This is a genomic window from Aminobacter sp. NyZ550 (assembly GCF_025628925.2).
Taxonomy (GTDB): domain Bacteria; phylum Pseudomonadota; class Alphaproteobacteria; order Rhizobiales; family Rhizobiaceae; genus Aminobacter; species Aminobacter ciceronei.
In genome coordinates, this window is sequence record NZ_CP114190.1 from 2,222,690 (window position 1) to 2,278,290 (window position 55,601).

Genomic DNA, 55,601 nt, shown 5'->3' on the forward strand with positions numbered 1-55,601 from the left:
GGCGTCGACGGGGCGGTACAGGGAGCGGTGGGCACCGTTCTGCTTGGAGCGGATGTAGTGGCCGGTGGCGAGCGCATCGGCGCCGAGCTCGCGCGCGGTGGCGAGCAGGTCGGCGAACTTGACCGTCTGGTTGCACGAAACGCAGGGGATCGGCGTCTCGCCCGCGACATAGCTTTCGGCGAAGGGGTCGATGACGGCCTTGCGGAAGCGCTCTTCATAGTCGAGCACGTAATGTGGAATGCCGAGCGTCTCGGAGACGCGGCGAGCGTCGGCGATGTCCTGACCGGCGCAGCAGGAGCCGGCGCGGTGGGTTGCGGCACCATGGTCGTAGAGCTGCAGCGTGACGCCGACGACGTCATAGCCGTCCTGTTTCAGCAGGCCGGCCACGACTGAAGAATCGACACCGCCCGACATGGCAACAACCACGCGGGTGTCTTCGGGGCGTCCGGGCAGGTCCAGGCTGTTCATCGGGATTGCGTTCCGCTGTCTATAGGTCGGCTGCATGCCAATGGCTGCAATATAGGTCAAGCCTCATCGCAGTGCCACCCGGAGCGCGCTGGCCCACCTTTTTCGGCGAGAAACCAGCCAACTGGGCAGGTGGTTAAATTGCGGATTGAGAGTCTAACGTTCTGTTCACGTTCGTTACTTAGCTCTTAGTGTACGCTTAGGCAATTTTTAAAGCTGTGGCGCTAGTGTGACAGGTGATTGGGTCTTTGAGTTTTTAGTAGAGAGTACGATGACCGATCTGGTTAGACCGCGTGTCAAATATGTTATCGGGCCGGACGGCAGCCCGCTTACGATTGCCGATCTGCCCCCGACCAACACGCGCCGGTGGGTTATCCGCCGCAAGGCGGAAGTGGTCGCTGCGGTCAGGGGAGGACTGCTCAGTCTTGACGAAGCGTGCCAACGCTACAAGTTGACGACCGAGGAGTTCCTGTCCTGGCAGGCTTCCATTGACGAATACGGCCTTGCCGGCCTGCGCACCACGCGCATCCAGCAATACCGCCACTGACACCGGCCGTTGCGGCCAACCAACAGAAAAGGGTGCGGCTTGCCGCACCCTTTTTGCTTTCGGGCTGAGCTTTCCCCGAATTGCTACCTGAAACGCATTGCCTCAATGAGCTGCCTGTGCGCTGTCCCGTGGCTTCCTCTTTATGACGGCTGAAGCGGTTGCAGTCAGCATCACCGATGCCGCGAAGAACCACAGACCAGGTTTGGTGAAGGCCGTGGCGAGGCCTGATGTCTTGGCGGCGAAGACCACCAGCGCGACGAGGATGACGTCGAGCATCGACCAGTTGGACAGGGCCCGAAACCAGCCGGGAATGCTGACGGCGCCGGCTGCCTGGCCATAGGCCGCATTGTGCAGCAGGCCGAGCTTCATCGCGGGAAAGACCACCGAAAACATGGCGACGACAATCGCCAGCAGCCAATCGCCACCACGCCACAATGCTGCGATCATGCCGATCAACGAAGGTTCATCGGCGAAGAAATACAGTCGATCGACATGAATCAGCGGCAACACGATGCCGAGCGCGAAGCAGATCGAAGCGGCAAACAGGATCAATGGCAAAAGCGTGCGCATCGGCAAGCTATAGCGAAAGTCCGGATGATGGAGAAGCCGGGCAGCATGTGCTCCGCCCGGCCCGTTGCTGCAGAATTTCGAGCGTGGCTCTCAGAGCGCCAGCACGACCTTGCCCTTGGGTCTGGTCGCCAGGAAGGCATGCGCGGCACCGGCCTGGTCGAGCGGGAAGCTCCTGGCGACATGGACCTTGAGTTTGCCGGTTTCCGTCAGTTTCGCCAGTTCCTTCAGGCCATCGCCATCCGGCCGGACCGAGATGCGTTCGACCCTGATGCCACGTGATGCAGCCTCTGCTGCGGCCTTGTCGCTGAGGCCGAGCAGCACGACGAGCGTGCCGCCGTCCTTCAGCGCCTTCAGCGACTTCTCAGGATGATCGCCGCCGAGCGCCTCAAAGACGAGATCGACCGGGCCGGCTTTGGCGACGAAATCGTCCGAGGTGTAGTCGATCACCTCGTCGGCACCGAGGGAGCGGACGAAATCGACCTTGCCGGGGCTCGCGGTGGCAATGACATAAGCGCCCCGCGCCTTGGCGATCTGTACGGCCAGGTGGCCGACGCCGCCGGCGGCCGCCTGGATCAGGACACGGTCGTTGGTCTTGAGCTTGCCTGCTGTCACCAGGCCTTGCCAGGCCGTCAGGCCGGCGAGGGGGAGGGCGGCTGCCGTGACATGGTCGAGCGCCTCGGGCTTGTGCACGATCTCGCTTACCGGTGCTGCCGCCAGTTCGGCATAGGTGCCGGCCTGTGCCGGGAAGCGCGGCATGCCGAAGACCTCGTCGCCTGCTGCAAAGCCGTTGGCGCCGGCGCCAACCGCTTCGACAGTGCCTGACAGGTCCCAGCCGAGCACGAAGGGCGGCTCGCCAAGAAGGGGGTAGAACCCGCCGCGCACGGCGGCATCGACCGGATTGACGCCGGCAGCCTTGATGCGGATCAGCACTTCGCCGGGCTTGGGCTGTGGTGTCGGCTGTTCGGCGAGTTCGAGCACTTCAGGTCCGCCGACAGTGTTCTGGGTAATGGCACGCATGAGAATGTCCTCCTTGGGTGGATGCATGTGCCACTATCATTTGGATAGTATCACTCGCTTGTCTAGAATGTACCTCAATGATATATAGGTACCCCATGGATAGTGATTGCGCCCCCGACACGCCGTTCGGCTATGACGCCTTCCGACGCGAATGCATGTCGCACACCGTGCTCGAGATGCTGGCGAGTAAATGGGTCTATCTGGTCGTCGGTGCCTTGAAGCCGGGCCGGCGGCGCTATGGCGAGCTGCAGCGCAAGGTAGAGGGCATCACGCCCAAGATGCTGACGCAGACACTGCGTATTCTGGAGCGCGACGGGCTGGTGCGGCGCGAGATCTTCCCGGTCATACCGCCGCGCGTCGAGTACGAGCTGACCGATCTCGGCCGTAACCTCGCCGATCTGCTCAACCAGATCCGTGTCTGGGCGGAGCGCCATGCGCCCGAAATTCGTGATTCGCGTGCCCAATCATTGGCTGCCGAAGGAGAGCCGGCCGAACTCAGGACCTAGCAGGGGCCTTGGGCCGAGCGGATGGCTCGAGGCGCCAAACGGCTCGCTGCCGCGCGAGCAGCGGCAAAGTGCGGGAGAAATTGACTTTTTAGCCGATCATCGCGCTGCGACCGGTGCCGTCGGCGTCGCGGGTGATGCGGTCGCGCGACTCCAGAGCCTCCGCCTTGGACAGCTCCGCTTCAGCTTCGGCGAGTAAGGATTCGGCAGCGGCGCGCTGTTGCGCCAGGTCATGCTGGGAGTTTTTCAGGTTGTCACGTCGTTGCCGCGCGGCCTTGGCGAAGGTCGGATAGGCGAAATGATTGAGATCGGTGATCCCCGCCTTCTTTTCCTCGGCGACGATCTGCAGTTCGAGCTCGCTGGCCATGCGGTCGAACTCGGCGATCATCGAATCAAGCTGCATCAGCTGGCGGCGCTTTTCGTTCACCTGAAACTGCTTGAGCCTGACCAGGTTCTCACGTGACTTCATGACCCGATACTCCCGAACACCGAAAAACGCACTTCTACTCGCCTACTTCGGCCCAAATGGACCGTGCCGCGCCGGAACCGGTTCTGAACTCCCGACTATGGAAAACAAACTTTTAAAGTTTTTGTCCGTCGGTAACCATTCGTTTACGGGCATCGTTAATCATACCCATCGAGACTTAAAGCCCGGTAAAGATTCTGGTTTTCGCCGTGAATGTGATCGGGTCGTGTCCGGAGTCGCTTAGGCAACCTTGTTAATGCAGCGCGTTAAGATGTTGACCGTGTGATTCATGATTGGATTCAAGAGGGTGTATGCGCCGGTTAAAATTTCTGATATGGTCTTCCATACGAAATTAGGTTTTGTTAACCATTCGATGGCAGCCTCCGATTCAGTAGCACTGGGCCGGTATGGATTAGACCGAGAAGACGTTCCGGCAGCAGAAAAGGGGATTTGAATGCGCGTTCTGCTGATAGAAGACGACAGTGCAACCGCACAGAGCATCGAACTGATGCTCAAATCGGAAAGCTTCAACGTCTACACGACCGATCTCGGCGAAGAAGGCGTCGATCTCGGCAAGCTTTATGACTACGACATCATCCTTCTCGACCTGAACCTGCCCGACATGTCGGGTTACGAGGTTCTGCGTACTTTGCGCCTGTCCAAGGTCAAGACGCCGATCCTGATCCTCTCCGGTATGGCCGGTATCGAGGACAAGGTGCGCGGCCTGGGCTTCGGCGCCGATGACTACATGACCAAGCCGTTCCACAAGGACGAGCTGGTGGCACGCATTCACGCCATCGTCCGCCGTTCGAAGGGTCACGCCCAGTCGGTCATCATCACCGGCGACCTGATCGTCAATCTCGACGCCAAGACGGTCGAAGTCGGTGGCCAGCGCGTGCACTTGACCGGCAAGGAATACCAGATGCTGGAGCTGCTCTCGCTGCGCAAGGGCACCACGCTGACCAAGGAAATGTTCCTCAATCACCTTTATGGTGGCATGGACGAGCCCGAACTGAAGATCATCGACGTCTTCATTTGCAAGCTACGCAAGAAGCTCGACGCTGCATCCGGTGGCCAGAACTTCATCGAAACTGTCTGGGGCCGCGGCTATGTGCTGCGTGAGCCGGAAGAACTTCGCGAAATTGCCTGATTTATTCTGGATACTTCAGTCAAAACCCGGCCTTCGTGCCGGGTTTTCTTTTTTCTGGGCACAGTTTCTCGCTAGGTGTCTGTCGTGCCAGGAGCGAAATCAGGCTGCGACGTCGAAGGCGCGAAAGCGGTCGAGCAGTTGCGGCCTGGTGAACGGCTTCAGAAGATAGCCCTGCGCGCCGGCACGCTTGGCGCGCATGATGGCGCCGATGTCGACCTCAGTCAGGCAGATGGCGATCTGCGGCTTGACACGGCCTTCGATGGCGCGGACACGGCGGATGAAGTCTGTGGTGCTCATGTCCTCGAGCCCGCCGTCGACGACGATGATGTCGGGCATGTCGTAGGCGCACATATCCAGCCCCTCGGCGCCGGATGCCGCCTCGACGACGACCATCTCGGAGCTGTTGAGGATGCGTTTGGCGACTTTGCGGATGACGCTCGAATCATCGACGAACAGGCAACGCTTCATATCCCGGTCCTTTTTGCGGGAGCCGAACGCGTCAGTCGCGCCGGATGCAACGTGACCTTAGCTGGGCGGCGTAAAGAAGCCGAAAACCCGAATGGTAAAATTCTTGGAAACTTCGGCGCGTGCGGTCGCGCCCAAGCGCGCGCACGCTGTCACGAGACCGTTGCCACCAGGCGATGACGACAATGCTTCGACAATACTGAAACGTCGTGCCGATTACTCGGCAGTGAGCAGGATCTCTTCCGGCGTGGCGTGGATCGAGATCGTCATGCCGGCTTCGCGCGCCAGCAGCAGCGTGTAGTAGGGCTGCACCGAATGGGCGTCGATCGGCTCGTCAGGCTTGTGGCCGGAGTGCAGCTCGAGGAATTTTGGCGGCACACGCAACATCGGGCCGCTGGCCGACAGGATGAATTTCGGCGCCGTCTCGACGGCTTCCAGCGTCACGCTGAGCTTGCCGCCGCGCGGTATCGCCGCATGGGCGACGAGCAAAAGGTTGAGCAGCAGCTTGACCTTGTTCTTGGGCAGCAGTGCGCGCCCGCCACTCCAGGTCAGTTCCGGCTTCTCGTTCTTGAGGAAGGCGGTCGCAACCGATTCCGCGTCGCCGGTGTCGATCAGCATGCCGGCCGAGCCAGCAGCACCAAAGGCGATGCGGGCGAACTGCAGCCGCGCCGAGGCGTTGCGGGCGCTGGTACGGATGAGGCGCATCGCGTCCTCGTCGGCGCCGCCCTCGTCGAGCAGTTCGAGGCCATTGTTGATGGCGCCGACCGGCGAGATGATGTCGTGGCAGACGCGGCTGCACAGCAGCGCTGCGAGGTCAGGGGCGGAAAGCGTCAACAACTCGGCCATGAACGGCATCCCTCGGGCAAAAAATGACTTGAACCACGATCTGGCGGCCTCGAAGCCCGACAGTACGAATCAGGGCTGGCCTTACAGTACTCTTGGTTACACAGCGCCGCCTCATGCGGCAAGAAACAGCCGGTAACGCTTGCGCGAAATGGTGGCTTTTCTGCGCAACTCCGGGCTTTTTAACGCCCGGTCGTGCCTTCGATCCGCCATCTTCGTAGGTCAGTTTAATGGTTGAAAAAGGATTACGGCATAGTTTGCCGAAGTTGGACTAGCCAGCCGCCATCAAGAGTAGCAGCGGGTCCGGGGCGTCGAGAAAGTGTGCTCCCTGACGGAGATTTGGAAGCATGATTTCCCGATTCTATGGCCGGACTTTTGCCCGGCTTGTTGCCGCGATGTTCGTCCTTGTCGGCGTTCTGGCATTTTCGACATCTGCGTCTCGCGCGCAGCAATATACCTCGCAGGAGATCCTTGATTCCGGCCATCGCTTTTTTGGCTCGACGTCTGGCGGTCTCGCCAGCGTGGTCGAGAAGGTTTTCGCGTCCTATGGCCTGCCGAACGGCTACGTGCTTGGCGAAGAGGGATCGGGTGCCTTTGTCGGCGGCCTGACCTATGGCGAGGGCACGCTCTACACCAAGAATGCCGGCGACCATAAGGTGTTCTGGCAGGGGCCGTCGCTGGGCTGGGATTTCGGCGGGCAGGGCTCGCGCACGATGATCCTGGTCTACAACCTGGACGACGTGAACAACCTCTATGACCGTTATGGCGGCGTCGCGGGTTCGGCCTATGTCGTTGCCGGCGTTGGCTTCAACGTCCTCAAGCGCGGCAACATTTTGCTCGTGCCCGTGCGTACCGGTGTCGGCGCGCGACTGGGCGTCAATCTTGGCTACCTGAAGTTGACCCAGCAGCCGACCTGGAATCCGTTCTGATTGTGTGAAGAACGGGTCGATTGGGCGCCATTTTGTTGCGGCGGTGCTGGATTCCTGCCATGGGAACATGGCAAACTCGCGCGTATCCGTAACGGGTAAAGTGCCTTGGTCCAGTCGATCCTCTTTTTCGTTCTTGGCTTCCTGACCGCCGGCTTTGTGGTGCTGCTGATTGCGCCGTCGGTCTGGCGGCGTGCCGTTTCGGTCACCCGCCAGCGGGTCGAAGCCAAGCTTCCGATGACCCTCGATGAAATCCGCGCCGACAAGGACAGTCTGCGCGCCGAGCATGCCATGGCGCTGCGCAAAGTCGAAGTTCAGCTCAAATCGGCGCAGGAAAAGCTCCTGACGCAGGCCGTCGAGCTTAGCCGGAGCCGTGAGGCGCAAAAGGCCCACTTCACCGACCATGCCGACAAGGATCGCACCGTCAGCGAACTGGAAGCCGCGCGCGGCAGCCTGAGCGAGGACATCGCCAAGCGCGACGAACAGATCAAGGCTCTTGCCGCCCAGCTCGTCGAAGCCGAAAGCATGCTGGAGAAGCGGGCACAGGAGATCGAGGAGATTGGCAGGCTGTATGACGAGGCCAGCCTGTCCTCGAGCAACCGCCAGATCGAGCTGGTCAGCCGCGAAAGCGAGATTGGCAAGCTCTGCGACGACATGTCGGCGCTGCGCAGCCAGCGCAAGGACACCGACAAGCGTGTCGTCGAACTCGAAGCCGACAACAAGGCCGTGCGCGAGGCGCTCCTGGCGGAATCCAAGCGCGCTGTCGAACTGGACAAGAGGTTGCAGCAGATGGTGTCTTCACTCAGTGACCGCGACGACAAGCTGGAGCGGCGCGAGGCGGAGCTCGGCCGGTTGCGCGAAACCGAACTCGCCCGCGTGCGCGAGCAGCTGAAGGGCCCGCAGGCCGCGCCGGAAACGGCAGCGGTCAATGGCACGGCGCAGGCGATGGAGCGGGAGCGCCTGGAAGGGCGGCTGACCACGCTGACGCGCGAGAACAAGCGGCTGAAGGGCGAGTTGGCGAAGGCAGGACGCACCAAGTCGTCGCCAAGCGAGGATTCGCAGCTGCGCGAGCAGATGCACGAACTGGCCGCCGAAGTCGTGGCGCTCACCGCTCGGCTCGAGGGCGCTGACTCGCCTATTGCCAAGGCGCTTGCCGCATCTGGTGAGGCCCGTACGCCCGTCGATGCGCCAGACGTGATCAGCCTTGCCGATCGCGTCCGGGCGCTGCAGAAACCTGTCCCCGCCGAATAGGCCTATTCTGATGCTTCGGTGAAGTGATGCAGCGCGATCGCCGATGCGGCCGCGACATTCAGGCTGTCGAAACCAGGCGCCATCCGGATCTTTGCCGTCGTCAGTCTTCTCAGCAGCGGCTCGGGCAAACCTTCGCCTTCGGTGCCGAGGTACAGCGCCAGCCGGGCGGGGCGCCTGATGCCCCTGATGTCGGCCTCGCCCGCGGGCGACAGCGCCAGCTGTTCGAAGCTGTGGCGGGTAAGTGCGTCGGCAAGCTCGCCGGCCGTGCCGCCTATGGCGAACGGCACCTTGAGCGCTGCACCGACTGAGACCCTGATTGCCTTGCGGTAGAGCGGGTCGCAGCAGGTCTGGTCGAGCAGCACCGCGTCGGCACCAAAGGCTGCCGCGTTGCGGAAGATCGAGCCGATATTGTCGTGGTTGGAGATCCCCACCGGCACCGCCACCAGCGCGCGTTCGGGCAGGGCGGCAAGCACGTCGTCGACTGAAGCCGTCGCTCCCTTGCGGCCGATGGCCAGGATGCCGCGATGCATGTGGAAGCCTGCAATGGCGTCCATGACGGCGCCCGAGGCGACGTAGACCGGCATGGCTTCGGGAGCAAGGGCGAGGGTCTGGCTCATACCGGCGAGGCGGTTTTCGAGCACCAGCACCGAATCCGCGTCGAAGCGCCGCGCTGCAAACAGCACGTTGAGAACGACCTTGCCCTCGGCGATGAAGCGCCCTTCGCGACCGACCAGATCGCGCTCGCGGATGTCGAGATAGGGGGCCACGCGCGGGTCGGCCGGGTCGTCGATGCGGATGATGTTCATGGTAGCTTCATAGCGGAGGGCAGTCCGCTATGGGAGCCTGGAAAGGCTTTGTCAGCTGAAGATCAGGCGTCCTCGAAGATGCCTTCCAGCGTGCCGAGCAGCTTGCGCACGGCTTCGGACTTGCAGGTGTAGTAGATCATCTGCCGGTCGCGACGTGTCTCGACCAGTTCCTCGTTGCGCAAGCGGGCCAGGTGCTGCGACAGCGCCGATTGGCTCAATGACACCTTTTCGGCAATCGCGCCGACCGACATTTCCGTGTCGAGCAGATGGCTCATGATCATCAGCCGCTTTTCATTGCCCATAAGTGTGAGCAAGGAAGCAGCAGCTTCCGCATTGGCCGTCAGTTTTTTCGGTTTCATGGGTACCCCGTGTATCAGTCATGCTTTCCGGCGTCATGGGGGCAACAACGACGGATTACCAAACCAGATGATCAATGGAATCAGCGATCAATCTGGCTAAAATAGGACAAATCAGCTTTCGCTGAAAAAATCAAGACTTCGCTGCGCGACCTTCTTTTGCCATTTCCACAAGGCTTCGCCTGAGATCGGCGGCCTCGGCAAGTAACGCAGGGAAAAGCACGCGTGCGGTCTCGTCGCCGGCGGCCAGATCCATGCCTTCAGGATCGAAGCCGCTGAGCACCCAGCCCTTGTCGTCGAGCCGGCCATAATGGGTGGCATAGATCGTGGTCGCTTCGGTGTGATCCGAATTCATGTGGTCGAGAGCCGACTGTTCGGCTGCCGCGATCGCGTCCACCGCGGGGCCGGCGAGCAGCAGGTCGTCGCGGCTCAACAGATAGGCCTTGCCGAAGCCGCCATTGAGGTTGGCGCGCTCGAGTTCCAGCCGAAAGACGGTAAAGTCGGTGAGGCCGATGTAGAGCTTGGCCTTGGGATTGCGGTTGACGTAGCGACGTTCGGCGCGGGCGTACTCCGGCGTGCCGCGTTCCAGCTTGCGCGCCCGGCAGAACAGCGTGATGCGCGGATGGGCGAGGGGATCACCCTTGCCGACCTCTCCGACCAAAAGCGAACAGACGGGATTGGCGACGATGCCCTTGGTGTGAGCGGATAAGCCTGAGATCAGGATCAGCGGCGTGCCGTCGACGTCGGTTGCGGTGCCGACCCGGCTGGCGAGTGGCGAGCCGGTTTCCGGCTCGATGACGGCAAGCGCACCATGGCGGGCCTTGCGCATCAGCGAACGCGCGAGCGCTGTCGCTTCCGCGGTGGTCTCCAGAAACACGTCCTTCTTGCGCTCTTCCACTGCTTCACCATCAAATATGACTAATTCAATCTACTTATCCAAGGTGGGCAGGCTTTGGCAAGGGGGTCGCTTCGCCACAAGCAAAACAGCCCCGGAAGCTTGCGCTGCCGGGGCTGCAGGATAGCCGATCCTGGGACGGCTGGCGCCTATTTCGGCGCCATGCGAATGGCACCGTCGAGGCGAATGGTCTCGCCATTGATCATTTGGTTCTCGACGATGTGCAATGCCAGCGCACCATATTCCGACGGTTCGCCCAGACGTGGCGGGAACGGAACGGCGGCACCCAACGAGTCTTGCACCTCCTGCGGCATCGCCGCCATCATCGGCGTCTTGAAGATGCCGGGCGCGATGGTGGCGACACGGATGCCCGAACGCGAGAGATCGCGGGCGATCGGCAGCGTCATGCCGACGACGCCGCCCTTGGAGGCGGAGTAGGCGGCCTGGCCGATCTGGCCGTCATAGGCGGCGACCGAGGCGGTGTTGATGATGACGCCGCGCTCGCCGCCGGCCAGCGGTTCGAGCTTGGAGGCTGCGTCGGCAAACAGCCGGATCATGTTGAAGGAGCCGATCAGGTTGACCTCGATCACCTGGCGGAAGACGCTGAGCGGATGCGGACCGTCCTTGCCGACAGTCTTCACGCCGACGGCGATGCCGGCGCAGTTGACCAGGATACGGGCCGTGCCGAGCTTGGCTTCCACTTCGGCAAATGCCGTGACAGCGCTTTCTTCATTGCTGACATCGCAGCGCACGGCGACACCGCCGATGTCGGCGGCGACCTTCTCGGCGCGTTCGAGGCTGAGATCGAAGATCGCGACCTTGGCGCCCTTGGCAGCGAGTGCGCGCGCGGTGGCTTCGCCAAGGCCGGAGCCGGCGCCGGTGACCACTGCAATCTGCCCGTTTGGATTCATGTCAGCCTGTCCTCTTCTGCTGTTACTGAATTAGCAAGATGGGCGGCACGGGCAAGTCATCGGCGGCTAGGCCGGCTCGGTCGTGCGTTGCGGTGTCTTGGCCAGGTTGGCGTGGCAGACCTCGCCCGTCAATTCGGCAACCGCGCCCGGCACGATCTCATGCGCCAAGAGGCGGTTAAGGTCGACCGGCCGCGGCATCTCGATCTGACCGCGCGGAATGCGCACGAAACCGAGCGGGCCGTAATAAGGCTCGTCGCCTACGAGTATGACGGCGGGTTCGCTGGATTTTTCCGCTGCTGCGAGCGCCATGGCGACCAGCTTGCGGCCGATGCCCATGTTCTTGAAGTCGGGGCGCACGGCAAGCGGGCCCAACATCTGTGCCCGGCCGGCGCCGGCGGCGATTGGCGTCATCCTGACCGAGGCGATGACCTGGCCACCATGCATGGCGACGAAGGACAGCGAGCGGTCGTGCGGACCGCCTTCGCGGATCTTGTAGGCCGCGCGTGTGAACCGACCCGGGCCAAAGGCCTCGGCGTTGATTTCATCGATTTCGAGATCGTGCGCCGGAGCTTCCGGCATGTAGGTGACGTCGGCGAGGGTCATGTTTTTTGCAATCCGGTACGTGGGATGAGGTGCCGCGGGGCATGCCGCAGCAGTCGCAAGTCAGCGCTTCAAGCGCGTGCGCTCATTCGTCGTCGGTCGACCCGGATATTTGCAAAGCAATGTGACATCGAAATGCCCGCTACCATCATTTTCGGCGCCCGTCCATCGTGCATTTGGCCGATGTGCGTCCTGCGTTGACAATCCGTTCAGCGAGTTGCGCTTCGGCTTCGGTCGCCGGGCACCTACATCGTGGCAAACGAAAGGATTTCACGATGGGATTGCTGGTTGAAGGCAAATGGCAGGATCGCTGGTACGACACCAAGTCGACAGGCGGCAAATTCGTGCGCTCGCATTCGCAATGGCGCGATTTCGTCACCGTCGACGGCATGCCGGCGGCAGGCCGGACACGTGGCTTCAAGGCCGAACCGGGGCGCTACCACCTCTATGTTTCGCTCGCCTGTCCCTGGGCGCACCGGACGCTGATTTTCCGCGCGCTGAAGAAGCTAGAAGACATCATCTCGGTGTCGGTCGTCCATCACTACATGGGCGAGAATGGCTGGACGTTCCGCAGTGATGACGGCGCCACTGGCGACACCCTCTACGGCCTCGACTACCTGCACCAGATCTACACCATGGCCGATCCGACCTATTCGGGCCGCGTCACAGTGCCGGTGCTGTGGGATAAGAAGGAAAAGACGATCGTTTCCAACGAGTCGTCCGAGATCATCCGGATGCTGAACCAGGCTTTCGACGCGTGGGGCGACGCCGCGGTTAACTTTTACCCCGAGCCGCTGCGCGGCGAGATCGATGCGGTCAACGAGCTTGTCTATCCCTCGATCAACAACGGCGTCTACCGCGCCGGTTTCGCCACCAGCCAGACCGCCTATGAGGAGGCATTCAACGAACTGTTCGCCGCGCTCGACACGCTGGAAGACCGCCTCTCACGCCAGCGCTATCTCGTCGGCAACACCCTGACCGAGGCCGACTGGCGGCTGTTCACGACGCTGGTGCGCTTCGACCCGGTCTATGTCGGACACTTCAAGACCAATCTGCGCCGGATCGCCGACTACCCGAACCTGTCGAACTACCTGCGCGACCTCTACCAGGTGCAAGGCGTCGCCGAGACGGTGAACATGCTGCACATCAAGGCACATTATTACGGCAGCCACACCGGCATCAACCCGACCGGTATCATCCCGCTTGGGCCGGAGATCGACCTCGACGCGCCGCACAACCGGGGGAAGTTGCTGAAGGCGGCTTGAGTTGCCTGCGCTGAGTGCCAAGCCTTCATGGTGCGCCTGTCGAACCATGAGGGCGTGGAGCGCGTCAGGGTAGTCGGGGTCGAATGCCCAGGTGCAGACCTTTCGATTCATGCTCGGATGCCAACACCATCAGCCGCTTGTCGTCTGGAGAGCGGAAGTTGGCCGGAACTCGACGCAACTGCCGGGAAGGCGACCAATCGGGTGGAGGTTTCTTGGTTGGCAACGACCAGAATTCGCATTGCCGTCTCTCCACCCAGTGCTTGCGCGAAGAACAGCATCCCTCTCTCACCAATAGGGCGATGCTTCCTTGCCCTCGAACACCTCGGCAATCCGCCGCCGCGTCGCCGGCGTCGTGCCCTCCGGCAACGCGTCGAGCGGGAAAAATCCTGCCTCGGCGATCTCGTGGTCGGGTTGCTTCGGCCTGTCCTGCCGGAAGGCCTCGATCAGGTAGAAACCGACATGATCCCGCTTTGTCGCCTGCTTGTTGAGGTGGATCGACCTGAGGATGGGCGGCGCGGTGAGAACGATGTTGCCTTCCTCCTCCAGTTCACGCGCCAGCGACTCGACAAAGGTCTCGCCGATCTCGACGCCGCCACCCGGCAACTGCCAGCCAGGCACGTAGGTGTGGCGGATCAGGAAGACCGAGTTGGTGGCGGTGTCGTGGACGAGGCCGCGCACGCCGAGCGTCATCGGCCGCCGCAGCAGGAAATAGAAGTGGAACAGCCTTCCGCGCAGCCGCGCCCATGAACCCTGGCGAGGGGAAGTGGCGACATTGCTCATCAGGCATGCCGCCATGGGTGGAAAGCTTGGAACGCGTGACCTAAAAGGAAACGATGTTCAGGCTTGCGCATATTTCCGACGTCCATCTTGGTCCGCTTCCGGATGTAACCTATCGCGACCTCGCCTCCAAGCGCATGGTCGGCTACGTCAATTGGCAGCGGAACCGCCGCCGGCATCACCATGACGGCATTGTCGATGCCATCGTCGCCGACCTCAAGGTGCAGGCGCCCAACCACCTCGCGGTAACAGGCGATCTGGTCAATCTGGCGCTCGATGGCGAAATCGCGCTGGCGCGGCTGTGGCTCGAAACGCTGGGCGAACCAGCCGATGTCTCGGTCGTGCCGGGCAATCATGATGCCTATGTGCCCGGGGCCTTCGACAAGGCCTGCCATGCCTGGGCGCCGTGGATGCATGGCGACGGCGTGCATGGCGCGATCAGTTCGACGAGCTTTCCCTATCTGCGCGTGCGGCAGGGTGTTGCGCTGATTGGCGTGTCGACGGCGCGCGCGACGGCTCCCTTCATGGCCAGCGGCTTCTTTCGCGAAGGGCAGGCAGAGCGGCTGGGCAGGGTCCTCGACGAAACAGGCAGGCGCGGCCTTTTCCGGGCGATCATGATCCACCATCCGCCCGTTCGCGGCGCTGTGGGCCAGCACAAGCGCCTGTTCGGCATCGGCAAGTTCCAAAAGCTGGTCAGACGACATGGCGCCGAGCTGGTGCTTCACGGCCACTCGCATCTGCCGACGCTGCACTGGATCGACGGGCGCGACGGGGCCGTGCCTATCATCGGCGTTGCCGCTGCCGGACAGGCGCCGGGAGGCCACAAGCCGGCGGCGCAATTCAACCTTCTCGACATCTCCGGCCAGGCGGGGAACTGGAATATCAGGCTTACCCGTCGTGGTCTGTCCGGACCGGCGATGCCGTCGGCCGAGATCGGAACCTTCGATTTGAGCGCAGCGGTTCCGCGCTCGGCTGCATTGGTCAGGGAATGACGCCGACGGCAGCGAGGCGCAGCCAGTAAAGCGCCGCCATGACGGCGATGCCGATGGCGGCCCCGGCAACAAGCAGGCCAAAACCCGCCATGATGCCCGGAAGGGCTGGCCTGTGCCGCAGCGGTGGCTCGGCATCAGCCACGGGGCTCCTGGCGAAGCCTGCCAGTGCTGGTTCCGCACCACCCTCCATCATCTGCTGGCGCTCGACGATGCGTTCGGCAATGTAGCGCGTCACCTGGTCGGCGATGCGCTTGGCGTCGGTGGATTCGGCCAGCACGACCCGGCCGACGCGGGTGTCGCGGACGAAGCGGAAGGTGCGGCGGTCGCGGCCGAGGCCGACATGGCTCACCGCGTCGATCCACAGCCTGGGCTGCAGGCCCGAAGAGATAACGAAATCGAAGTTGTCGATGTCCTTGGGCACGTCGGCGAAAACCGGCTCAAGCTCGGCGGCAAGCAGTTCAAGCCGCATGCGGTGGGCATCGCGCAGGTCGACGACCACGTCGCTCCGGTCGGCATTGGCGTTCTTGACGTCGCGGATGGCGTCCGCCAGCGGGTGCGCCTGCTTCAGTGCGGTCGCCCTGTCGTCGCTCATCACCTGTTGCCTCGGATCATGTTTAAGCAACCGTTAACATAGCCACGATCGCGGCGGAATTGTAACCTGCGTGAACTCATTTTCGCTGGCCGAGAAGGAGCTGAAAACGGTTGCCCCGCAGGCGTTTAGAAGCGGCGACGCATCAATTGATAGATCAGCTGTCGCAGGCGGCAACCACTGGCAGGCGACGCTGGCGTCGGCGGACCATGCGGCTGACGATGTCGGCCACGAGCGCCGGAGTTTCCTCCGGCAGCATGTGACCAATTTCCAGCACATGGTGGATGAGGAAGCCCGAAGGCAACGCGTCGGCATGGCTGTAGGGCAGTACGGCATCGTCCGTGCCCCACACCACCATCACCGGCATCGTCAGCGTCGCCAGGTTTTCACGCGGGATCACGCCTTGCTTGTCTTCGGCGGTCATTGCCGCGGCAAAGGCGATCAGCTTTTCCGTCTGGCCGGGTCGGCTGCGCATCTCGATAAGATCGCGGACCGCCGCTTCGGGCACGGTGCTGTCGGGGCTCGACATTTCGGCGAGGCAGGCGCGGATTTCTTCGGCGCAGGCGGCAGCCGCATAGCGCCTGAGCAGCGGGCCGTTGATTTCAGGGCCGTAGCCGCCCGGTGCAAGCAAGGTCAGCGAGGCGACCCGTTCGGGATCGAACAGTGCTGCAAGCGTCGCCACCGCACCGCCCATCGAATGGCCGACGAAATGGGCGCGGTCTATGCCACGCGCCGCGAGATCGGTCAGAACGGCCGTCGCCGCCACCTTGGCCGAACCGGCCTTGGGATAGTCGAGCGAAAGCCCGTGCCCCGGCAGGTCATAAGCGATGGTGGTGAATGCGCCGTTCAGTTGGGTAACGACGTCGTCCCAAACACTGCCAATTCCGCCGAAGCCGTGCAGCAGGACGACTATAGTCTTGCCGCTTCCCCGAACGACGGCATGGATGGGGTAATTCATTTTTGCTCAAAAGGTCGGATAGAAATTCACGAAAAGTTGTAAACTGAAAGTAGCAAGTTGTAAAACAAGGTATGAGCGCCAAACGCGCAAATTTATTTATGCAGGAAATACGCCTGAAAGCCAGCGAGGCTCAGGTCTGGTGGCCCAAGCCGGCTGCGCGCAGCGCCTTGGTCAGCGCCTTCGTCAGTTCCGCAGGGTATTTGCCCTTGGTGAAGGTGGCTGCCGGGTCGTTCGCGAAAACCGGGTAACGCGTCGCAATCTCCTTTGACAGTTCGGAAGCCTGCTTGGCGTCGCCGACGAAGTTGGCGGCGATCAGGCGCGCGGCCACGTAATGCGGTTTCTTGTTCGTCGCCAGAGCACTGGCAGCGCGGGCAGCGGCGTAGCGGTTGCCGAGCATAAACTCGCCCAGGAACAGGCCGTAATCCCACCAGCCGGGATGCGCGCTGGCGCTTTCGACGGCGCGCTTCATGATCGGCACGCCGTCGCTGTAGCTGCCGCCGAGAATGAGCGCATAACCATAGGATGCCGCCATGGTCAGGTCGTATGTGTTGAGTTCATAGGCCTTGCGCATCCACCTGATGGACTCGGTGCGATCGCCGGTCCGCGTCTGCAGATAGCCATAGGCGCGATGGGCGTAGGGGCTGGTCGAGCCCATCTGAACGGCGCTGTGGGCTAGCGCGTAGGCGCCCTCGGTCGTCGCATTGGGCGGGTAGGGATAGTTGTCGGTGACCGCTTCCAACTGCAGCGAGGCCAACTCGGCGTAGACGACAGGCGACTTGGCGCTGCGCTTGGAGAGGTCGTCCATGCACTGATAGGCGGCGCGGTGCTTGGTGGCGTTCTGGTCCATGTAATAGGCACCGCTAAGCAGCAGGCAGGCCGTCAGTCCGCGCTGCAGTCCGTTCTGCTCGATGAAACTGTAGATCATGCCGGAAGCCGGGATGGCCGAAGAGACGATGTCGGCGATGCGATCGTCGATGACATCAGGGCTGATCTCTTGCGGCGAGAGCACGCGCGACAAGAGGATGCGGCCGCTGGCCATGTGCTGCAGCTCGACCAGCACCGATCCGGCGCTTGGGCCGGTATCGACGGTGAAGTCGAAATCGGTGGCATCGGCGCGCCTGACCGTATCGGACCGTTCGCGGGCTATCAGGTCGATGGTGTCGAAGCCGGACAGTGCCGTGCGCAGCACCGTTGCCACGCGCGCCGTCTGTCCGCCCTCGGAACTCGAATGGATGTGCACGGCTGGCAGCTGGTCGACAGTGTCGTTGATGCTCGAAGTGGCACCGCGGAAGTTGTTCAGCCCGGCAACCTCGAAGCCGATCGGGCCGCCGATGTTGCGGAAGACAAGGATGCCGAGCATGACGATGACCAGCGCCATAGCCGCCCAGAAGTAGCGCAACTGCCGCTTGACGCTGGTGCCGGAGTAGGCCGGGGCGGCCTGAGCCTCCTCGGCATGATGCGGCTCGTTCTCGGTAAGGCCTGATTCGACCCGGGCCAGCACCGCAGTCGAACCGTTGTGCTGTGCTTCGGCGGGGCGAGGGGACGCTGGAGGAAACTCGGCGAGCGCCTCATAGGTCGGGACATAGCTGCCGCGCGGTATGCCGATGCGGATCGGATCGTTGCTGCCCTCAGCGGCATAATAATGTGCCAGAAGCTCGCGCAGGCGTCCTGCCTGAACACGGACGACGGCATCGGTCGCCGAATCGAACTCGGCGTCCTTGCCGAAGACGTCGACCGCGATGGCAAATCCCTTCAATCGCTCGGCTTCGCCGGCGAGCTCACGTTCGACAATATAGCGCAGCAGCTTGCGTGCCCGGTCGGACCGGCCAAAGGTCTCGCTGGCAACAAGCCGCTCAAGCGCTTCGCGCACTGCGGGGGCAGCAGGCGTGGAGGCAACCAAGTGTCGACCCTTTTCCAACCGGTACGAACGGCCTGATCATAGTCGGCTGGCGTCAGTGTACAAGCGCGCTCAGCAACGATGCACAAATGCCCCGCCCGTTATCCACGGGCGAGGCTTCTGCGGACTGCAGTTAGACTTATCTCGACACGATCCGGTTGGCTGCGGAAACCACAGCCTCAAGTGAAGCGGCGACGATATTCGTGTTGATGCCGGCGCCGAAGAGGCGTCCGGCCGGATGTTCGACTTCCATGTAGCAAATGGCGGAGGCGTTCGATCCGCGCTGGATCGAGTGCTCGGAATAGTCGAGCACCGACAGATCTATGCCGATGTGGCGGGAAAGCGCGTCGACGAAGCCGTCGATCGGGCCGTTGCCGGTGCCCTTGATGACGATTTCCTTGCCATTGTCGAGGATGGTCGCTTCGACGACCCGGCGGCCTTTCACCTCGGTGTCGGGGAAGGTCTGGTGATCGACGAACTTTATCCGGGCGCCCGGCTGGTCGACATAGCGCTCGAGGAACCGCTCGTGGATGCGCTTCGGCGACACTTCCTTGCCTTCGCTGTCAGTGATCTGCTGGATGTCCTGGCTGAATTCGACCTGCAGCGAGCGCGGCAGGTTGAGGCCGTAGTCGGCCTGCAGCACATAGGCTATGCCGCCCTTGCCGGACTGCGAGTTGATGCGAATGATCGCCTCGTAGCTGCGGCCGACGTCCTGAGGGTCGATCGGCAGGTAGGGCACTTCCCACAGTGGCTTGTTGGCGACCTTGATCGCCTTCATGCCCTTGTTGATGGCGTCCTGGTGCGAGCCGGAAAAGGCGGTGTAGACCAGTTCGCCGACATAAGGGTGGCGCTCCGGAATGACCATCTGGTTCGAATATTCGTAGACCTGCTTGATCCGCTCGATATCCGAGCAGTCGAGCATCGGGTCGACGCCTTGCGTGAACATGTTGAGCGCCAGTGTCACGACGTCGACGTTGCCGGTGCGCTCACCATTGCCGAACAGCGTGCCTTCGACACGGTCGGCGCCAGCCATCAGGCCGAGTTCGGTGGCGGCGATGCCGGTGCCACGGTCGTTGTGCGGGTGCAGCGAGATGATCAGCTTTTCGCGATTGTCGAGGTTGCGGCACATCCATTCGATCTGGTCGGCATAGATGTTGGGTGTCGCCATCTCGACGGTCGAGGGCAGGTTGATGATCAGCTTGTTGTCGGGCGTCGGCTTGACGATCTCGGCGACTGCATTGCAGATCTCCAGTGCGACTTCGAGTTCGGTGCCGGTGAAGCTTTCCGGCGAGTACTGGAAGCGATAGCCGCCGCCGGCCTTGGCGGCCATGTCGGTGATCATCTTGGCAGCGTCGGTGGCGATCTGCTTGATGCCCTGGACATCCTTGGCGAACACCACGCGGCGCTGCAACTCACTGGTCGAGTTGTAGAAATGCACAATCGGCTTGTGTGCACCTTCGAGCGCCTCGAAGGTGCGGGTGATCAGTTCCGGGCGGCATTGGACGAGAACCTGCAGCGACACGTCGTCGGCGACATTGCCTTCCTCGATGCACCAGCGGGCAAAATCGAAGTCGGTCTGCGACGCCGAGGGGAAGCCGATCTCGATTTCCTTGAAACCCATGTCGAGCAGCAGCTGGAACATGCGCGCCTTGCGGTCGTGGCCCATCGGATCGACGAGCGACTGGTTGCCGTCGCGCAGGTCGACCGAGCACCAGATCGGCGCCTTGTCGATGGTTCTGGACGGCCAGGTCCGGTCGGGCAGGTCGATCTTGTGGTAGGGCTGGTACTTAATGGCGGCGGACGGCATGCCAGCACTTCGGCCGGAAGCGGGAGTGGTCTTGCTCATTGTCGGTCTCGTTCTCTTGGCCGCCATGCACGACAACGCGCGCATGCTTCAGCGGTCTTTAATCAGAAATTCGGTTCTGTTGTGAAGAGCAAAGGAGCATATGCCTCGGCGGCAATTCGACCGCCGGACGCTCCCTTAACGAGCCCGGCGATCGCCGATAAGGCCGAGAAGAAGAAGAGCCGAGGAAAGGGCGCGCAGTGTCTCGCCCGCAAAAGCGGCCGGACGGGAAATTTCATTGATCTTGCGCGACGACATGGCGCTCTCTTACAGGAGGCGCATGGACCGCGCAAGCCCGCCCGGCACGATGCGCGGTGCTGTATCCGGCCTTTCTGACGCAGCAGCTTCCGGATCAGGCCTTGTGCAGGCGCAGCGGGCTGACCTTCTCGCGCGTGATGATGCCCTTCGCCTCGAGATCGAGCTGCACCGCCTTGGTCCACCAGCCCGACTTGGCGCCGTCGGGATAGAGCTGCTCGGGCAGGCGGCCGCGCACGCATTCCTGCATTTCGGCGACGGTCATTCCAGGTGATTTCGCCGGCAGTACCTCAAGGATCGCCTGCTTCATCGCCTGGTACATGGCAGCATCTGCCGGCTTGGCCTGTCTGGGATGGTTGACGTTCTCGATGATGATTTTCGCTGGGGTATGAGATTCCATGTCTGCTCTCCTTCCTCGTCTGACGATCAAAGGACGAAAGCAGACGGCCCGATCCTACAGGGGCGAGGCCTTTTTTCGGCCGCTCAGTCCTTGATCGCGCGAGCCACCAGCCGCGCCAGCGCCGGGCCGAACACCAGCACGATCAGAAAGCGCAGCATCTGCAGCGTCAAGACGAAGGACAGGTCGACGTCCTTGGAGGCGGCGGCGATGATGGCGATGGAATCCATGCCGCCGGGGCTGGTCGCGAGGTAGGCGGTCAGTGGGTCGACACCGAGGATGAGGTGCAGGCCAAAGGCCAGCGCGCCGCAAAAGGCCATCAGGGCGGCGATGGAGCCGACCACCTGAGGCAGGGCGCGTGCGGCGTGGCGCAGGATAGGCCGGGTGAAGTTGAGCCCGATCGACCAGCCGATCAGCGTGTAGCCGATGGCCAGCAGCCATTCCGGCAGTTGCAGCTCGACGCCGAAGCCGAGATGGACTACCGCACCAACCAGCATCGCGCCGACGAAGTAGGGCGAGGGGATGCGCAGAAGATGGCCAAGCGTGCCGCCGACAATGGCGACGCCGATCATCGCGCCGAATGCCGGCCAGGCGATGGCCGGGAACCACTCGATCCCTGGCGCTTCGACGCCTGACGTGTCGACCCAGAGCCGTGCGATGACCGCGGCGGCGATCGAAACCATGATGACGCGCAGATACTGCATGAAGGCGACGAGCCGCGCGTCGGCGCCGAAGGCGTCGGCCATCAGCACCATGGCGGTCGCGGCGCCCGGCGCCGACCCCCAGACGGCCGTCGTGCCGGGCAGCACCTTCAGCCGCGAGATGAACCAGCCGAGGAAGCTGCTCGCGGCGACGGTGGCGATGGCCGCGCTCAGGAACAGCGGCCATTCGGCGGCGAAGGTGACGAAGATGTCTGCAGAAATCGAACTGGCGACGAGGCAGCCGATGAGTGCCTGCGCCGAAACGAAAAGCGGCCGCGGCACCCGCACCGTGGCGCCGCTGCTGCCGAGTACGATGGCGACCAGCATCGGCCCGACAAGCAGGGCGGCCGGCAGGTGCACGAGCTCGAACAGTCCGGCAAGCAGAACCGAACAGATGAGCAGCAGGGCCCATTGCACCAAAGGCTTCGTATCGGTGAGCGGAGCGGCAGGCTGCGGGTCAGGCTTCATGCCGTCGTCTTAGACCTATTCGGGATGATGTGTCAGCCCGTGTTGTCCGCAGATGCAGCGCCAGGCAACCCTCGTTCCTCTGCCGAACGTCCAACGTCGCATTGACAGCGTAGGCAAAGTTCATACGCTCGCCGCTCCACACAGTCGGCAACGAGGTGCCACCGCCAAAAGGGAGGTGCGTACCGATGACGAAATTCACCCGCCGCATGACATTGGCCCTCGGGCTTTCTGCTGCTTCGCTGCTGGCCTTGGCGCCGCAGGCCATAGCCCAGAAATTCCCGGACCGGACGGTGACCCTGGTGGTGCCCTTGCCGCCGGCGGCTCGACCGATGTCGTCGCCCGCATCATCGAGCAGAAGATGTCCGATGATCTCGGCCAGCAGGTCATCGTCGAGAATGTCGAGGGTGCCGGCGGCAACATCGGCGCCGACCGTGTCGCCCGCGCCGAACCGGATGGCTACACCATCCTGATGGGCACGGTTGCCACGCACGCGCTCAACCCCGCTCATCCTCAAGACCAAGCCCTACGATCCGGAAAAGGATTTTACCCCTGTCTCGCTGCTTGTCGTCGTGCCCAATGTGCTCGTCGTCAACCCGCAGCTGTCGGTCAACAACGTGCAGGAGCTGATCGCGCTGTTGAAGGCCGAGCCCGACAAATATGCCTATGCCTCGTCAGGCAACGGCACGCCGCTGCATCTGTCAGGCGAACTGTTCAAGGCAATGGCCGGCGTCGGCATCCAGCACATTCCCGACAAGGGTGCTGGTCCGGCGCTGAACGACGTCGTCGGCAACCAAGTGCCGATCATGTTCGACAATCTGCCGTCCTCGTCCTCGCACATCAAGGGCGGCACGCTGAAGGCGCTGGGCGTCACCACGGCCGAGCGGGCGCCGTCCTTCCCCGACGTACCGACAATCGCCGAAGCCGGCGTGCCGGGCTATGAGACCTATACCTGGAACGCGCTGTTTGCGCCCGCCGGCACGCCGAAGGAGGTTGTCGATCGCCTGAATGCCTCGGCCAACGAGGCGATGACCGACCCGGCCGTCATCGTAGACTGAGCTGGCCGCCGTGCAGTTGTGACAACCGAAGTGCTTCAGTCGGGTATCGACGTCATCGGCATCGAGGCACAGCGCTGTCGTCCGCGAGCACTCCGAAGCGGATGCCGGGGCTCAGAACAGATAATCCGTTCAGCGGCTTGCCCGGAATTTCTACGATCCTGATTCACTGCCACTCTTCATATGACGGCGCGTGTCGCGGACGTATCGCACACATCGCCCCTCTGTACAGCTGTGCTTCTCAACCGGTTGCGCCGCAAGGCTCGGGCATTTCTCTCCCGCATCCCCATCGCCCGCAACTCGCCTCGCCACCGGATTATTGAGTCATCGCGTCAGTTTAGGTCCATCGGCTATCGATCAGATTCAGCTTGTACGCGGCCATTTGCAAGAGCATGATGCAAATCATTCGCATTTGCAAATGGCTCGGGATGGTTGAAATGCCGACATGGTTTGGGGAGCGGCTCAGCCGCAGGCTGGTGCTGGCAGGCGGCATCTGCACTGCGGGGGCAACGGCTGCAGGCGTCACAGCAGCGGTGGGGCAGGCGTCCCATGATGGCCATGCGGCCGGTGCCGCTCGGCCGCCTTCGAGCACTGACGCCTATCCGACTCCGGCAGGTGACCATAGCGGCGCCCATGGCGCGATGGTCACCGTCGGCGAGGTCGACAGTGCCCGCAACGGCTTCGATCCGGCCAAGATGCTGACCGATTGGGATGTCGGCACGACATCAACCTTACCTGACGGGCGCACGCTCAGGACCTTCGAGATCGTTGCCGAAGACAAGGAAATCGAGATCGCGCCAGGCGTGATGTTCCCGGCCTGGACCTACAATGGCCGCGTTCCCGGCCCGGCCCTGCGCGCCACCGAAGGCGAGCGCCTGCGCATCGTGTTCAAGAACTACGGCTCGCATCCGCATTCGATGCACTTCCACGGCATCCACGCCGCGCGCATGGACGGCGTGCCGGGTGCCGGCCTGATCAATCCCGGCGATGAGTTCATCTACGAGTTCGACGCCAAGCCGTTCGGCTGCCATCTCTATCATTGTCACGCGCTGCCGCTGAAGCGGCACATCCACAAGGGCATGTACGGCGCCTTCGTCATCGATCCCGATCCGGCGCGCCACCCTGAGCAGGCCGATGTCGCCCGTTCGCGGCTCTACGGCTCGCCGGAGAATGCCGGCTGGCAGGAATTCGTCATGGTGATGAATGCCTTCGACACCAACTTTGACGGCGAGAACGAGTTTTATGCCGTCAACACGGTGGCGCACACCTACATGAACACGCCGATCCGCATCGCCAGGAACAAGCCGGTGCGGATCTACCTGATCAATGTCGTCGAGTTCGACCCGATCAATTCGTTTCACCTGCATGCCAATTTCTTCGATTATTTCGACCAGGGCACGACGTTGACGCCAACGCTGAGGACCGTCGACCTGATCACCCAGTGCCAGGCCCAGCGCGGCATCATCGAGTTCACTTTCGCCGAGCATGAGACCGGTCTCTACATGTTCCATCCGCACCAGTCAGAATTTACCGAGCTGGGCTGGGTCGGCATGTTCGATGTCGTGGAGGACGTGGCATGAGGGACGCGCCCATTTCCGAGACCGAAGCCGAACTGCCGGGTTCTGCATCGCCACGCCGTGCGCTGTGGTGGATCATCCTGCCGCTGCTCGCCTTTGCCGCGGCCATTGCGGTTCTGGTTTCAATCAATCCGCTGGCGTCCTTCAACAACGGCACGCCACCGGTCGAAGACATTGCCTTCGAGCGCGTCATCCTCGGCAGCGACGGCATTCGCGTCCTGGTCCGCGCCGGCGGCTCGGAGCCGATGACGATCGCCCAGGTCCAGGTCGACGATGCCTATTGGCAATTCACCCAGGATCCACCAGGACCGTTGGCGCGAGGTTCTTCCGCCTGGATCCAGGTGCCGTTCCCCTGGGTGCTCGGCGAGGCGCATGCGATCAACCTGGTGACCAATACCGGCACCACCTTCGCCCATGACATTCCGGTTGCGGTGGCAACACCCATTGCCACCAGCTCCAGCCTGTTGTCGCAGGCGATCCTCGGCATCTTCGTCGGCGTCGTGCCGGTGGCGATCGGCCTGATGTTCTATCCCGCCTTGCGCGGTGTCGGACGCAACGGCATGAATTTTCTCCTTGCCGTGACCGTCGGCCTGCTCGCTTTCCTGATGGTCGATGCCATCGGCGACGCCTTCGAGCTTGCGGCCGAATCGGCTGCAGTCTTTCAGGGCAACGCGATGGTGGTTCTGGCCGCTGCGGCGAGCTTCCTGATCCTGATGGGCATCGGTCGGCGCAACGGCGCGCCAAAGGGCTTGGCGCTCGCCACCTATATCGCCATCGGCATCGGCCTGCACAATTTCGGCGAGGGCCTGGCGATCGGCGCGGCGTTCGCGGCAGGTGCGGCCGGGCTTGGCACCTTCCTGGTGATCGGCTTCACCTTGCACAACGTAACCGAAGGCATCGGCATCGCAGCCCCCATCCTGCGCGAGCGCATCGCGCTCTGGACCTTCGCCTGGTTGACGCTGCTGGCCGGCGGGCCGGCGGTGCTGGGCCTGTGGATCGGCAGCCTGGCGTTTGCGCCGCAATGGTCGGCACTGGCGCTTGCCATCGGCGCCGGCGCGATACTTCAGGTCATCGTCGAGGTGACAGCCATGATACGCCGCCGCGAAGGGCCTGAGGGCGATGGCCAGTTCAGCCCGGCAGTCATGTCAGGCCTCGCTGCCGGCGCCGGCTTCATGTACCTCACCGCGATGCTGGTGAAGATCTAGAGGGGCTAGCCTCCGGACGAGTCCAGCCCGAAGCCGCCAACCGGCTCGGTCTCGATGCTGGTGTCGAAGCCGGCGATGATCGGCATTGCCCGGCTAATCGCCGCCTTGACCTCGGGCAGTTGCAACGAGGCCTTGTGGCTTGCGCTGCTGTCCCAGACCTCGGATATCCAGATCGCGTCGGCGTCGGCTGGATCCCTGGCGACGACATAGCTCAGGCATCCCGGCATGGCACTGGTGCTTCCAAGCAGGATGCCGAGCAGTTCGTCGCGCTTGCCGGCCTGGGCCCGCATCTTCCCTATCAATCCGTACATCTCAGGACTCGCATCGCTTCGTTGCCCGGATTGTGCTTGCGAGGCAGCACTTGTCCAGCCTGACGGCCGAGGTCCGCGGTTCAAGCCGACATCATCCTGACAAACGGGCCAGAGTTCAGCAAAGGTAGCTCAGGCGAAGGGAACCGCCACCGTGCCCTTGGGCAGCTTGGCTTCGTCATCCGGCTCGACATGGATGATGATGCGCACGGAGGGAATTTCCTCCTTCAGCGCATCCTCGATGCGGTCGCAGATGACATGGCTTTCGCCGACGCTCATGTCGGCGTCGACGACGAGATGGAACTCGATGAAGGTGGCGCGGCCGGCAATGCGGGTCTTGAGGTCGTGAACCTCGATCGCGCCCTTGGAGTTGGCCGAGATGATGTCGCGGATGCGCATGTGGTCTTCCAGTTCGACGGCGCGGTCCATCAGCCCGTTCATCGACGAACTCATGACGTGCCAGCCCTGCCACAGGATGTTGAGCGCCACGATGACCGCAAGCACCGGGTCGAGGATCGTCCAGCCGGTGGTAATTGCGCCGACCAGGCCGACAAGCACGCCGGCCGACGTCACCACGTCGGTCATGATGTGATGGCCGTCTGCGACCATCGCCGGCGAGCGCTCTGCGCGGCCGACGCGGATCAGCATGGTGGCCCAGATCGCATTCACCACGGCGGCAATACCGTTGATGCCGAGGCCGAGCCAGGGCTGCTCGGGGTCCATCGGCGTGCCCCAGCTGCGCCAAACCTCGAACAGGATCAGCAAGGCCGCGACGATGATCAGCACGCCTTCGAGCACGGCCGAGAAGTACTCGGCCTTGTGGTGGCCGTGCTGGTGGTCGAGATCGGCGGGCTTGTGGCTGACCTTGATTGCCCAGAAGGCGGCCATCGCAGCAACCACGTTGACGATCGATTCCAGCGCGTCCGAATAGAGCGCCACCGAACCCGTCAGCCACCAGGCGACGAATTTCAGCCCCATCACGGCGCCGCCGATGATGATCGACCAGAAAGCCAGTCTTGCGACGCGCTTCTTGGCCGATGTCGGCTGGCTGCCGCTGGCTGAAAATCCCTTCGTTTCGGTCTGGACCATGATCTCGCTTGATGGCTGCTACCCGCCCGCGGCCAAGCGGCCGCGAGAGGGGAGGTTGTCGATGTTGGCTAGGCCGCCTTGTCCTTGGCCTTGCGCGGCATGTGGGCTACCACGTTCTCGATCATGCGCATGCCGGCGTCATGGCCGAGCGTCATGATCGATTCGGGGTGGAACTGCACCGCCGCGATCGGTTCTTTCTTGTGTTCGAACGCCATGATGACGCCGTCCTCGGTCTCCGCCGTGACGACGAAATCGGAGGGCAGCCGCACCGGGTCGGCAAAAATCGAGTGGTAGCGGCCGACGGTCACTTCCTTGGGCAGGCCGGAGAAGACGATGCCCGGCTTAGAGATCCGGATGCGCGACGGCTTGCCGTGCATCGGCACAGCCAGCTGGCGCAACTCGCCGCCATAAGCTTCGGCCAGTGCCTGCAAGCCCAGGCAGACGCCGAAGATCGGCAGGTCGCGGTCTCGGGATTTCTTGATCGTCGCCGCCGTGTCGAAGTCCTTCGGCGTGCCGGGGCCGGGAGAGAGCACAACGAGGTCGGGCTTGATCCGGTCGAAGATCTCTTCCGGCACAGGCGAGCGTACGGTCGAGACGTCGGCGCCGGTCTGGCGGAAGTAGTTGGCCAGTGTGTGGACGAAGGAATCCTCGTGGTCGACGAGCAGGATCTTGACCCCTTCGCCGACGCGCGCGGTGGCGCGCTCGGTGCCGGGAGCGTTGCCGGTCTTGGCGTCGCGGATGGCAGAAAGCATGGCTGAGGCCTTCAGTTCGGTTTCGGCTTCTTCTTCCTCGGGAACGGAATCGTAGAGCAGGGTGGCGCCAGCGCGCACCTCGCCGATGCCGTCCTGGATGCGGATGGTGCGCAACGTCATGCCAGTGTTCAGGTCACCGTTGAAATGCACCATGCCGATCGCCCCGCCATACCAGGCGCGGGGGCTCTTCTCGTTCTGCTCGATAAAACGCATCGCCCACAGCTTGGGTGCGCCGGTGACGGTCACTGCCCAGGCGTGGCTGAGGAAGGCGTCGAAGGCATCCATGCCCTCGCGCAGGCGGCCCTCGATGTGGTCGACAGTGTGGATCAGCCGCGAATACATCTCGATCTGGCGGCGGCCGATGACGCGTACCGTGCCTGGCTCGCAAACCCTGGACTTGTCGTTGCGGTCGACATCAGAGCACATGGTAAGCTCGGATTCGTCCTTCTTCGAATTGAGCAGCTTCAGGATCTGCTCAGAGTCGGAGATGGCGTCGTCGCCACGCTTGATGGTGCCCGAGATCGGGCAGGTCTCGACGCGGCGGCCGTTGACGCGGACGAACATCTCCGGCGAGGCGCCGATCAGATACTCGCCTTCGCCGAGATTGATGAAGAACGAATAGGGTGAAGGGTTGATCGCCTTCAGCCGGCGCGAAATCTCCGACGGCACCGTCTCGCAGCGCTCGTAGAACATCTGGCCGGGCACGACCTCGAACAGGTCGCCGCGCTTGAAACTGTCCATCGCCCGGCGCACCAGTTGGGCATATTCGCCCGGCTCATGGTCGGCGCGTGGCGGAATGCGGTCGGACGCCTTGAACGGCTCGACGACGCTGTCCCGCGCGAGGCCCTCGGTCGAGAAACCCGCGCCGGCATAGTCGTAGCGATCGTGCCAGGCTTTGGCCGAGTAGTGGTCGACGACAAGAATCTCGTCGGGCAAAAACAGCACCAGGTCGCGCTGGCTCTGTTTGCGCTCGAGCGTGTGCTCGACCGGGTCGAACTGGAAGGCGAGATCGTAGCCGAAGGCGCCGTAGAGGCCGAGATTGCTGTCTTCGTCCGACTTGAACAAGGCGGTGATGGCACGCAGCACGGTGAACACCGAAGGCACGCGCGACCGTTCTTCCTCGGTAAAGACGCGGCCGGGCGTCGCCACCTCGAGCGCGATCAGGCGCTTGGAGGTCTCGGTGATCGTCAGTTCATTGAGCGGCGCGAGCACGGCGCGGATCACCGGCAGCAGCACCTCGCCGCGGCCGTTCAGCGCCTCGATCTTCATTGCGCGTCCGCGTGCCGAGATTACCACCGGCGGGTCGATGATGGCGGTGTCCCAGCGGGTGTAACGGCCGGGATATTCGTAGTTGGAGGAGAACACCGCGCCGCGCCGGCTGTTGAGCCCGTCGAGATAGGTCTCGATCGCGCCGTGATAGGCGGTTTCGTGGCGCTGCCGGGTGATCGACACCCCGCCTGACGTCACGTAGCGCTCGGCGCCGTTTTCAAGCAATTCCAACGTCATTCCCGTCTCCATCTCTTGCAGTGGGAGCGTCCGGAGCCTGGTTCGAAAAAAGCAAATGGCCGCCCGGAAATCCCGTTGCGGCCATCACAATCTTCACGCGCACGCGCTTCAAGAGGCCGCTGTCAGCTGGCCCGCCACCAAATGTTCTGGAGCGAAGTCGTGTTCATGGCGGAATGCATAGCGGCGAATTCGGGGCCACGCAACCGGATTTGCGTCGTCTTGCATTGCATTACCAACTGACCCTCACTTTGTTGTCCGTCGCCGCATCAGGATGACGAAAGCAATGCCGCCGATCAGCCCGGTGACGATGCCGAGCGGCATGTCCTGCGGCGGCACGACCGTGCGTGCGGCCATGTCGGCGGCGATCAGGAAGATGGCGCCGACCAGCGCCGACAGCGGCAGCACGCGGCGATAGTCGCCACCGACGAAGAAGCGCACGATGTGCGGGATCATCAGGCCGACAAAGGCGATGACGCCGGAGTAGGCAACCGCACAGCCGGTCAGCAGCGCGCAGGCGACGAAGGCCTTGAGCCGGAAGCGCTGCGCCGGGATGCCGAGTGCGGTTGCGCTTTCGTCGCCCAACGTCATGGCGTTGAGGTTGCGGGTCTGCGTCATCAGCCAGACGCCGCACAGGACAAGGGCTGCCAGCGGATAGGGCAGATGGCTCCATTGCGCCAGCCCGAGCCCGCCAAGCATCCAGAAGATCGCGACATGGGCAGCCTTGGGGTCGCCGATGAAGATCAAGAGGTTGCCTGCGGCCGAGATGATGAAGCTCACCGCCACGCCGGCAAGGATCAGCTGGCCGGCCGTCTGCGCCCGCGCCAGGTTGGCGATGGCAAGCACCAGTGCGGTTGCCGCCAGCGCGCCGGCAAAGGCGAAGACCGGTACGGTGACTGTGCCGAGCACCATGCCGGCATGGATCAGCGCCATGATCGCGCCGAAGGCCGCGCCCGACGAAATGCCGAGCAGATGCGGATCGGCGAGCGGATTGCGTGTCACCGACTGCAGGGCTCCCCCCACCAGCGCCAGCGAGGCGCCGACGATGGCGCCCAGGATGACGCGCGGCGCGCGCACGTCCCAGACGATATTCTCGCGTCCGCTCGACCAGACCGCCTCGACGCTTCCCGGTATCAGCTTGTTGGCAATGACGCCCCACACCGTTTCCAGTGGGATCGCCACCGGGCCGACGCCGACGGCAATGATCATGCCTATCACAAGCACCACGGCCAGCCCCGGTATCAGGGCCGGCATGGCGTGGATCAGGACGTGTCTTGGCCCTGTGACGAGGTGGCGATGCGACACGGCTCAGTCGGCCCGCATCGCGGCGGCCAGCCGCTTGATCGCCGCAATGTTGCGCGGTCCCGGCGTCGCCTCGTTGTATTCGAGCACGAAGAAGCGGTTGTTCTTCACTGCCTCGATGTCCTTGAAGGCCGGGTTGGTGCGCATGTAGTCGATCTTCTGCTCGGCAGTTACCTCACCGTAGTTGACGATCACCACCATGTCGGGATTGCGCTCGATGACCGGCTCCCAGCCGATCTCGACCCAGCTCGACTCGACGTCGTCGACGATGTTCTTGCCGCCGGCTGCCTCGATAATGGCGGTCGGCATGGCGTATCGTCCGGCGGTAAACGGCTTCTGCTCGCCGGAATCGTAGATGAACACGTTGACCGGCTTGTCGAGCTTGGGCAGCTCGCCCTGGAAGTCGGCGAGTTCCTTCTCATAGCCTGCCACCAGGACCTCCGCCTTCTCGCGCACACCAAAAATGGCGCCGAGATTGAGCAGGTCGGCATACATGTCCTGAAGCGACGACTTGTCCTTCTTCATGATGTGGATGCAGCTTTCGGTCAGCTCGTAGACAGCGATCTTGAAGGGCGCGAGCGTATCCGGAGTGACGTCGCCGCCGACCTTCATGCCGTAGTTCCAGCCGGCGAAGAACAGGTCGGTGTCGGCGCCGAGCAGCACTTCCTTGCTGACGTATTGTGGGGCGAGTTCGGGCAGTTCGCCGACGCCCTTGCGCAAATCCTCGCTCAGCGTCTTCCAGCCGGAGATGCCGGAATAGCCGGCCATGTGGTCGGTGAGGCCGAGCGCCAGCATCATCTCGGTCAGGTTGACGTCGTGCGAGACGGCGCGCTTGGGCGCGGCCTCGAAGGTGACGTCGCGGTTGCAGCTCTTGACGGTGACGGGGAAGCCGCTGGCCATAGCTGTTGCGCAGGTAGCGAGCAGGGCGGCGGCGATGATGGGCAGGCGCATGGAGGCTCCTTGATGTTCAGCGTTCGAGGTGGAAGGAAAAGCGTGGACGACCGGTGACGGGATGGTCGTCGAGGGTCGCTCCGACGGAAAAGCTGTCACGTATGCGATCGGGCGTCAGGATGTCGGCGGGCGCGCCGCAGGCAATGGCGCGGCCTCCGTCCATGACAAGCACGCGGTCGGCATGGGCCGAGGCGAGCGCCAAATCGTGCAGGGAAACGATCACGGTGCAGCCGAGATTGCCGAGCAGCTCCAGCACTTCGAGCTGGTGGCGGATGTCGAGGTGGTTGGTCGGTTCGTCGAGGATCAGAAGGTCGGGTCGCTGCATCAATGCCCGGGCGATCATCACGCGCTGCTTTTCGCCGCCCGACAGCGAGCAGAGGTCGCGCGCAGCGAGTGCGGTCAGGCCGAGCAGGGCAAGGGCTGCCTCGACTTGGTCGTAGTCGCGGTCGCTGGTGCCGAAACTCGTGACATGCGGGGTCAGGCCCAACTCGATGATTTCTGCGACGGTCAGGCCGAAGTCCGAGGCGCTTTCCTGAAGCACGGTCGCGATACGGCGGGCGCAGTCGCGCGGCTTCATCTTCCAGATGTCGGTGCCGTCGAGGCGGACAGTGCCCGAAGTCGGCTTGTGGTAGCGGTAGAGGCAGCGCAGCAGGCTCGACTTGCCGGCGCCGTTGGGGCCGACGATGGCGAGCAACTCGCCCGGCGCAACCGCAAGGCTGATCGGCTCGAGGATCGGCTGCGAAACACGAGGGCCCCAGCTGACGCCATCGAGTTCGAGCAGTGCCGGGGTGGTGCCTACAAGGCGGCTAGCGGCGTGGACGCGATCGAGCATGCCCTGTCTCCGCGGTCGGGCGGAGGCAGCAGAACGATCCGGAAAGCGCGCCGGTACCGAAGAAGGCAGTCGCAACCATCATCATCTCCGCGGCACACCCCGGCCGGTTGAGTTAATCGGATGATGGCAGGTCTCCTGGCTTGCGGGTGATCGCTCCTCGGAGCCTTCCCGGCCTTTCGGCCAGTGGCATGTTTCCGAATTGCTATCCGCTCACAGTTGCGGGGGCAGCCACGGTTTCGCGTCGGGGACGTCTCACCGTGTTCCCATTTAACCTGCTGCCCGAACCGGATAGCAGGAACCATCGCTGTCGTGGCTACAGCAGCGACGGGTTGCTGACAATCGCTAAAGCGTCATGCCGGGCGCTAAAGCGTCATGCCGGCTGCTGAATTGCGTCACGCCGGTCGAGCGCGAAGGAAATGAGCGCGACGCCGAAGGCAGACAGTGCGATGGCCGCGCCGACGAAGGGCAGGTCGGCATAGCTCACGCCCATCGAAATCGCAGCACCACCGGCCCAGGCGCCGGCGGCGTTGCCGGCGTTGAAGGCGCCCTGGTTGAGGGTGGCCGCGAGGTTCGGTGCCTCCGAAGCGGTTTCGACGACGCGCATCTGCATCGGCGGCACGATGACGAAGGTGATGACGCCCCACATGAAGACGAGCAGGATAGCCGCTGGCGCCGAAGAGCTGAGTTCGGCGAAGGCGACGTGGATCGCCGCCATCACCACCAGCGCGCCGATGGCTGTGGGCATCAGCTTCCAGTCGGCCAGCTTGCCGCCGATGATGTTGCCGATGGTCATGCCGCCGCCGAACAGCAAAAGCGCCCAAGTGACCGATTCAACCGAGAGGCCGCTGACGTCGGTCAGGATCGGCTTGATGTAGGTGAAGACGGCAAACAGGCTGCCCGAGGCGAGCGCCGAGATGATCATGGCGAGCCATACCTGGAGCTTGCCCAGCACCTTGACCTCGCCTGATACCCCGCCCTTGCCGGGAGGGGCGACGCCCGCAGGGACCAGCCAGGCTATGGCCGCCACCGAGAGCAGGCCGATGACGACGACGGCAAAGAAGGTGGCGCGCCAGCCATAGGCTTCGCCGAGTGCCGTGCCGCCGGGAACGCCGAGGATGTTCGCCAATGTCAGGCCGGCAAACATCAACGCAATTGCGCTGGCGCGCTTGTTGGTTGGGACCAGGCTTGCCGCCACCACCGAGCCGATGCCGAAGAAGGCGCCGTGACCAAAGGCGGTGATGACGCGGGCGATCATCAGCGTCCAGTAAGTGGGGGCGATGGCGCAGAGCAGGTTGCCGAAGACGAACATCATGGCGAGCCCGATCAGCACCGGTTTGCGCGGCAGTTTCGCTGTGCCCACCGCGATGATCGGGGCGCCGACGACGACGCCGAGCGCGTAGCCGGTGACCAGAAGACCGGCGGCCGGGATCGACACGCCGAGGTCGGCGGCGACCTCCGGCAACAGCCCCATGATCACGAATTCGGTGGTGCCGATGCAAAAGGATGCAACGGCCAGAGCGAGGATCGGCAAGGGCATGGGCGGACTCAGGGGAGCTGAAACGATTTAGATGCACAATTTCCTCATGTCCGGCGCGGCACAAGCGACGTTGCCGCATTGCAGCAATGCACCTGGCGCATAGGAGAAGTGCGCAAGGCGCTAGCTGAGACGATCAGGATTGCTGGGTGAGGTCGCGTCGGAGAAATTCGTAGAGCCGGTCGACTGCCGAATTGGCGGCCTGCGGGTTGCGCAATATGCCGATTTCCATCTCGGGCAGCGGCGGCAGGCCCTCGGCTTCGCCGATGACGCGCAGGCCGGGGGGCACGCTGCGCTGGGCGAGCACGGCTACTGGCGGGTACCCGTTCGTCGCACGGGTACCGCCCTTGCCGGCCAGAAATGAAAAGGGCGCCCGAGGCGCCCCTTCCGATGTCGATGCGCCCAGACTCAGTTCTGCCTGGGCAGCCTGTAGGCGACGATGTAGTCGCCGCGGTCAGGCGACTGGCGCGCCCCGCCGGCCGAGATGACCACATATTGCGTTCCGCTCTCATGCGAGACGAAGGTCATTGGCGTAGACTGGGCGCCGACAGGCAGCCGGCCCTTCCACAACTCATTGCCCGTCTCCACGTCGAGTGCACGCAGATAATAGTCCTGCGTGCCGGCGTAGAAGACGAGGCCGCCTGACGTCGCGATCGGACCGCCCAGCGTCGGCATGCCGATCGGGATCTGCAGGCCGGTTTTCATGCCAAGCGGACCGGTATCCTGCAGCGTGCCCGCCGGAACCTGCCAGGCGATCTGGCGGGTCTTGAGGTCGATGCCGGTGAAGGTGCCATAAGGCGGCTGGTGACAGGGAACGCCGAGCGGCGACATGAAGCCGTTCTTCAGCGCGCCATAGGGCGTGCCCTTCTGCTGCGACAGGCCGTCATGGGCTGCCGAGCCGCCATAATTGTCGGTCTCCTCGCGCGGCATCAGCTGGGCGAACTGCGGCATGCGGATGTCGTTGACGATCAGCAACCCCCGGGCCTCGTCGATCGCCGCACTGCCCCAGTTCATGCCGCCATAGTAGCCTGGAAAGATGATCGAACGCGTCAGGCCGGGAGGCGTGAATTCGCCCTCGTAGCGCATCTTCTTGAACTCGATGCGGCAGTAGAGCTGGTCGTAAGGCGTCGCACCCCACATCTTGGCCTCGGCGAACGGCTCCGCACCGATCGCCGGCATGCCGACCGAATAGGGCTGAGTCGGCGACAGGAAGTCCTCCGGCACGCCGCCGGTCTGCGGAACGGCGCGCTCCTCGACCTCGGCGATCGGCTTGCCGTCGCGGCGGTCGAGCATGAAGATCTGCCCGCGCTTGGTGATCTGGATCAGCGCCGGAACCGTGCCGCCCTTGCCATCCGGCACGTCGTAGAGCGCCGGCTGGGCGGGAACGTCGTAGTCCCAGATGTCGTGATGCACGGTCTGGAACTTCCAGCGTTCGCGGCCGGTTGCAATGTCGAGGGCGACGACCGAGGCGGTATAGTCCTCGGCGGCCTTCGAGCGATGTGCGCCAAAGAAGTCGGGCGTGGCGTTGCCGGTCGGCAGGTAGACAAGGCCAAGGGCCTCGTCATAGGCCGGTGTCGACCAGACATTGGGCGTGCCGCGGGTGTAGCTTTCGCCTTCCGGCGGCAGCTTGGTGATGGCGGGGTTGCCGAGATCCCAGGCCCAGACCAGTTCGCCGGTGAGGGCGTTGAAGGCGCGTACGGCGCCGGAGGGTTCACCTGTCTCGACATTGTCCCACACCCAGCCGCCGACCATGATCAGGTCACGCGCCACGGTGGGGGCGGAGGTCTGGAAGTAGAAACCGTCCTTGATCTCGCCCATGCCGCTTTTGAGGTCGACGATGCCGCCATTGCCGAAATCCTGGCACAGCTCGCCGGTCTTGGCATCGAGCTGGATCAGGCGGGCGTCGATGGTGGTCATGACGATGCGGGCGGCGCAGGATGCCGCCGCAGCGGGCATGTCGGGCGTCGACGCTACGACGCTTGCGGGTGCCAGCGGGTCGGCGGAGGCTGCATTGGCCTCGCTCGGTGCCGAAGCCGGCTCGTAATAGCTGACGCCACGGCAACGCTGCCACAGCGGCGACTTGGCTTTCGGGTCGAATTTCCACTTCACTTCGCCCGTATCCGGGTTCAGCGCATGGACGATGTTGTTGGGCGAGCAGGTGTAGAGCGTGTCGTTGACGAAGAGCGGCGTGTTCTGGTCCTGCGCGGTCCCTGAGGGGATATCGCCCGATTGGAACGTCCAGGCAACCTCGAGCTTGTCGACATTGTCGCGGTTGATCTGGTCGATCGGGGCATAGCGTGTACCTGCCGGGGTGCGGCCATAGTGGCGCCAGTCGGTGGCGCTGGCGGCTGCCGGAGGAACGCTCGGCTTGGGCTCGGCAGAGGCGAGCGTATTGCTGATGATGCCATGTGGGGTGAAGCCGTAGAAGGCGGTAGCGACAAGTGCCGCGACCAGCAGGCCGGCAAGCGCGAACGGAGCCCGTTTGCCGGTGCGCGTCGGGAAGAGCGGGGCGAGCAACAGCGCCGGGATGGCGATCACTGCAGGTGCTACGAGGCGCGGCACCAGCGGCCAGAACTCAAGGCCCGTTTCCCAGAGCGCCCAGGCAATCGTTGCCAAAAACACCAAGCCGTAGAGCCAGAGGCCCGCCCTGCGGCGCATGACGTAGAGAATGCCGGAGGCGATGACGCAGAGACCGGCGAGCGCGTAATACCAGGATCCGCCCAGGCCGATCAGCTGGACGCCGCCATAGACGAGCGGTGCCCCGATGACGACCAAGAGCAGGCCGAATAGAACCAGAAGCCAGCCGCCGCTGTCTCTGGGTGTCTGTTGTTCTGCCATGTCGATGTCTCGCGAAGATTGAACCGAAAATCAGCCGCCCGGGCGGGCGGTTTCGGACGCGATCGTCATGCCGGCGCTCTGCGGAGAACTCCTCGCCTCTACCTCCGCACAGACGTCGCGACCGTGTTCCGGCCGACAATCTCATCGCATCCTAATAGATAATATGTTATCTTTCTCGAATGTCCAATGACGCATCCGACCGCGCCGGTTTCGGCCGGAGCCTGCTCTCCGTCGCCCGGCTTTGGCGCCACGCGGCGGACAGCGCGCTCGACGACTGCGGCCTGTCGCATGCCACCGCCATGCCGTTGCTGACGCTGTCGCGGCTGGGCGACAATATCCGCCAGGGCGTGATCGCCGACCATCTCGGTTTCGAAGGTCCGTCTCTGGTGCGCATCGTTGATCTGCTTGCAGCCGACGGCCTGATCACCCGCAGCGGCGATCCCGGTGACCGCCGTGCCAAGATTCTGTCCCTGACCGATGCCGGCCGCAGCCGCGTCGAGGAGATCGAGTTGATCCTCGAACGCCTGCGCACCGAGCTTCTGGCCGACGAGGACGCCGCGGAACTTAAGGTCGCGCTCGGTGTGCTTGTGCGTCTTGAACAGCGGCTGCTGGCAGCGGATCCGGACAGCTGAGGGTAGGGGTGGAAGGGTTCATCTATCTGGGCCGTAACCGTTGTTCGCCGGTCATGGCATGGCAACGCCGCGACGGTCCGACCCACGCAACGGTGATTACCCCTGTCGCTGGCAACTCACTTACCGCATTCTGCGCTATGGCCAAGCAGCGTCACGCTGCTAGGTTCCAGACCTTCAGTCATCCCAAGAGGCAGAATTCCATGACCAGCCAGATCGACAAGGCCCAGGCCTTCCATGCCCTGCATGTGAAGGGCGACCCAGTGGTGCTCTATAACATCTGGGATCCCGGCAGTGCGGCCATCGTCGCCAAGGCCGGTGCCAAGGCGATTGCGACAGGCAGCTGGCCGGTTGCTGCTGCCTTCGGTTTCGCCGATGGCGAAAAGATTCCGCTCGACCTGGCGCTCTACAACATCCGCCGCATCGTCGCCGCCACGGACCTGCCGGTCACGATGGACCTCGAGGGCGGCTATGGCGTCGAGCCCGAGGCTGTCGCAGCGACAGTGACGCGGGCGCTGGCGGAAGGGGTCATCGGCTTCAACTTCGAAGACCAGATCGTCGGCGGCAGCGGCCTGCACGACATCGCTGTCCAGGTGAAGCGCATCGCCGCGGCGGCCGACGCCGTCAAGGCGTCAGGCATCCCCGCCTTCATCAACGCCCGCACCGACATCTTCCTGAAAGCCAAGCCTGACGAACACAGCGACGCGCTTGTCGATGCCGCGATCGAACGCGCAGAAGCCTACGCCAAGGCGGGCGCGCATGGCTTCTTCGCGCCGGGCCTCGGCAATGAGGCGCTGATCGGCAAGCTCTGCAAGGCGGTCTCGCTGCCGGTCAACATCATCGCGCTCGCTCATGTGCCGCCAAAGGCGAAGCTGGCCGAGCTTGGCGTCGGCCGCATCAGCTATGGCCCGGTGCCGTACCGACAGATGGCGGAATGGCTGGAGGCCAAGGCGCGCGCGGCCTTCGAGTAAGCCAACCGGAACAGGCCCATCCCGTTGCTGGGATGGGCCGACCCTATGCCAGCGGCTTCAGCTCGATGGCAATCGTCGGCAGAAGCTCCGACACCGTCGGATGAATGTGTACCGCGCGCTGCAGCGTCTCGATCGGCGCCCTGGCATACATCAGGCCGAGTACGGCATGGATCGTCTCGTCGCCGCCAGTGCCCAGCACCGAGGCGCCGAGGATCTGCCTGGTGTCGGCATCGACAAGGATCTTCATGAAGCCTTGCGTCTCGCCCTTTTCGACGGCGCGGCCGACGCGCGTCATCGGCCTTTGGCCTGCCAGCACCTTGCGGCCGCTCTTGCGCGCTGCCGTCTCCGTCATGCCGGCGCGGCCGAGCGGCGGGTCGACATAGAGCGCATAGGCCTCGATGCGGTCCGAAACCTTGCGCGGGTCGTTGTCGAGCAGGTTGGCGGCGACGATCTCGAAATCATTGTAGGCGGTGTGGGTGAAGGCGCCCTTGCCGTTGCAGTCGCCCATCGCCCAGATGTGCGGGACGTTGGTCCTGAGCTGGTCGTCGACCTCGATGTAGCCGCGCTTGTCGGTGGCCACGCCCGCTCTGTCGAGGCCGAGATCGTCGGTGTTGGGCTTGCGGCCGATGGCAAGCAGCACGTGGCTGCCCGTTACGGCACGGTCGCCTGAGGTGCAGTCGACGCCGACGGTCACGCCGTCGGGATGCCGGGCAAAGCTGATGCATTCGGCGTTCAGCCTGAGGGCGATGCCTTCATGTTCGAGTATGCCCCTCACTGCCTCCGAGACATCCTCGTCCTCGCGCGAGATCAGCCGCGGGCCCTTTTCCACCACGGTCACTTGCGCGCCGAAGCGGCGGAACATCTGGGCGAATTCCAGCCCGATATAGCTGCCGCCGACGACCACGAGATGGCGGGGCAGGAAATCCACCTCCATCATCGATGTGTTGGTCAAATATTCGATGTCGTTGACGCCGGGCATGTCCGGAATGTTGGCGCGGCCGCCGACATTGATGAAGATGCGCTCGCCATGGAGCAGTTCGTTGCCGACACGCACCTCATGCGGCCCTTCGAAATGGGCATGGCCGCGAAACAGCGTGCAGTCCTTCATGCCGGCGATCCAGCTTTCGAGGCCGGCGCGGGAATCGACGGTTACCTTATCCTTGCGCGCCTTCACGGCCTGCATATCGACCGAGACTTCGCTGGTCGACACGCCATAGTCGGCGCCGGTGCGGGCGAGATGGGCGGCATAGGCGCTGGCGACCATCGTCTTGGTCGGCTTGCAGCCGGTGTTGACACAGGTGCCGCCGACAAGCTTGCGTTCGATCAGCGCCACAGTCTGACCCGCTGCCGTCAGCCGTCCGGCCAGCGGCGGCCCGGCCTGGCCGCAGCCGATGATGATGGCGTCGAATTTCTGCGCCACGCTCATACGACCATGCTCACGACCAGCAGGGCGCCGAGTATCGCCACGGCATCCTCGATCAATGCCGCCGGCAAGTCGTTGCCGAAGGAAGCCGCGAGACGGCCTCTGATCTCCGCGCCGCCGAGCGTGCCGAGGATCGCGCCGATGATGCCGGCAGCCAGCCCGCCAACAACGATGCCGCCAGCGGTGCCGATGACGGCGCCGGTCAGCGCGCCCATGACGATGCGGGTGCCAAATTGCACCGGCACCTTGCGGCTAGGTGTCGACGGCAACTGATCGGTGACCAATTCGACAATGGCCAGCACGGTGAATATGGCGACCGCTATCCAGTGGCCCACGAAGCCAGCCCAGGTGCCGGCCAGCGGCAGCCAGCCGAGCCAGGCGCCCCAGGCGACTGCCGCCGGCGCGGTCATGGCCCTGAGGCCGGCAACAATGCCGATGAGAAGCGCGAGCAGGTAGATCATCCTTCGTCCCCCGTGGATGTGTCTGGTCCAGAAGTGCACTTTGTCAGCAGGCTAGCACAGCCATCTGGTTTCGCCAGAGCCGCGAGGCTTCGACCTTTGCAGCATGGCCGGTTCTGTGGTTTGGCTGGACAAGCAGGAAGGACATTTGAAATGGCTCAGAGCGAACGCGAAAAGATGGCGGCCGGCGCCTGGTACAACTGCGTCGATGCCGAACTCGACGCACTCCGCGCAGTGGCGGCCGACGCCGTCTTCGAGCACCGCTCGCTACGGCCCGTGGAGCGCGGCGATATCGCGCCCCGGCTACGAACGTTGCTCGGCTCGGCGGGTGAGGGCGCTCGCATCGAAGCGCCGTTCCACTGCGCCTACGGTTTCAACATTCATCTGGGCGAGGGCGTGTTCCTCAATGCCGGCTGCACCATCCTCGACACGGCAACCGTCAGCATCGGCGCGGGCACGATGTTCGGCCCCGGCGTACAGATCTATTGCCCCGAGCACCACAAGGACCCGGTCCAGCGTCGCGCCGGCCTGGAGATTGGCCGGCCGGTCACCATCGGCCGCAATGTCTGGATCGGCGGCAGCGCCATCTTGCTGGGCGGCATTGAGATTGGCGACGACGCTATCGTCGGTGCCGGCTCGGTGGTGACGAAAAGAGTTGCGGCCGGCGCGACCGTCGTCGGCAATCCGGCACGGCTGATTTTTGGATAGAGAAACTATTATTCCTGTCATTGACAGCGCCCCTGCGCGCCGCCATATCGTGAGGCGTTAATGTTCTCAGGGCGGGGTGAAAGTCCCCACCGGCGGTAAGGGTTTTCGAACCCAAGCCCGCGAGCGCTTTCCGGTAACGGGAGGGTCAGCAGATCCGGTGCAACTCCGGAGCCGACGGTCATAGTCCGGATGGAAGAGAACGAACGGGAAAGCGGAGGCGCAAGCCGCCGGGATTCCGTCTCGTGCGTCCTGATTCTGGTTCGAAACGGAAGGATGGACCCATGAATCAGCAATCCCCGAAAGACTTCGATACAACCCGCGTCGCCGTGATCCGTGCGCGCTGGCATGCCGACATCGTCGACGAATGCGTGAAAGCCTTCAGCTCCGAGATCGAGACGCTGTCGGACGGCTGCTTCGCAGTCGATGTCTATGACGTGCCCGGCGCCTACGAGATCCCGCTGTTTGCCAAGACGTTGGCCGAGACCGGCCGCTACCAGGCGATCCTCGGCACCGCCTTTGTCGTCAATGGCGGCATCTACCGCCACGACTTCGTGGCGCATGCCGTGCTCGACGGCATGATGAATGTGCAGCTTCAGACAGGCGTTCCGGTGCTGTCGGCGGTGCTCACCCCGCACAATTACCACGACAGCGCCGAGCATCACCGCTTCTTCTTCGACCACTTCAAGGTCAAGGGCAAGGAAGCCGCCAACGCCTGCGTCGAACTGCTCAAGGCACGCGCCCTGGTCGCCGCCTGAAGTGATCGCACCGACCCGGCCCTCCTCTCAGGGGAGGGCCGATGGCCCCTGCGATGGCACGTCGCACCGGAAGCCAGAAGCTGGCCCTATGCTTCGGAACGCTGCGGTTGCAGGATGCGCAAAGCATCATGCAAGGGGGCTGACATGTCGTCCATTCCACTGCCACTCAAGGGGGCGTGCCGCTGCGGCCGCGTCGAGATCGAGGTGTCAAAAGCGCCGATCTGCACCGCGGCCTGCCATTGTCCCGGCTGCCAGAAGATGTCGTCCTCGGCCTATTCGCTGACGGCGATGGTTCCGGCAGACGGCTTTGCCGTCACCCAGGGCGAAACCGTTGTCGGGGGAGCACATGGGGAGCAGTTGCACCACCAGTTCTGCGACCATTGCAAGACGTGGATGTTCACCCGTGTTGCCGGTGTCGACTGGTTCGTCAATGTGCGTCCGACCATGCTGGAGGATGCCACGTGGTTCCGGCCCTTCATGGAAACCTATACCAGGACGAAAATGCCCTTCGCCGCGACGGGGGCTGTCAGGAGCTTCGACGAATTCCCCGAAATGGAGGAGCTTGAGCCGTTGTTGCACGAGTATCTCGCCTGGGCGGAAGCGGGCGAGACCTAAGGTGCCCGGCGCGCCAGCGGCGCGAAGCTACTCAGGCCGAGCCAGGCCTGCATGGCGTGGGCGATCTTGTCATCGCCATCGAGCTCCAACCGACCGGAATCGAGTTCTTGGTTGAGTTTGGACAGGCCCATCCAAACCGATGTCATGCTGCGCAGGGATCCCCTGACCTCGAGGTCGATGTCGAAGCCGGGGTCGGAATTGCAAAGGTCGACTGTCCCGTCGGCGACCACCAGCCACCAATTTTGCTGCGCTTTCGCCACTTCGGGGTACAGAAAGTGAATCGTGCAGCGTTTTGGCGGCAGGGGCTGCGGGTTGAGGTTGCGGCGCATGTCCCACATCAGGAGCGAAGGGTCGAGATTCCTGAGGGTTAGCTGGGATTCCACCCAGCGATGGCCCCAGTCGCCAAGGCCGAGAATGATCGGCCGCAAATCCTCTCCGGCCTCGGTCAGCCGGTATTCGACGCTGCCCGCGCCGCCACGCTCGGTCTGGATCACGCCAGCGCGCTCAAGTTCCTTCAGCCGCTTGGACAGCAGAGCCGGTGACATGCGTGGCACGCCGCGGCGCAGATCGTTGAAACGGCTCGATCCCATCAGCATTTCGCGCACGACCAGCGTTGTCCAGCGGGTGCACAGCACTTCCGACGCCATCGAAACCGGGCAAAACTGGCCGTAACCGCCGCGATCGCTCATCTCGCACCATTCGCAGGAGACCCGGCCTTATAGCGCAAAAGCAGCATGCTCGCACCTAGCCCATAGGGACGATCGGCTCGGCCGGCGATTCACTTCCTGAACTGGACCGGGGCGGCCCTTGGCGCGATCCTTGGCTCTGACCTGCCGGTCAACAGGAGACGACTTGATGAGAAGTCTTGATAACGCTGCGCTGGCACGTGCCGGCGTGACTGGTGCAATGCCGATCGATGTGGTCGCTGCGGCTAACGACCTGGTTCCAGCCCTGTCCGAGCGGGCGCGGCAGTTTGACGAGGGCGACATCTTCGTCGCCGACAATTATGCGCTCTTTAAGAAGGCCGGCCTCACCAGCGCTGGCGTGCCGCTCGAACTGGGCGGCGGCGGTGCCGACATCGCCGAGCTTGCGGAAATGCTGCGTATCATGGCGCGGGCTTGCGGCTCGACAGCGCTCGCCTTTGCCATGCACACGCATCAGGTGGCCATCCCCGCCTGGCGCTGGCGCCACCAGAAGGTCGCTGCCGTCGAACCGCTGCTCAAGCGCGTCGCTGCCGAAAACCTGATCCTGCTGTCGTCAGGCGGGTCCGACTGGATCGGTGGTTCAGGCAAGGCCGAGAAGGTCGAGGGCGGCTACCGCATCACGGCGCGCAAGGTCTTCACCTCAGGTGCTGCCGCCGGCGACATATTGATGACCGGGGCGATCACCTGTGCCGACGACGGCAGCGAAAAGGTGATCCATTTCGGCGTGCCGATGCGGGCGCCCGAGGTTCGCGTGATGGACAACTGGCGCACGCTCGGCATGCGCGGCACCGGCTCGAACGACGTCGTCATCGACGGGCTGTTCGTGCCCGATGCGTCGGTCGCCTTTTCGCGCGCGGCGGGCCACTGGCATCCGGTGTTCCAGATCATCGCCACAATTGCCTTCCCGCTGATCTACGCCGTCTATCTTGGCATAGCCGAGAGCGCCCGCGACATTGCTGTCGAGATCGCCAGGAAGAAGCCGGCCAGCGAGACCGTACTCAACCTTGCCGGCCGCATGGACACCGCCCTGCGCGCCGCCCGGATGGCGCATCGTTCGATGATCGAGGAGGTCGGGCGCAACCGCCCGTCGGCGGAAAGCGTCAATGAGGTGATGATCGGCCGTGCGCTGGTCGCCAGCCATGGGCTCGAAGCCGTTGAACTGGCAATGGAACTTGCCGGCGGCTCGTCCTTCTACCGCGACAAGGGCCTTGAACGCCGCTTCCGCGACATGCAGGCCGCGCGCTTCCACCCACTTCAATCCGGCCCGCAGGCGCAATATGCCGGGGCTATGGCGCTTGGGCTTCCGGTCGACACGATCTTCTGAACATAACTCCCAAGACAATCAGCCGTCGCGACCAGTCGCGGCGGCTGATATGTAGTGTTCGAGCCTTTCGCAATGCGGTACATCTGCACACGTGCATATTCCCGCGAAGTCGGTTCCGGCTATGGTTAGGCTTCGATCCGCACCCGCTGATCCAGTGTCAGACCCATGTCCGGGCCAACGGTCCTTGCCTCGCGAATGAGTGCCACGACCTCGTTGCGGTAGACCATGCCGGTGTGATCGAACGGCAAGCCCCTGAGGTCCATGCTTGGGATCTGGCCGGGCACTTCGCCGCCGATCGGCTTGCCGTTCCAGGTTTCGCCAAAACCGCCCAGCGCGACGTAGGTGTTGAACGCAACCTTGAACTGCCGATCGAGGACGTCCTCGATCGGCTTGCCCGCGATCGTGATGGCCGTCGCCGTGGCCTCGATGGCAGATGCGTTCAGCTTGATCGTGTAGCGCAGGGCGGAAGAGAAATGCAGGAAGCCGCGCGAAACGAAGGCTGAAGTGTCGACCTTGCTCACTTCTTCCGGCCGCAGCACACGCTTGGCGTTGCTCTGGAGCATGTCGCGGATCTGGGCGCCGGTCATCGTGGCCACGTGCACGCCGTCGGCATAAGGCATGACATCATACCACTGGCGGAAGCTGAGCGGTCCCTGTGGCAGACCCGAGGTGATGCCCGAAGCGTTGAACAACGCCACGTCGATGCGGCCGCCGGGGAAATCCTCCGAACGCCTGACCAGCGCGTCGTTCATGAAATTGGCAAGCGCGGTCTCGCCAACATAACGATCGGCGAAGGTGCGTTCGTTCGAAACGAGCGTGTCGTCCGGAACCTGGCCGATGACTTCGTTCAGCCTCATGTCGAGCGCCTTGATCAGCGGCGCCACATGCGTCTGTTCGAAATCGACGTCGTAGTCCGCTTCCTGTTCGAAGGTCTCGTAGCCGGCCTCGCCAGCCTTGACGCGCTGGTCGCGCGCCTTGGTGGGACGCAGGCCGACCGAAGTGAACCAGCCCTTACGGCCGTTGTCGCTGCGGATCGATATGGCGATCTCGCCGAGATAGGCGCCATGGGCCTGCGCCTGCGTGATCAGCACGCCTTCGACAACATTGTCGGTGTCGATACCCTCGGCGTTGAGCTTGGTGTGGGTATGGGCGCCGATGATGACGATCGGCTTGTCCGTCAGAGGGGCGATGGCCTGGGCGATGGCGAAGTCGCCTTCGCCGACGGTGCGGGCGGTGCCCGCCTTGCCGCTCTTGTGCTGGTCGCCGCCATAACCGCAGTGCGACAGCACAACCACGATGTCGGCGACCGACGCCACCGCCGGCAGCACGTTGCGCACAGCTTCGAGGGGGCTGGCGACCGCAAGCTTCGGGTCGGCGGGCTGGCCGACGCGCGTGTCGACGGATGTGGTCAGGCCGACGAAACCGATTCGCAGTCCCTTCGCCTCGCCGATCACGGCGGCGAAGTAGTCTTCGTCACGCTTCAAGTCCGAGGAACCATGCACGTTTGCCGACAGCAGCGGGAAGCTGGCATCGGTCTCGATGCCCTTCTTCAGCACGGCAGCGCCACGGTCGAATTCATGATTGCCGAGCACCGCGACATCCACGCCGCCGGCGGAATAGACGCGGTATCCGGCGTCGGCGATGAACTCGTCCGGCGACCATCCAAGCAGTTCGTCGAAGATCGATCCGGTGTGATCGTCGCCACCGGAAACAAACAGCACCACCTCGTCGGCGACGGCGTTGGCGCGTGCGTCCTTCACCTGCTTGACCATCTGCGAGAAGACGTGGGTGTCGCCCTTCTTCGCGTGCATTTCGGTGATGTGGTTGTGCAAGTCGTTGAAATGCATCAGCCGCAGCAAGCGGCGTTCGCCCATTTCCAGCCCTGACATGGGGACGGCCGCGCCCGTTTCGGTCACGATCGCCTTGATCGGCCCGGCCAGCGGGTCGCCCTTGAGCAGGTAGAGCTTTTCAAAGGCGCCGTTCGAATTCGGCGTCGCGGCGATCATGGCAAGTTCACCAGCCGCAGGCGCTGCTTGCGCGCGGAAAACGATGTAGGGAGATATGGCTGCTGTAGCAGCCAGCGCTGCGCCGCCTTTCAGCATCGAACGTCGCGAAAGGCTGCCTTTATGCGTAGTCATGTAGTCTTCCTTGCTGGTCCCACGCGACATGCGTGGACTCATGGCGGGCAGGCCTAGAGTGACCACATGACAGTGCGATGAAGCTCCTGGGAACTAACAGGTTTCCTGCACTGCGTGCCGCAACGACAAGATCGGGGATGGTGCAGCCAGGTTCCGTATGCGTGGCAGCGTCTTTCTCTCGCTTGACCCTCACGCGACGTGAGGGACTACTCATCCGGTCCTGCGGAGACATGGTCGGATGACGGCATATGCTGTGGGTGAACTGGCGCGGCTTGCTGGCGTGACGGTCCGGACGCTGCGCCATTATCACGACATCGGTCTGCTCAAGCCCGTTTTTTGTCGGCGCGAACGGCTATCGCAGCTATGGCGAAGAACAACTGCTGCGGCTGCAGCAGGTGCTCATCCACCGCGAACTCGGCATTCCGCTCGGCGAGATCGCTGCCATCCTCGATGCGCCCGGTCAGGCAGCAGCGCCGGCGGATGGAGGCCGAGGCAAGCCGCTACCGCCAGCTTGTCAGGACGATCGACCGCACGATCGCCAAACTCGAAGGAGATCGCGCGATGAAACATGCCGAACTGTAAAAGGGCTTTTCCGAAAAGCAGACGGAACTTGAGGACTGGCTGGTCGAGCGTTACGGCGAGCCGATGCGCAAGGCAGTTAGCCATGCGCCGAAGCTCAGCGCAGAGCAGAGCAACGCGATGGCCGAGCTGCGCGACATCGAACAGTCACTGGCGTCAGCCATGAAAAAGGGCATCGTGCCCGAGGCGCGCGAACTCGACATGCTGGTCGAGCGCCACCACCGCGCCGACATCTACGACCATCCCGACTTCGCCCGGCGCTACGAGGAGCTTGCGCCGGGCCTTGCCAGTTGGCTGCCCACGGCGATGAAGGCCTGGGCACGACGCAAGGCCGCCTGAAGTCGTAGAGCACGCGCCTGTTGGGACTTGCGCCAATGACGGCGATGGGCGTTTCGAGGAAAGCGATGCGCCCGAAAAAGAAAAGGGGCGGGGCCTTGCGGCCTCGCCCCTCCGTCTGGGTATGACGCCCCGAACTCAGAACAGTCCTTCGATCTGGCCCTGTTCGTTGAGGAAGATCTTCTCGGATGACGGTGCCTTGGGCAGGCCGGGCATTGTCATGATCTCACCGCAGATGGCGACGATGAAGCCGGCGCCTGCTGCCAGGCGCACTTCACGCACCGGCACGACATGGTCGACAGGGGCACCCCTGAGGTTCGGGTCGGTCGAGAACGAATACTGCGTCTTGGCCATGCACACCGGCAGGTGGCCGTAGCCGGCCGCTTCCCAGGCATGCAGCTGGTCACGCACCGACTTGTCGGCGATGGCCTCCGAGCCGCGGTAGATGCGCTTGACGATGGTGTCGATCTTGTCGAACAGCTTCATGTCGTCGGGATAGAGCGGCGAGAACTGCGAGGCGCCGCTTTCGGCCAGCTGCACCACCTTGTGGGCGAGCTCCTCGATGCCGGCCGACCCCTTGGCCCAGTGCTTGCACAGGATCGCTTCCGCACCCATCGAAGCGACATAGTCCTTCATCGCCGCGATCTCGGCGTCGGTGTCGGAGACGAAGTGGTTCATCGCCACCACCACAGGCACGCCGAACTGCTTGACGTTCTCGATGTGGCGGCCAAGGTTGGCGCAGCCCTTCTTCACCGCCTCGACATTCTCCTTGCCGAGCTCTTCCTTCTTGACGCCGCCATTCATCTTCATCGCGCGCACCGTCGCCACGATGACGGCAGCCGCCGGCTTGAGGCCGGCCTTGCGGCACTTGATGTCGAAGAACTTCTCGGCACCCAGATCAGCGCCGAAGCCGGCTTCGGTGACGACATAGTCGGCGAGTTTCAGGGCGGTGGTGGTGGCGACCACCGAGTTGCAGCCATGCGCAATGTTGGCGAAGGGGCCGCCATGGACGAAGGCCGGGTTGTTCTCCAGCGTCTGCACCAGGTTCGGCTGCACCGCGTCCTTCAGAAGCACCGCCATGGCGCCGTCGGCCTTGAGGTCGCGGGCATAGACGGCGGTCTTGTCGCGGCGATAGGCAACGATGATGTCGCCGAGGCGCTTTTCCAGGTCCTTGAGGTCGGTTGCCAGGCACAGGATCGCCATGACTTCCGAAGCGACGGTGATGTCGAAGCCGGCCTCACGCGGAAAACCGTTGGCGACGCCGCCGAGCGAGCAGTTGATCTGGCGCAGCGCACGGTCGTTCATGTCCATCACCCGGCGCCAGACGACGCGGCGGGTGTCGATGCCGAGCTCGTTGCCCCAGTAGATGTGGTTGTCGATCAGCGCCGACAGAAGGTTGTGGGCGGTGGTGATGGCGTGGAAGTCGCCGGTGAAGTGGAGGTTCATGTCCTCCATCGGCACGACCTGGGCATAACCGCCACCGGCGGCACCGCCCTTGACGCCGAAGTTCGGCCCGAGCGAGGCTTCGCGGATGCAGACGATGGCCTTCTTGCCGATGCGGTTCAAACCGTCGCCGAGGCCGACGGTGGTCGTGGTCTTGCCTTCGCCGGCCGGCGTCGGGTTGATCGCGGTGACCAGGATCAGCTTGCCGTCCTTGTTCTTGCGCGCATTGGCAATGAACTCGGCCGAGATCTTCGCCTTGTCGTGGCCATAAGGCAGCAGATGCTCGGTCGGAATGCCGATCTTGGCACCGACCTCCTGGATCTGCTTCTTCTTCGCCGCACGCGCGATCTCGATGTCGGTCTTGAATTCGGCCATGACGGCTCCTCCACAATGTTTGTTCCAATGGCGCGACGGCCATCGCAGTCGCCGCCATAGAAGCGCGACATCGCCATCGCCTGCCGTCTCAAAACAGCCGCCCAATGCACGGATTGCGACAGGGCAGGTGAGTGAATAGGGAGCAGCGAATAGCGAGTGGAGAGGAGCCGCGACGCGCGGAGCGCGCCTCTCACCACCACTCCCTATTCGCTATTCGCCATCCCCTTACCTGCTCAGCACGTTGCTGATCTCGACCAGGTTCGAACGGACGCGCAGGATGTAGAAGCCCATGGTGATCAGGTGCGAGGGCATGAACCAGCCGTTTTCAGCACCATTGGAGATGATGAAGGGCTGGATGTTGAGGGCGGCACGAGTCTGCTGCTCCATCGTATCCCAAAGATTGTCGAGGTTGCGTGTCTTAAGCACGTCCTCAAAATCGGCATGGGTCGCCTTGAGCAGGCCGTAATAGCCGTAGAGCTGGCCATAGGCGAACCAGAAGCGGTCGTCGGCGCGCGGGTCGAACCAGCCATTGTTGTAGTTCTCGGCGCGGTCCTTGAGGATCGCCGACGTCGCGCCGATATCGTTCGAAATGCGGTCGATGAACTGGATCAGATTGTCGGCGCGGGCGTCGAACACCGCCTGGCACTTCTCGAGGCGGCCGTTGAAATTGTTCAGGCTCTTGATCGCCGAGCGGTAGTAGCTTGGGGTCGGCGTCTTGGGGCCGAACGGGGTCAGGCCGAAATACCAGGTGTATTCGTCGAACTGCATGTTGCCACGGGCGTCCTGCAGATCGGAATCGACCTGGCTGGTGCCACGCACGCGGCCGAGATTGTCGGCCAGTTCGGTGGTCGTGCGGCGGATCGCCTGGTTGATGCCGCGCTGGAACGAAGCCTTGTTGTCGAGGAAAGGCGTGTGATCCCAGGACAGGCCGAACAGGCCGGTCTTGTACAGGACCATAGACGAGATCCAGGCATTCTGGTTAACGTTGAGGTCGATCAGTTCAGCGGAGATGTCGGCGATCGCCGAACGGCCGCAGGTCTTGGCAGTGTCGGTGCCGCCGCCGGCGACAACCTGCTCGCCGGCCGAGACATTGCGGTTCTCGAAATTATGAGTCGCTACATAGTCGGGGTTGAAGTTGGTCCACACCTGGGTGTTCCAGCCAAAGTAGCCATACAGCGCCACAAGCCCGACGACAGCGCCGCCAACTAGCGTCTTCAGGACCCATCCGCGCTGGACGAACCAGCGCCAGGCCCAGATGAACGGCAGCAACAATATGCCGATGACGAAGCCAAGGCCCCTACCGATCAGCTGAAACATCCGGGTGAAGAAACTCACGATCGGATCAAGCATTTGGAATCCCCTCAGTCGGTCAGGCCGTAGAGCTGTGCGCGGAACGCCGCCTTGTCTTTCAGATATGTGGTTTTCAATGTGTCGACAACATTGGATCGCCAGGTCTCGTTGAGCTCTTCATAATCCTTGTAGAAGCCTTGCTTGTTGAAGACATAACGCGAGACGAAATCCGACGGCACAAATTCGGAGATCAGACGGTTGGTCAGCCAGGCGTCGGGATGGTCGGTCTTGGCGCGCACCACCAGGAAGCGGTGCAGCGGAAATACCTCTTCCAGCCGCAACTGGCCGAGCTGGGCGATCTCGCGCTTGGCGGCATTGAGAAAGGGGAAGGTGCCGTCACGGTTGATCGCGTCGGCATGGCTGTGGATCCAGGTCTGCAGCCAGACCTTGTCGACCTTGCCGATGTCGCGCTTCGGCTCGGCCTCGCGGATCAGGGCGCGCACAGCCATTTCAGCGCGGTGCTCGAGATAGCCCGAGCTTTCGATCCACGAGGCGCGGGGCAGGTCGAGCCGGCCGGTCGACGCCAGGAACTTGAACACCTTGTCGGCGTCCTTGATCGAGAGATAGCTCACCTGCCATGGCCGCGAGCGGCGGAAACCAGGCGCCGACGGATCTGATATGACCGTTGTCACATCAGGGTCGACGAAGACGTAGAGCCCGCCGAAATGGCTGGTCCAGAAGGCGTTGTGGCGGAAGATCACCTGGTCGGGCACCAGCGCGTTCTCACGGATATCGCCGCAGACCTTGGCAAGTTCGACCATGCGCTGGAGCATGGCATCGTCGCGCCAGGCCTCGGGCTCCTGCTTGAGCTTGTCGACAAGCTTGCCGAGCTCGGCCGCCTTGCCGAGCACATCCTCGGCCGACAGCACGCGGAACTCGACCTGGTTGATCGACAACAGGTCTTCGATGTCCTCGACCTTGGACACCGAATCCTCGATCTCGCCGTAGATGACGTCCTTGATCGTCAGCGCGTCGATGGCGCGCTGGTTCTTGGACATGAATTCGAACAGCAACTGCGAGGTGTTGGAGAACGCCGTGTGAACCACTGGCAGGTCGATCTGTGACGGCGTCAGAATGATGAAGCGGCGGTTGACCTCGTTAGGGTCGAGATACTGATAGTCGCCCAACTCCTCGGCGATTTCAGGCGAAAAGCCGGTGCGGTCGATCTGAAAGCTCTGAAGCTTGGTCGCCGGCAAACCGAAGGCGGTCAACGCCTTGTTGTAGCGGTCGATCAGATGCGGTTCGTCGACCAGCAGGAGACGGCCGTAGATGAGTTCGTTGTCGCGTAGGAGGTCCATCTAGACACCGAACCAAAGAAGCAATGCAAATATGTAAGCTGTCGCCAGGCAGATTAGATTTGTGACAAATTTTGCAAATATATCTGCGGCTTCGCCGTAGAGCTCAATATTCTTATTTTTAACATTCAAGCTTCTAGATTCGTATTTTATCCTGTATCGAATTCCTGCGATATTTTTTATCGTGGGGAAGTTCAAATATAAGGTTATCAGTATCGCCTGTGTCCAGAGGACATAGATATCACACACCTCGACGCGCTCAACGAATCTTGGAAAATGCCAAGATGAGCCTGACAGCCAATCAAGCATTCCACAGCCCCTTCGCTTTCAGCTCTTCCATCTCCTTCGCCGCGCGCTCGCGCAGCCTTGCGTCGCGCAACAGCTTGGACACGGCGGCATCGTCTGATTTGTCGGAGTAGCGGAATTCGCTGTCGGCGTAGCGGTTGATCTCCTGCATCACCATGTCCATCGAGAACGGTCCGCGCAGTTCCTCGATCATCGCCTTCTTCTCGTCGTAGCCCTTGTGCATGAAAGCCTCGGGTTTTTCGAACCATTCGTCAGGCAGCTCGATGTCCATGGCGCGCATCTTGATCGCGTCGGTGACGTTCTTGATGGCGCGACCGGTGAAGCGTGGCTCGGCTTCTTTGATCATGTGCAAATAGGTGCCGACGTCGGCCAGCGTCTTGGGCGCGCCATTGTCCTTCATGAAGCGGTCGTAGACCTTTTCCAGGCCGTCTTCCTGCGGCTTGGCATGCTCCTCATAGGCCTCGGTCACGGCGCGCTGGATCTCCTGCGCGGCATAAAGCTCATGCTCGCCGAGCGGGATCTTATGGTTCTTGCCGGCAAGCAGGACAAAGATGTCGATGTAGTCGTCGCGGGTCTGCGGGCCGTCGACCAGCCAGCGGGCGCCGGCGCGCTGGCGCAGCGCATCGTCGACATTCTCGGGATAGTTGGAGAACATGCCGAAGGAGCAGTTGCCGCGCACGACCGTGCCGGCACCGGCGAATGCATCCATCAGTACGCCGGTGATTTCCTGCTGGCCGGCCGACGCCCGGTCGTCGGAGCGCTTGGCAGCCACCTGGTCGATGTCGTCGATGGTGCCAAAGCCGATGGCGCGCGGGTTGAGCACGTTGTTGATGAACTGGCGGCAGTTCTGGCCAGACTTGCCCTGGTAGGACGAGATCTGGTCGACGCCGAAATTCTCGTAGGCGAAGGGATAGCCGGCGACCTGGCAGTAATTGTTGACCAGGCCTGCGATCATCTGGATCAGCGTGGTCTTGCCGGTGCCCGGTGCGCCGTCGCCGATGAAGGTGAACAGGAAGCCGCCGAGCTCGACAAACGGGTTCAGCTCGCGGTCGAAATCATAGGCCATCAGCATCTTGGCCAGCCGGACCGACTGGAATTTTGCGATGTGATTGCCGACCACCTCCTGCGGCTTCTTGAAGGTCATGACCAGCGGCTTCGACTTCTTGCCCGGCGCCACGTCGAAGCCGTCGAGGGTGAAGTCGTCGGCGTCGATGCGGATATGGGCGTTCTCGAAGGCGCCGATGCCGTCGAAGCGGCCCTTGCGCTGCAACAGGCCCTCGATGGCTGTGCGGGCAAAGGCGCGACCGCGCGTCAGAAGGTCGGCATCGTCCTTGGCGCCCGACAGCGCTCGGTCGAGGCCGGAGACGATCGACTTCACCGCGTCCTGGGGCGTGTCGAACAGGAAGTCTGGTTCGCTGACGTCATTGGGCGCTTCGCCGTCGCTGTCGATCAGCTGGGCAAGGTAGGAGGCGAGCGTGAAGCCGGCGACATAGGCCGACGCCGACAGCAGCTTCTTGAAATGGCTGGCCTCGTCGCCTTCGAGCGGGCTGCGCGCATTCTTGGCCTGCAGCGCCTCCAGATCGGTCGAGCGCGAGAACACGTCCGAAACGGCAAGCGCCACCGCAATGCTGCGGCGGGCGCGAAACAGCAGCGTGTGCTGTGGGATCGACATCAGTTGGTCGTCGGGGCGGATCGCCGTGACGGTCTTCTGCAACTCGACCTCGCGCGTCTTGCGGATCGAGCCGGCCGAAACCGTCGAGACGAAGCGCCTGTTGGTGCCGGCAAGCGCCGTACCAGATTGGCCGGAGGAATCCTCCAGCACGACGATGCGAGTGATGAAGCTCTGCGCCGTGGCGCGGTGCTTTTCGATGTCGGCTTCGGAAATCGTGGTCAGGCCGGTGTCCATCAGATTTCTCCCGCTATCAGTGTTTTAATCCTGCAAGGGCTTCCCCCACTCCGTCTCGCTGCGCTCGGCACCTCTCCCCTCTCCGGAGGGAGAGGAACGGCGCGAGGCCCGATGGCGGTCTTTGCTCTCCCCCGTCGAACGGGGGAGAGGTGTCGAGGCGAAGCCGAGACGGAGTGGGGGTCGACCGCCTTGCTCTCAGACATCCGAGATCACCTGTCCCTTCGACAGGATGTGCACCTTGTAGCCGCCGAAGATCTTCTCGGCTTCGCCGGCGGCGTAGAGCGCCTGGTAAGCCTCGTGCGGGATCAGTGCGTGTTTTTCGTAGCTCGAGACGCCCTGGCGCGCGGCCTCGAGGTCGTCGGTGTTGATGAAGAACTCCTCGCTCGACGGCTCGCTCGACCACAGGCCCTTGCGGCCGGGTTTCTCGGCCTTGGAGTAGACCTCCTGGATAGTCCAGGTCAAAAGCCAGGCGTTTTCGGCCTTGCGCACTTTCGACAGCACCTCGCTGACCGTCGAATTGTGCTCCGTGATGCCGGCCGAATAGAACGGGCCCAGCACCATCCGCCTGAGCTGCTTGGGGTGCAGGACGGGAAAATCCTTGTCGAGATTGGTGGCGACTGTCAGCGGTGACAGCGAATAGGCCGAGTTCTTCTCGGTGAAGTCGTCGAAGCGGTGGGCGAGATCGGGGTTGAGCAAGCCGTCGACCGGCAACGGGATCTCGATCCTCTCGTTGAGCCTGCCGCTGTCGGTGTCGACGAGCTGCTCGACCATCGCCTCCGACGAATCCTCGACGGTCGCCATATAGATCAGCGGCAGGTTGGCAGTGCCGTCGAAGTTGCCCCAGTGGACGAGATAATAGGGCCGCATCGACTTTGGATTGACCGACACCTTGGCAGTCTGCGCCAGGATGAAGGGCGAGAAGGTCGAGCCGTCCTTGACGTCCTCGAGATAGAGCCGCTCGGCCATCGAGCGCTGCAGCGCCTCGGGAAATTCCTTGTGGCGCAGGATGAAGTCGGCCATCTCCTCGCGCAGTTCGCCCGGTGGTGGGATGCTGGCCAACCGCTGCGCCGCCGTCTTGCGGTCGTTTTCCAGTTCGAGCACGTTCTGGAACACCGGGAAGCCGCTCTCGGCGCGCGAAATCTTGAAGGTCTCCATGAAGCCGAGCCGGTTGCGCCAACAGGCGAAGGACCGTTCCAGTCGCGAGATATAGGCCGCCGCCACCTTCGCCACGATGCCGTGCCGGTAGAGCGGCGAGCGGTCGTCGCGCATGAAGATTTCAAGCCCGCTGAGCGCCGCCGCAATCGCGTCGAAGTAGCGGACGGCTGGGTCGTCTGTGGGGGTCATGGGCAAATTCTCGAATGCATGGGCTCGACGTTGCCCCCCTCTGGCCTGCCGGCCATCTCCCCCACAAGGGGGTAGATCGGCTGTCG

The 55,601-nt window shown here is 63.2% G+C and carries 52 protein-coding genes, 2 pseudogenes and 2 riboswitches (1 of these 56 cut by a window edge); of the genes and pseudogenes, 18 read left to right on the plus strand and 36 right to left on the minus strand.

Translation table 11 applies throughout. The annotated features are described in order from the left end of the window. Nucleotides 1-468, minus strand: the 5' end (the start) of a protein-coding gene (mnmA, locus tag N7E70_RS10940) for a tRNA 2-thiouridine(34) synthase MnmA (protein WP_263006353.1). The gene continues 723 nt to the left of window position 1, outside the view; 468 of the gene's 1,191 nt are visible here — the first part of the coding sequence; the start codon lies at nt 466-468; the stop codon falls past the left edge of the window. Nucleotides 469-736: 268 nt separating this feature from the next. On the opposite strand from mnmA, the gene sciP reads away from it, so the two are divergent. Beyond that, nucleotides 737-1,012 carry a CtrA inhibitor SciP gene (gene sciP / locus N7E70_RS10945; RefSeq protein ID WP_013529904.1) on the plus strand — a complete coding sequence of 92 codons (276 nt, stop codon included), beginning with the start codon at nt 737-739 and terminating at the stop codon, nt 1,010-1,012. 102 nt (nt 1,013-1,114) lie between these two features. Here the strand turns inward: sciP and N7E70_RS10950 are convergent, their stop codons facing one another. Beyond that, nucleotides 1,115-1,582 (minus strand): paraquat-inducible protein A, encoded by a 468-nt coding sequence (locus tag N7E70_RS10950; protein ID WP_067959150.1) that lies wholly within the window; start codon nt 1,580-1,582, stop codon nt 1,115-1,117. Nucleotides 1,583-1,672: 90 nt separating this feature from the next. Continuing rightward, on the minus strand, nt 1,673-2,599 hold the full coding sequence (locus N7E70_RS10955; protein WP_263006354.1) for an NADP-dependent oxidoreductase: 927 nt from the start codon (nt 2,597-2,599) through the stop codon (nt 1,673-1,675). 95 nt (nt 2,600-2,694) lie between these two features. Between N7E70_RS10955 and N7E70_RS10960 the strand changes: the two genes are divergently transcribed. Further along, entirely contained in the window at nt 2,695-3,105 is a 411-nt protein-coding gene (locus tag N7E70_RS10960) for a winged helix-turn-helix transcriptional regulator (protein WP_067959153.1), read from the plus strand. Between the two features lie 88 nt (nt 3,106-3,193). Here N7E70_RS10960 and N7E70_RS10965 read toward each other — a convergent pair whose 3' ends face one another. Beyond that, nucleotides 3,194-3,571, minus strand: coding sequence for a flagellar export protein FliJ (locus N7E70_RS10965; RefSeq protein ID WP_263006355.1), 378 nt, complete (start codon nt 3,569-3,571; stop codon nt 3,194-3,196). 451 nt (nt 3,572-4,022) lie between these two features. On the opposite strand from N7E70_RS10965, the gene ctrA reads away from it, so the two are divergent. Then, complete coding sequence (ctrA, locus tag N7E70_RS10970; RefSeq protein WP_067959158.1) at nt 4,023-4,718, plus strand: response regulator transcription factor CtrA; 696 nt, start codon at nt 4,023-4,025, stop codon at nt 4,716-4,718. 99 nt (nt 4,719-4,817) lie between these two features. Here ctrA and N7E70_RS10975 read toward each other — a convergent pair whose 3' ends face one another. Both N7E70_RS10975 and chpT read right to left on the minus strand, forming a co-directional pair. Next, entirely contained in the window at nt 4,818-5,186 is a 369-nt protein-coding gene (locus N7E70_RS10975) for a response regulator (RefSeq protein ID WP_067959161.1), read from the minus strand. Between the two features lie 213 nt (nt 5,187-5,399). After that, entirely contained in the window at nt 5,400-6,029 is a 630-nt protein-coding gene (gene chpT, locus N7E70_RS10980) for a histidine phosphotransferase ChpT (RefSeq protein WP_067966240.1), read from the minus strand. A 344-nt stretch (nt 6,030-6,373) separates the two neighbouring features. On the opposite strand from chpT, the gene N7E70_RS10985 reads away from it, so the two are divergent. Further along, the gene (locus N7E70_RS10985) at nt 6,374-6,955 is read left to right on the plus strand and encodes a DUF1134 domain-containing protein (protein WP_067959164.1); all 582 of its coding nucleotides are present in this window, start codon (nt 6,374-6,376) and stop codon (nt 6,953-6,955) included. Nucleotides 6,956-7,060: 105 nt separating this feature from the next. Next, nucleotides 7,061-8,203 (plus strand): hypothetical protein, encoded by a 1,143-nt coding sequence (locus tag N7E70_RS10990; RefSeq protein ID WP_263006356.1) that lies wholly within the window; start codon nt 7,061-7,063, stop codon nt 8,201-8,203. Nucleotides 8,204-8,205: 2 nt separating this feature from the next. Here the strand turns inward: N7E70_RS10990 and N7E70_RS10995 are convergent, their stop codons facing one another. The 5 genes from N7E70_RS10995 to N7E70_RS11015 form a co-directional block, all read right to left on the minus strand. Further along, nucleotides 8,206-9,009: a TrmH family RNA methyltransferase gene (locus N7E70_RS10995; RefSeq protein WP_263006357.1), complete on the minus strand. Its 804-nt coding sequence runs from the start codon at nt 9,007-9,009 to the stop codon at nt 8,206-8,208. Nucleotides 9,010-9,071: 62 nt separating this feature from the next. Next, nucleotides 9,072-9,368: an ArsR/SmtB family transcription factor gene (locus N7E70_RS11000; RefSeq protein ID WP_109575469.1), complete on the minus strand. Its 297-nt coding sequence runs from the start codon at nt 9,366-9,368 to the stop codon at nt 9,072-9,074. A gap of 130 nt (nt 9,369-9,498) precedes the next feature. Then, complete coding sequence (locus N7E70_RS11005; RefSeq protein WP_185910341.1) at nt 9,499-10,263, minus strand: HugZ family pyridoxamine 5'-phosphate oxidase; 765 nt, start codon at nt 10,261-10,263, stop codon at nt 9,499-9,501. A 146-nt stretch (nt 10,264-10,409) separates the two neighbouring features. Further along, nucleotides 10,410-11,171, minus strand: coding sequence for a 3-hydroxyacyl-CoA dehydrogenase (locus N7E70_RS11010; RefSeq protein WP_067959179.1), 762 nt, complete (start codon nt 11,169-11,171; stop codon nt 10,410-10,412). Between the two features lie 66 nt (nt 11,172-11,237). Beyond that, nucleotides 11,238-11,774 (minus strand): GNAT family N-acetyltransferase, encoded by a 537-nt coding sequence (locus N7E70_RS11015; protein ID WP_067959181.1) that lies wholly within the window; start codon nt 11,772-11,774, stop codon nt 11,238-11,240. Nucleotides 11,775-12,046: 272 nt separating this feature from the next. On the opposite strand from N7E70_RS11015, the gene N7E70_RS11020 reads away from it, so the two are divergent. Beyond that, nucleotides 12,047-13,036 (plus strand): glutathione S-transferase family protein, encoded by a 990-nt coding sequence (locus N7E70_RS11020; RefSeq protein WP_182575826.1) that lies wholly within the window; start codon nt 12,047-12,049, stop codon nt 13,034-13,036. Between the two features lie 285 nt (nt 13,037-13,321). Here N7E70_RS11020 and N7E70_RS11025 read toward each other — a convergent pair whose 3' ends face one another. Beyond that, a complete protein-coding gene (locus tag N7E70_RS11025) occupies nt 13,322-13,816 on the minus strand; it encodes an NUDIX domain-containing protein (protein WP_263006358.1) in 495 nt (164 codons plus the stop codon). 53 nt (nt 13,817-13,869) lie between these two features. Here N7E70_RS11025 and N7E70_RS11030 point away from each other — a divergent pair, with 53 nt between their 5' ends. Further along, the gene (locus N7E70_RS11030) at nt 13,870-14,805 is read left to right on the plus strand and encodes a metallophosphoesterase family protein (RefSeq protein ID WP_263006359.1); all 936 of its coding nucleotides are present in this window, start codon (nt 13,870-13,872) and stop codon (nt 14,803-14,805) included. Here the strand turns inward: N7E70_RS11030 and N7E70_RS11035 are convergent. The 6 genes from N7E70_RS11035 to N7E70_RS11060 form a co-directional block, all read right to left on the minus strand. Continuing rightward, on the minus strand, nt 14,795-15,397 hold the full coding sequence (locus tag N7E70_RS11035) for a hypothetical protein (RefSeq protein ID WP_263006360.1): 603 nt from the start codon (nt 15,395-15,397) through the stop codon (nt 14,795-14,797). The genes N7E70_RS11030 and N7E70_RS11035 overlap by 11 nt on opposite strands. Nucleotides 15,398-15,551: 154 nt before the next feature. Next, on the minus strand, nt 15,552-16,352 hold the full coding sequence (locus N7E70_RS11040) for an alpha/beta fold hydrolase (RefSeq protein ID WP_263006361.1): 801 nt from the start codon (nt 16,350-16,352) through the stop codon (nt 15,552-15,554). A 130-nt stretch (nt 16,353-16,482) separates the two neighbouring features. Then, the gene (locus tag N7E70_RS11045) at nt 16,483-18,252 is read right to left on the minus strand and encodes a tetratricopeptide repeat protein (RefSeq protein ID WP_263006362.1); all 1,770 of its coding nucleotides are present in this window, start codon (nt 18,250-18,252) and stop codon (nt 16,483-16,485) included. A 136-nt stretch (nt 18,253-18,388) separates the two neighbouring features. Further along, complete coding sequence (leuA, locus tag N7E70_RS11050; RefSeq protein ID WP_263006525.1) at nt 18,389-20,056, minus strand: 2-isopropylmalate synthase; 1,668 nt, start codon at nt 20,054-20,056, stop codon at nt 18,389-18,391. 388 nt (nt 20,057-20,444) lie between these two features. Beyond that, on the minus strand, nt 20,445-20,747 hold the full coding sequence (locus tag N7E70_RS11055) for a DUF6958 family protein (RefSeq protein WP_263006363.1): 303 nt from the start codon (nt 20,745-20,747) through the stop codon (nt 20,445-20,447). Nucleotides 20,748-20,830: 83 nt separating this feature from the next. Next, on the minus strand, nt 20,831-21,913 hold the full coding sequence (locus tag N7E70_RS11060) for an AbrB family transcriptional regulator (RefSeq protein ID WP_263006364.1): 1,083 nt from the start codon (nt 21,911-21,913) through the stop codon (nt 20,831-20,833). Between the two features lie 185 nt (nt 21,914-22,098). On the opposite strand from N7E70_RS11060, the pseudogene N7E70_RS11065 reads away from it, so the two are divergent. From N7E70_RS11065 to N7E70_RS11075, 3 genes and pseudogenes are all read left to right on the plus strand, one after another. Further along, nucleotides 22,099-22,956 (plus strand): annotated as a pseudogene (locus N7E70_RS11065) (Bug family tripartite tricarboxylate transporter substrate binding protein); the annotation flags it as partial. 446 nt (nt 22,957-23,402) lie between these two features. Continuing rightward, the gene (locus N7E70_RS11070) at nt 23,403-24,545 is read left to right on the plus strand and encodes a multicopper oxidase domain-containing protein (RefSeq protein WP_442866509.1); all 1,143 of its coding nucleotides are present in this window, start codon (nt 23,403-23,405) and stop codon (nt 24,543-24,545) included. Beyond that, nucleotides 24,542-25,747: a ZIP family metal transporter gene (locus N7E70_RS11075; RefSeq protein WP_263006366.1), complete on the plus strand. Its 1,206-nt coding sequence runs from the start codon at nt 24,542-24,544 to the stop codon at nt 25,745-25,747. Before N7E70_RS11070 ends, N7E70_RS11075 begins: the two co-directional genes overlap by 4 nt. Nucleotides 25,748-25,752: 5 nt before the next feature. On the opposite strand, the gene N7E70_RS11080 is transcribed toward N7E70_RS11075, so the two are convergent. The 9 genes from N7E70_RS11080 to N7E70_RS11120 all read right to left on the minus strand — a co-directional run bounded on the left by N7E70_RS11080 (nt 25,753) and on the right by N7E70_RS11120 (nt 36,856). Then, nucleotides 25,753-26,058 carry a putative quinol monooxygenase gene (locus N7E70_RS11080; RefSeq protein WP_263006367.1) on the minus strand — a complete coding sequence of 102 codons (306 nt, stop codon included), beginning with the start codon at nt 26,056-26,058 and terminating at the stop codon, nt 25,753-25,755. 129 nt (nt 26,059-26,187) lie between these two features. Next, complete coding sequence (locus N7E70_RS11085; RefSeq protein ID WP_182575821.1) at nt 26,188-27,144, minus strand: cation diffusion facilitator family transporter; 957 nt, start codon at nt 27,142-27,144, stop codon at nt 26,188-26,190. Nucleotides 27,145-27,212: 68 nt separating this feature from the next. Beyond that, on the minus strand, nt 27,213-29,402 hold the full coding sequence (locus N7E70_RS11090) for an anthranilate synthase (protein ID WP_263006368.1): 2,190 nt from the start codon (nt 29,400-29,402) through the stop codon (nt 27,213-27,215). Between the two features lie 243 nt (nt 29,403-29,645). Continuing rightward, on the minus strand, nt 29,646-30,653 hold the full coding sequence (locus tag N7E70_RS11095) for a FecCD family ABC transporter permease (RefSeq protein WP_263006369.1): 1,008 nt from the start codon (nt 30,651-30,653) through the stop codon (nt 29,646-29,648). Between the two features lie 54 nt (nt 30,654-30,707). Then, a complete protein-coding gene (locus tag N7E70_RS11100; protein WP_263006370.1) occupies nt 30,708-31,652 on the minus strand; it encodes an ABC transporter substrate-binding protein in 945 nt (314 codons plus the stop codon). Nucleotides 31,653-31,668: 16 nt separating this feature from the next. Beyond that, nucleotides 31,669-32,484 (minus strand): ABC transporter ATP-binding protein, encoded by an 816-nt coding sequence (locus N7E70_RS11105; RefSeq protein WP_263006371.1) that lies wholly within the window; start codon nt 32,482-32,484, stop codon nt 31,669-31,671. A gap of 108 nt (nt 32,485-32,592) precedes the next feature. Further along, nucleotides 32,593-32,802: riboswitch (cobalamin riboswitch) on the minus strand. A 52-nt stretch (nt 32,803-32,854) separates the two neighbouring features. Further along, nucleotides 32,855-34,021 (minus strand): MFS transporter, encoded by a 1,167-nt coding sequence (locus N7E70_RS11110; protein ID WP_263006372.1) that lies wholly within the window; start codon nt 34,019-34,021, stop codon nt 32,855-32,857. A 133-nt stretch (nt 34,022-34,154) separates the two neighbouring features. Then, nucleotides 34,155-34,325 (minus strand): hypothetical protein, encoded by a 171-nt coding sequence (locus N7E70_RS11115; RefSeq protein WP_183194950.1) that lies wholly within the window; start codon nt 34,323-34,325, stop codon nt 34,155-34,157. 101 nt (nt 34,326-34,426) lie between these two features. Next, nucleotides 34,427-36,856 carry a membrane-bound PQQ-dependent dehydrogenase, glucose/quinate/shikimate family gene (locus tag N7E70_RS11120; RefSeq protein WP_263006373.1) on the minus strand — a complete coding sequence of 810 codons (2,430 nt, stop codon included), beginning with the start codon at nt 36,854-36,856 and terminating at the stop codon, nt 34,427-34,429. A 179-nt stretch (nt 36,857-37,035) separates the two neighbouring features. On the opposite strand from N7E70_RS11120, the gene N7E70_RS11125 reads away from it, so the two are divergent. Further along, the gene (locus N7E70_RS11125) at nt 37,036-37,488 is read left to right on the plus strand and encodes a MarR family winged helix-turn-helix transcriptional regulator (protein ID WP_067959237.1); all 453 of its coding nucleotides are present in this window, start codon (nt 37,036-37,038) and stop codon (nt 37,486-37,488) included. A 200-nt stretch (nt 37,489-37,688) separates the two neighbouring features. Continuing rightward, a complete protein-coding gene (locus N7E70_RS11130) occupies nt 37,689-38,456 on the plus strand; it encodes an isocitrate lyase/PEP mutase family protein (RefSeq protein WP_263006374.1) in 768 nt (255 codons plus the stop codon). 43 nt (nt 38,457-38,499) lie between these two features. Here the strand turns inward: N7E70_RS11130 and N7E70_RS11135 are convergent, their stop codons facing one another. Continuing rightward, on the minus strand, nt 38,500-39,882 hold the full coding sequence (locus tag N7E70_RS11135) for an FAD-containing oxidoreductase (protein ID WP_263006375.1): 1,383 nt from the start codon (nt 39,880-39,882) through the stop codon (nt 38,500-38,502). Further along, nucleotides 39,879-40,340 (minus strand): DUF4126 domain-containing protein, encoded by a 462-nt coding sequence (locus N7E70_RS11140; protein ID WP_263006376.1) that lies wholly within the window; start codon nt 40,338-40,340, stop codon nt 39,879-39,881. The genes N7E70_RS11135 and N7E70_RS11140 overlap by 4 nt, the downstream gene beginning before the upstream one ends. A gap of 150 nt (nt 40,341-40,490) precedes the next feature. Between N7E70_RS11140 and N7E70_RS11145 the strand changes: the two genes are divergently transcribed. The 3 genes from N7E70_RS11145 (at nt 40,491) to N7E70_RS11155 (ending at nt 42,415) form a co-directional block, all read left to right on the plus strand. Continuing rightward, the gene (locus N7E70_RS11145) at nt 40,491-41,045 is read left to right on the plus strand and encodes a sugar O-acetyltransferase (protein WP_263006377.1); all 555 of its coding nucleotides are present in this window, start codon (nt 40,491-40,493) and stop codon (nt 41,043-41,045) included. 58 nt (nt 41,046-41,103) lie between these two features. Continuing rightward, nucleotides 41,104-41,250, plus strand: a riboswitch (FMN riboswitch). A gap of 76 nt (nt 41,251-41,326) precedes the next feature. After that, nucleotides 41,327-41,800, plus strand: coding sequence for a 6,7-dimethyl-8-ribityllumazine synthase (locus N7E70_RS11150; RefSeq protein WP_263006378.1), 474 nt, complete (start codon nt 41,327-41,329; stop codon nt 41,798-41,800). Between the two features lie 144 nt (nt 41,801-41,944). Then, nucleotides 41,945-42,415: a GFA family protein gene (locus tag N7E70_RS11155; RefSeq protein WP_192315040.1), complete on the plus strand. Its 471-nt coding sequence runs from the start codon at nt 41,945-41,947 to the stop codon at nt 42,413-42,415. On the opposite strand, the gene N7E70_RS11160 is transcribed toward N7E70_RS11155, so the two are convergent. Continuing rightward, nucleotides 42,412-43,104 carry a winged helix-turn-helix transcriptional regulator gene (locus tag N7E70_RS11160; protein WP_067959258.1) on the minus strand — a complete coding sequence of 231 codons (693 nt, stop codon included), beginning with the start codon at nt 43,102-43,104 and terminating at the stop codon, nt 42,412-42,414. The two genes, N7E70_RS11155 and N7E70_RS11160, sit on opposite strands and share 4 nt — an antisense overlap. A gap of 217 nt (nt 43,105-43,321) precedes the next feature. Here N7E70_RS11160 and N7E70_RS11165 point away from each other — a divergent pair, with 217 nt between their 5' ends. Continuing rightward, a complete protein-coding gene (locus N7E70_RS11165; RefSeq protein ID WP_331461938.1) occupies nt 43,322-44,443 on the plus strand; it encodes an acyl-CoA dehydrogenase family protein in 1,122 nt (373 codons plus the stop codon). 125 nt (nt 44,444-44,568) lie between these two features. Here N7E70_RS11165 and N7E70_RS11170 read toward each other — a convergent pair whose 3' ends face one another. Next, nucleotides 44,569-46,581, minus strand: a complete 2,013-nt coding sequence (locus tag N7E70_RS11170; protein ID WP_263006380.1) for a bifunctional metallophosphatase/5'-nucleotidase — start codon at nt 46,579-46,581, stop codon at nt 44,569-44,571. Between the two features lie 238 nt (nt 46,582-46,819). On the opposite strand from N7E70_RS11170, the pseudogene N7E70_RS11175 reads away from it, so the two are divergent. After that, nucleotides 46,820-46,876 (plus strand): annotated as a pseudogene (locus tag N7E70_RS11175) (hypothetical protein); the annotation flags it as partial. A gap of 350 nt (nt 46,877-47,226) precedes the next feature. Then, entirely contained in the window at nt 47,227-47,499 is a 273-nt protein-coding gene (locus N7E70_RS11180; protein WP_263006381.1) for a TipAS antibiotic-recognition domain-containing protein, read from the plus strand. 135 nt (nt 47,500-47,634) lie between these two features. Here the strand turns inward: N7E70_RS11180 and N7E70_RS11185 are convergent, their stop codons facing one another. The 5 genes from N7E70_RS11185 to N7E70_RS11205 all read right to left on the minus strand — a co-directional run bounded on the left by N7E70_RS11185 (nt 47,635) and on the right by N7E70_RS11205 (nt 55,515). Beyond that, complete coding sequence (locus N7E70_RS11185; RefSeq protein ID WP_263006382.1) at nt 47,635-49,314, minus strand: formate--tetrahydrofolate ligase; 1,680 nt, start codon at nt 49,312-49,314, stop codon at nt 47,635-47,637. A gap of 225 nt (nt 49,315-49,539) precedes the next feature. Beyond that, nucleotides 49,540-50,664: a DUF2333 family protein gene (locus N7E70_RS11190; RefSeq protein WP_067959273.1), complete on the minus strand. Its 1,125-nt coding sequence runs from the start codon at nt 50,662-50,664 to the stop codon at nt 49,540-49,542. 11 nt (nt 50,665-50,675) lie between these two features. Beyond that, nucleotides 50,676-51,962, minus strand: coding sequence for a DUF6638 family protein (locus tag N7E70_RS11195; RefSeq protein WP_263006383.1), 1,287 nt, complete (start codon nt 51,960-51,962; stop codon nt 50,676-50,678). Between the two features lie 298 nt (nt 51,963-52,260). Next, a complete protein-coding gene (locus N7E70_RS11200; protein ID WP_263006384.1) occupies nt 52,261-54,171 on the minus strand; it encodes an ATP-binding protein in 1,911 nt (636 codons plus the stop codon). A gap of 195 nt (nt 54,172-54,366) precedes the next feature. Continuing rightward, a complete protein-coding gene (locus N7E70_RS11205; protein ID WP_263006385.1) occupies nt 54,367-55,515 on the minus strand; it encodes a hypothetical protein in 1,149 nt (382 codons plus the stop codon). Nucleotides 55,516-55,601 lie beyond the last annotated feature (86 nt).

Bases quoted from the DNA above. Each gene is read 5' to 3' on its own strand.
- sciP (WP_013529904.1), top strand. From the start codon at position 737: ATGACCGATCTGGTTAGACCGCGTGTCAAATATGTTATCGGGCCGGAC.
- N7E70_RS10950 (WP_067959150.1), bottom strand. From the start codon at position 1,582: ATGCGCACGCTTTTGCCATTGATCCTGTTTGCCGCTTCGATCTGCTTC.
- N7E70_RS10955 (WP_263006354.1), bottom strand. From the start codon at position 2,599: ATGCGTGCCATTACCCAGAACACTGTCGGCGGACCTGAAGTGCTCGAA.
- N7E70_RS10960 (WP_067959153.1), top strand. From the start codon at position 2,695: ATGGATAGTGATTGCGCCCCCGACACGCCGTTCGGCTATGACGCCTTC.
- N7E70_RS10965 (WP_263006355.1), bottom strand. From the start codon at position 3,571: ATGAAGTCACGTGAGAACCTGGTCAGGCTCAAGCAGTTTCAGGTGAAC.
- ctrA (WP_067959158.1), top strand. From the start codon at position 4,023: ATGCGCGTTCTGCTGATAGAAGACGACAGTGCAACCGCACAGAGCATC.
- N7E70_RS10975 (WP_067959161.1), bottom strand. From the start codon at position 5,186: ATGAAGCGTTGCCTGTTCGTCGATGATTCGAGCGTCATCCGCAAAGTC.
- chpT (WP_067966240.1), bottom strand. From the start codon at position 6,029: ATGGCCGAGTTGTTGACGCTTTCCGCCCCTGACCTCGCAGCGCTGCTG.
- N7E70_RS10985 (WP_067959164.1), top strand. From the start codon at position 6,374: ATGATTTCCCGATTCTATGGCCGGACTTTTGCCCGGCTTGTTGCCGCG.
- N7E70_RS10995 (WP_263006357.1), bottom strand. From the start codon at position 9,009: ATGAACATCATCCGCATCGACGACCCGGCCGACCCGCGCGTGGCCCCC.
- N7E70_RS11000 (WP_109575469.1), bottom strand. From the start codon at position 9,368: ATGAAACCGAAAAAACTGACGGCCAATGCGGAAGCTGCTGCTTCCTTG.
- N7E70_RS11010 (WP_067959179.1), bottom strand. From the start codon at position 11,171: ATGAATCCAAACGGGCAGATTGCAGTGGTCACCGGCGCCGGCTCCGGC.
- N7E70_RS11015 (WP_067959181.1), bottom strand. From the start codon at position 11,774: ATGACCCTCGCCGACGTCACCTACATGCCGGAAGCTCCGGCGCACGAT.
- N7E70_RS11020 (WP_182575826.1), top strand. From the start codon at position 12,047: ATGGGATTGCTGGTTGAAGGCAAATGGCAGGATCGCTGGTACGACACC.
- N7E70_RS11025 (WP_263006358.1), bottom strand. From the start codon at position 13,816: ATGAGCAATGTCGCCACTTCCCCTCGCCAGGGTTCATGGGCGCGGCTG.
- N7E70_RS11030 (WP_263006359.1), top strand. From the start codon at position 13,870: ATGTTCAGGCTTGCGCATATTTCCGACGTCCATCTTGGTCCGCTTCCG.
- N7E70_RS11035 (WP_263006360.1), bottom strand. From the start codon at position 15,397: ATGAGCGACGACAGGGCGACCGCACTGAAGCAGGCGCACCCGCTGGCG.
- N7E70_RS11040 (WP_263006361.1), bottom strand. From the start codon at position 16,352: ATGAATTACCCCATCCATGCCGTCGTTCGGGGAAGCGGCAAGACTATA.
- leuA (WP_263006525.1), bottom strand. From the start codon at position 20,056: ATGCCGTCCGCCGCCATTAAGTACCAGCCCTACCACAAGATCGACCTG.
- N7E70_RS11055 (WP_263006363.1), bottom strand. From the start codon at position 20,747: ATGGAATCTCATACCCCAGCGAAAATCATCATCGAGAACGTCAACCAT.
- N7E70_RS11060 (WP_263006364.1), bottom strand. From the start codon at position 21,913: ATGAAGCCTGACCCGCAGCCTGCCGCTCCGCTCACCGATACGAAGCCT.
- N7E70_RS11070 (WP_442866509.1), top strand. From the start codon at position 23,403: ATGCCGACATGGTTTGGGGAGCGGCTCAGCCGCAGGCTGGTGCTGGCA.
- N7E70_RS11075 (WP_263006366.1), top strand. From the start codon at position 24,542: ATGAGGGACGCGCCCATTTCCGAGACCGAAGCCGAACTGCCGGGTTCT.
- N7E70_RS11080 (WP_263006367.1), bottom strand. From the start codon at position 26,058: ATGTACGGATTGATAGGGAAGATGCGGGCCCAGGCCGGCAAGCGCGAC.
- N7E70_RS11085 (WP_182575821.1), bottom strand. From the start codon at position 27,144: ATGGTCCAGACCGAAACGAAGGGATTTTCAGCCAGCGGCAGCCAGCCG.
- N7E70_RS11090 (WP_263006368.1), bottom strand. From the start codon at position 29,402: ATGACGTTGGAATTGCTTGAAAACGGCGCCGAGCGCTACGTGACGTCA.
- N7E70_RS11095 (WP_263006369.1), bottom strand. From the start codon at position 30,653: ATGCCGGCCCTGATACCGGGGCTGGCCGTGGTGCTTGTGATAGGCATG.
- N7E70_RS11100 (WP_263006370.1), bottom strand. From the start codon at position 31,652: ATGCGCCTGCCCATCATCGCCGCCGCCCTGCTCGCTACCTGCGCAACA.
- N7E70_RS11105 (WP_263006371.1), bottom strand. From the start codon at position 32,484: ATGCTCGATCGCGTCCACGCCGCTAGCCGCCTTGTAGGCACCACCCCG.
- N7E70_RS11110 (WP_263006372.1), bottom strand. From the start codon at position 34,021: ATGCCCTTGCCGATCCTCGCTCTGGCCGTTGCATCCTTTTGCATCGGC.
- N7E70_RS11120 (WP_263006373.1), bottom strand. From the start codon at position 36,856: ATGGCAGAACAACAGACACCCAGAGACAGCGGCGGCTGGCTTCTGGTT.
- N7E70_RS11125 (WP_067959237.1), top strand. From the start codon at position 37,036: ATGTCCAATGACGCATCCGACCGCGCCGGTTTCGGCCGGAGCCTGCTC.
- N7E70_RS11130 (WP_263006374.1), top strand. From the start codon at position 37,689: ATGACCAGCCAGATCGACAAGGCCCAGGCCTTCCATGCCCTGCATGTG.
- N7E70_RS11135 (WP_263006375.1), bottom strand. From the start codon at position 39,882: ATGAGCGTGGCGCAGAAATTCGACGCCATCATCATCGGCTGCGGCCAG.
- N7E70_RS11140 (WP_263006376.1), bottom strand. From the start codon at position 40,340: ATGATCTACCTGCTCGCGCTTCTCATCGGCATTGTTGCCGGCCTCAGG.
- N7E70_RS11145 (WP_263006377.1), top strand. From the start codon at position 40,491: ATGGCTCAGAGCGAACGCGAAAAGATGGCGGCCGGCGCCTGGTACAAC.
- N7E70_RS11150 (WP_263006378.1), top strand. From the start codon at position 41,327: ATGAATCAGCAATCCCCGAAAGACTTCGATACAACCCGCGTCGCCGTG.
- N7E70_RS11155 (WP_192315040.1), top strand. From the start codon at position 41,945: ATGTCGTCCATTCCACTGCCACTCAAGGGGGCGTGCCGCTGCGGCCGC.
- N7E70_RS11160 (WP_067959258.1), bottom strand. From the start codon at position 43,104: ATGAGCGATCGCGGCGGTTACGGCCAGTTTTGCCCGGTTTCGATGGCG.
- N7E70_RS11165 (WP_331461938.1), top strand. From the start codon at position 43,322: ATGCCGATCGATGTGGTCGCTGCGGCTAACGACCTGGTTCCAGCCCTG.
- N7E70_RS11170 (WP_263006380.1), bottom strand. From the start codon at position 46,581: ATGACTACGCATAAAGGCAGCCTTTCGCGACGTTCGATGCTGAAAGGC.
- N7E70_RS11180 (WP_263006381.1), top strand. From the start codon at position 47,227: ATGCGCAAGGCAGTTAGCCATGCGCCGAAGCTCAGCGCAGAGCAGAGC.
- N7E70_RS11185 (WP_263006382.1), bottom strand. From the start codon at position 49,314: ATGGCCGAATTCAAGACCGACATCGAGATCGCGCGTGCGGCGAAGAAG.
- N7E70_RS11190 (WP_067959273.1), bottom strand. From the start codon at position 50,664: ATGCTTGATCCGATCGTGAGTTTCTTCACCCGGATGTTTCAGCTGATC.
- N7E70_RS11195 (WP_263006383.1), bottom strand. From the start codon at position 51,962: ATGGACCTCCTACGCGACAACGAACTCATCTACGGCCGTCTCCTGCTG.
- N7E70_RS11200 (WP_263006384.1), bottom strand. From the start codon at position 54,171: ATGGACACCGGCCTGACCACGATTTCCGAAGCCGACATCGAAAAGCAC.
- N7E70_RS11205 (WP_263006385.1), bottom strand. From the start codon at position 55,515: ATGACCCCCACAGACGACCCAGCCGTCCGCTACTTCGACGCGATTGCG.